Source organism: Streptosporangium canum, assembly GCF_900113865.1.
Lineage (GTDB): Bacteria > Actinomycetota > Actinomycetes > Streptosporangiales > Streptosporangiaceae > Streptosporangium > Streptosporangium canum.
Window position 1 is genome coordinate 114578 of sequence record NZ_FOQY01000016.1, and the last position, 54933, is coordinate 169510.

The window sequence follows — 54933 nt, forward strand, 5'->3', positions numbered from 1 at the left end:
CAGGGGGATCGGGGGCTTTGAGGGACGCTCGTCGGTCAAGACCTGGGTCTACCGGATCCTGGTCAACACGGCCAAGAAGCGAGGCATGCGCGAGAACCGCACGGTCCCGTGGAGCAGCGTCTTCGAGCAGGAGAGACCGACCGTCGACCGCTCGCGTTTCCAGGGCGTGGACGACCCCCTCCCCGGACACTGGAAAGAGCTCCCCGCGGCCTGGCCGACCCCGGAGGGCGAGGTGCTCGCCGCGGAGGTGCGCGGCCGGATCGCGGCGGCCCTGGCGGAGCTGCCGCCCCGGCAGCGGGCGGTGATCACACTCCGCGACGTGGAGGGGTGCACGTCCGAGGAAGTCTGCGAGATCCTGGAGATCTCCGCGGCCAACCAGCGCGTGCTGCTGCACCGCGCCCGCGCGTCGGTGCGCGGGCAGTTGGAGGACTATTTCGAGACGGCGAGGCGGTCGGCGTAGTGGAATCGGTTCAGCATCGAGACGGTAAGGCGGTCAGCGCCGTGAAGCGGTTCACCTGTGACGAGGTGGTGGAACTCGTGACCGTCTACATGGAGGGTGAGCTCGACGAGCCCACGGGCTACCGGTTCGAGGAGCATCTCGGCGGCTGCGAGGGCTGCGAGCGCTACCTCGGCCAGTTCCGCGCCACCGTCGCCACCCTGGGCGACCTGCGGCCCGACGGCCTGGCCGGCGACACGCGCGAGGGGCTACTGTCCGCCTTCCGCGACTGGCGGCGTCCCTGAGCCGAGGAAGGCCCCGCACAACCTCCTGAGCACCCGATCCGGAATGCCGTCGGCCCCGAGACAGCCGAGGGCCCTGATCGTCGCCCGCATCTGCTCCAGATGGAGCGAACACTCGGCGCATCCGGCCAGGTGGGCCTCGAAGCGTCGCCGCCGCTCGGCGGAGAGCGCCCCTTCGAGATAGTCGGTGACAAGCTCCGTGATCTCACGGCAGCCGGCCGACCTCCCGGATCGAGGTCCCGCTCGCGTCATTCCCACCTGTGCCTCATGTGACGTAGTGCTGCTTGAGGAGCGATCCGTTACACGCCGCCCTCTCTGTAACGCTTGCGCGCCTGGCGGGTCTATAGATCCATACGCGCCGGGCGAAGGGGGCACGATGACCGATCTGGCCGCCGAGGACATGGTGATCCGGGACACCTCGGATGTGGCGGACTTCGCGCGAGGCTGCTTCCACGGCTCCGCCGGGGACCAGGTGGGAGTCGAGCTGGAGTTCCTGGTCTTCGACCGTACGTCTCCCGACTGCCACGTCCCGCTGGCCAAGGTCGCCGAGGCCCTGCCGCCGCTGCCCGGCGGGAGCCGGGTGACCTTCGAGCCGGGCGGCCAGCTCGAACTCTCCGGTCCGGCGGGCCCGTTGCCGGAGGCCGTCGCCCGCCTCGCCGCCGACGTGGACGCCGCCCGCGCGGCCCTGCGGGAGGCGGGCCTGGTGCTGGCGGGAGTGGGCCTCGACCCGGTACGGCCGGCACGACGGCAGCTCCGCCTGCCCCGCTACGAGGCGATGGCGGAGTTCCTCGGCACGCCGTACGGGGCCCTGATGATGTGCTCGACGGCGTCGATCCAGGTCAACCTGGACCTGGGCGACAGGCCGGCGGTGCGGTGGGAACGCGCGCACCTGCTGGGGCCCGTCCTGATGGCGGCCTTCGCCAACTCGCCGCTCAGCGGCGGCCGGCCGTGCGGGTGGATGTCCGGCCGCCAGGCGGTGTGGGAGAACCTGGACCGCACGCGGACGGCCCCCGTCCCCGCGACCGGCGACCCGGCCGCGGCCTGGGCGGAGTACCTGCTCGACGCCCGGCTCATGCTCGTGCGCGAGAACGGCGACCGGTATCGGACCGTCCGCGACGGCTCGACCTTCCGCGACTGGCTGACCGCGCCCGCGCGCCCGCTGACCCTGGCGGACCTGGCCTACCACGCCACGACGACCTTCCCTCCGGTACGGCCGCGCGGCTGGCTGGAGATCCGCTACCTCGACGCCCAGCGCCCGGCGGACTGGCCGGTGTGCGTGGCGGTCACCCACGCCCTGGTGATGGACGACCGCGCGGCCGAGACGGCGATCGCCGCCGCCGAGCCGTACGCGGGGATGTGGCCGGGGGCGGCGCGCCACGGGCTGGCGGAGCCGCGGCTGAGGAAGGCCGCCGAGACCTGTTTCCGGGCCGCCCTCGCCGCGCTGCCGCGCCTGGGCGTGAGCGCGGGCCTGATCCGCGAGGTGGCCGCGTTCGCCGACCGTCACGTGACATCCGGCCGCTCTCCGGCCGCGGACCTGCTGGAGCTGGCGAAAGGGCCGCCACGACGCCTGTCGGCCTGGCTGACCGAGGAAGGACGGGGATGAACGACTTCAAGGAACGGATCGCCGCCGAGCTGGTCGCGGTGCGGAACCGGTCGCTGGCCTACACCGAAGCCGAGGACGACCTGCTGGTCAGGCAGCATTCGCCGTTGATGTCGCCGCTGGTGTGGGACCTGGCGCACGTGGGCAACTACGAGGAGCTGTGGGTGCTGCGGGAGGCCGGCGGGATCACCCCGCTCCGCCCCGAGATCGACGACCTGTACGACGCGTTCAAGCACCCGCGCAAGGACCGTCCGAGCCTGCCCATCCTGGGACCGGGCGAAGCGCGCCGCTACATCGGAGGCGTGCGCGGCCGGGTGCTGGACGTCCTGGACGCGATCGACCCGGACGGCCCCGACCCCCTGCACCGGGACGCCTTCGTCTTCGGCCTGGTCATCCAGCACGAGCACCAGCACGACGAGACGATGCTCGCCACCCTGCAGCTGTCGAGGGAGCCGGGCCTGGTCCGCGACGGCGACCTGCCGCCCGGCGGGTCCGCGGGCGCCGAGGAGGTGTTCGTCCCGGCGGGCCCCTTCCTGATGGGCACCGGCACCCAGCCGTGGGCCTACGACAACGAGCGCCCCGCCCACCGGGTCGACCTGCCCGCCTACTGGATCGACAGGCTCCCCGTCGGCAACCTCGCCTACGCCGCCTTCATCGACGACGGCGGCTACGACGACCCGCGCTGGTGGACCCCGGAGGGATGGCACTGGCGGCAGGAGAGCCACGCCTGCGCCCCGCTGTTCTGGACCAGGGACGGCGGCACCTGGTGGCGCACCCGCTTCGGCCGGCCCGAGCCCGTGCCCATGGACGAGCCCGTCCAGCACGTGTGCTGGTACGAGGCCGACGCCTACGCCCGCTGGGCGGGCAGGCGGCTGCCCACCGAGGCGGAGTGGGAGAAGGCCTGCGGCTGGGACCCCTCCGCCGGGCGGGCGCGGAAGTATCCGTGGGGCGACGACGACCCCGGACCCGGCCGGGCGAACCTCGGGCACCGGGCGGCGCGGCCCGCCCCGCTGGGCGCCTTCCCCGCCGGGGCGAGCGCCTACGGCGTCGAGCAGATGATCGGCGACGTGTGGGAGTGGACCGCCTCCCTCTTCCTGCCCTACCCCGGCTTCCGCAGCTTCCCCTACCGCGAGTACAGCGAGGTCTTCTTCGGCAAGGACTACCGGGTGCTGCGCGGCGGATCCTGGGCGGCCGACCCGGCCGCGGTCCGCACGACGTTCAGGAACTGGGACCACCCGATCCGCCGGCAGATCTTCTCCGGCTTCCGCTGCGCCCGCTCGGCCACCCCGGAGCAGGCGTAGATGTGCCGCCACGCCGCCTGGCTGGGCGCTCCCCGCACCCTCGCCTCGCTGATCCACGAGCCCGAGTACGGCCTGCTCCAGCAGTCCTACGCCCCGCGCCTGCAGCGCTACGGCACGATCAACGCCGACGGCTTCGGCATGGGCTGGTACGACGCCGCCCGCGCCGAACCGGTCCGCTACCGCCGTACGGTCCCCATCTGGGCCGACGCCAACCTGCCCGCCCTCGCACAGGTCAGCCGCTCGGGCTGCCTGCTGGCCGCCGTACGGTCGGCGACCGTCGGCATGCCGATCGAGGAGACCGCGACCGCGCCCTTCACCGACGGGCGCTGGCTGCTCAGCCACAACGGCCGCGTCGAGCGGGAGGCGGTACGGGAGCTGGCCGACGACGCGGAGAGCTCCTGCGACTCCGCGTGGCTCGCCGCCGCGGTGTTCGTACGGCGGCGCGCGGGCCACCCGCTCGGCGACGCCCTGGCGGAGGTCGTCGCCCACGCCGGGGCGAAGGACCCCGGAGCCCGGCTGAACCTGCTCGCCTGCGACGGCGCGTCGATCGCCGCGACGGTCTGGGGCGACACCCTCCACCTCCATCTCGACGACGGCGTGCTCGTGGCGAGCGAGCCGCTGGACGACCGGCCCGGCTGGCAGGCCGTACCGGACCGGAACCTGGTTCTCGCCTCTCCCGACGGCGTGCGCGTCCAGCCACTGTGACCGGGCGGAGCACGACCACTGGAGAACACCTGGAGAACACCTGGAGAACACCGCACCCCGGTCACGGACCGACGAGCCGCCAGGCGAGGAGGACCGTGGACGAGCGGAGCGAGACCACCGGAGAACACAGCACCCCGGTCACGGACCGACGAGCCGCCAGGCGAGGAGGACCGTGACCCATCGACCCAGGAGGCCCCGTGTCCGTCAGCCAGTCAGCCGTACACCTGGTCAACCATCTCGGCCACGACTACCTGCGCCAGGCACTTGAGAACGACGTCCGCACCGGGCTGACGTCCAGGCCCAAGTGGCTGCCGCCCAAATGGTTCTACGACGCGGCGGGCAGCGATCTGTTCTCCCAGATCACCCGGCTGCCGGAGTACTATCCCACCCGCCGCGAGCTGTCCATCCTGCGCAGGGAGGCCCTCGACATCGCCACGCGCAGCGGCGCGGACACCCTGGTCGAGCTCGGCTCGGGGACCAGTGAGAAGACCGTCCTGCTGCTCGACGCCCTCTCCTCGACGGGGACACTGCGCACCTACACGCCGGTGGACGTCGACGCGGTCACCCTCGGCGACGCCGCGCGGCGGCTCACCGCCCGCTACCCCGGCCTGACCGTACAGGCGGTCTGCGCCGACTTCGAGCACCATCTGGCGCTGCTGCCGCGGGAGGGGCGGCGTATGGTGGCCTTCCTCGGCGGCACCATCGGCAACCTCGACCCGGCGGCGCGCGAGGTGTTCCTCAAGGAGCTGCGCGGCACCCTCCGGCCCGGCGACACCTTCCTGCTCGGAGCCGACCTGGTCAAGGACACCGGGCGGCTGGTCGCGGCCTACGACGACGCGGCCGGGGTGACCGCCGCCTTCAACCGGAACGTCCTGCGCGTGGTCAACCGGGAGCTGGACGCCGACTTCGAGCCCGACGCGTTCGAGCACGTCGCGATCTACGACGCGCGGCACGACTGGATCGAGATGCGGCTGCGCGCGAGCCGGGCCATGCGCGTGCGGGTCGGCGGCCTCGACCTGACCGTCTCCTTCGCCGCCGGGGAGGAGACGCGCACCGAGATCAGCGCCAAGTTCCGCCCCGAGGGCCTGCGCGGGGAGCTGGCCGCGGCCGGATTCACGGTGAGCCGCCACTACACCGATCCGACCGGGGACTTCAGCCTCGTCCTGGCCCGCGCGTGATCGCTGAGAGCCGGCGGGCGGCGCGGTCCTCCGTGCCGCCCGGCCACCTCGACGCCGCCGGATGCAACGTCCCCGGCGATCGGACACTCGACGCCGTCGTCGGACACCTCCGGCACGAGCGCGAGGTGGGTGGCTACCGGGCGGTCCCGGACCTCCACGCGTCCAGGGCCGCGCCGGCCGCCCTGGTCGGCGCCGGCGCGGACGACGTCGCCCTCCTGGAGAGCGGGACGGCCGCGATGGCGGCGCTGCTGGGCGGATGGCCGCTCCCACCGGGCAGCCGTGTCGGCGTCACGCGCGCCGAGTACGGCAGCACGCTCATGCTGCTGTACCGCGGCCCGGCTCCGCGACCGGGGGCCGGCCGCATCGCCGGTACGGGGGATATCCGTTCCCCCTCGCCGGGGAGATGAGGATCGCTCTGCCCGGCGATCACTTCCGAGCTGGAAAAACCCAGGATTGAGGCACACGCCGACCGCCTGGAGCCCTTGATATGAACCCCCGCTTCGCATTCGTCGCCGCGCCCCTGCTCGTCCTGGCCTACGGAGTCATCCGCATCCTCGACGGCCTCGACGGCAGCAGAGGCCCCGGCCTCGCCTGGACCACCGGCCACCTGGCATTCCTCGCCGCCCTGGCCCTGTTCGTCCCCATCTTCTGGGAGATGCGGCGGATGGCGGGCCGCGACGCCCTGTCCACGGTGAGCGCCGTGATGGGCTCCGTCGGCATCCTGGCCGCCTCCGCGCAGTTCGTCATCGACATCGTGGTCGGGTTCCTCTCCGCCGACCACGCGGCGATGGGCGTCCTGTTCGACCGGATCCAGGCCGTCCCGGGTGTCTCCTTCGCGATCTACGACGGCGGCCCCTACCTCTTCTACCTCGGTCAGCTCGCCCTCGTCGTCCAGCTCGCCGTGATCGGCCGCGTCAAGGCCTGGACGCCGGTGCTGGTCCTGATCGACCTCGTCCTCCCGATCGTCGACCGCGACTTCATCCCGCTCGGGGCGATCTTCCTGCTCGTCTCCTTCGTCCCCCTCGCCCGCGGGATCGCGCCCACGGCCAAGCCCGTCGCCGCCCACGCCGCCCGACGTGCCGCCACCCACGCGTGAGCAGGCCGGGGCTCCGGCAGAGGCCACCCTCCGGTATCGGGGCGCTCCGAGAGGGAGCAAGATTGGGCACCGTGTTCGATCTGCCGTTCATCGCCCAGTTACGCAGCCGACTGCGAGCCCTTCCCCCCTGGTGGGGGGATGTGGCGGTCACCTCCCTGGTGATGGTCGCGCAACTGTGGCCGTTCCTGGCCCACGACAACCCCCACCCCACGTCCTGGCACTGGTGGGGGTACGCGGTCGTGATCGCCGCCGTGGCACCGCTGCTCTGGCGCCGCCGGGCGCCTCTGACCGTGCTGGCCGTCACCCTCGCGGCGACCTCCATGTACGACCTCGTCGACAACGTGCCCTCGCAGCCGGTCTGGTACGCCGGGATGATCGCGATCTACACCGTCGCCGTGTACTCCTCTCCTTGGCCCCGCCTGCTCATGCTCGTCATCACGATCGGCGGCGGACTGTTGCTGGTCGGCTCGTCCGAGACCGCGCTGCGCGGCACCGTGCTGTTCGTCGCCGCGTACGCGGGCGGCAGGGCCGTCTCCGTCTCCCGCGCCTACGCGGCGGTCCTGGAGGAGCGGGCCGCCGAACGGGAGCGCGAGCACCGGGTCGAGGCGGAGCGGGCCGCCGAGCGGGAGCGGGCCAGGATCGCACGCGACATGCACGACATCCTGGCCCACGCCGTGAGCATCATGGTGGTCCAGGCCGAGGCGGGACCCGTGGTGATCAGAAGTGATCCGGCCAAGGCCGAGGCGGCCTTCGACGCGATCGCCGCCTCCGGGCGCGAGGCGATGGTCCAGCTCCGGCGGCTGCTGGGCGTGCTCAAGGAGGAGGAGGGCCCCCGCGCGCCGCAACCGACCATCGGCGACCTGTCCACACTGGCCGGCCAGGTCACGGGCACCGGGCTCGACGTGGCCTACAGCACCCTGGGGGAGCCCCGGCCGCTCCCTCCCGACGTCGAGGTCGCCGCCTACCGGATCACCCAGGAGGCGCTGACCAACGTCGTCAAACACGCGGGCGCCTCCTACGCCGACATCCGCCTCCGCTGGGAGGACGACGCTCTGACGATCGACGTCACCGACGACGGCCTCGGGTCCGGGCTCGCCCTGCCGCCGGGCGGCAACGGCCTGATCGGCATCCGGGAGCGCGCCGCCGCCTGCGGTGGCACCGCGACCGCGGGACGCCGCGCCGACGGGCCGGGGTTCCGGGTGTCGGTACGGCTGCCGCTGGCCGCCGAGGCGGCCCGATGACCGGCGGATCGCATGACCGTCAAGGCCACGGCGCCTGTCCGCCGGGCTCGCGCGGCCGTGCGACCCCGGCGGGCCGCGTTCACCGCCTGAGACCCGCACGCCCGCGAGCCGTACCTCGGGAACATGTGCTCCCCGGAGCCCGGCTCCTGAGACCCGTACGCCGACGGGCGGCACGCCCGCCCGCCGGGGGGGATCAGCCCTGGCCGGGGGCGCCGGCGCGGGAGCGTCGGCGATGCGCCTTCTGCCGGCAGGCCGTACCGCAGAACCGGGCGGGCCGGCCCGTGCGGGCAAGGTGGATGGGGGTGCCGCACGTCTCGCAGCGGGGCATGGTCGCACCGGCCCGGCTCCCGTCACCACCCACGGCCACGGCCCGTGCCCCGTCATCACCCGTGACTGCCGTCGGGGTGCCGTTACGGCTCGCGGCCGGAGTGCCGTTACGGCTCGCGGCCCGAGCTCCGTCCCGGCCTGCGGCCAGGGTTCCGTTACGGCCCGCGGACAGGGTTCCGTTACGGCCGACGGCAGCGGTTCCGTTACGTACCGGGGCCACGGGCCGGGCCCCGGTACGGCCGGCCGCCATGGTTTCACGGCTCACCGGAAGCGGCGCGACCGGCGCGGCGGGGGCGACGTCGGCACGGGCGTCGTAGTCGGCGCGGGCGGCGGCGATCTCGTTCTGGTGCTTCTCCGTCCACATGACGAGCGACTGGATCGTGTCGTGCAGGGTCACCCCCAGAGGCGTGAGCTCGTAGTCCACGCGGGGAGGCACGACGGGATGAACGGTGCGGCGCACCAGGCCGTCACGCTCAAGCTGGCGCAACGTCACGGTCAGCATGCGCTGGCTGATGCCGTCGACCTCACGGCTCAGCTCGGTGAAGCGCAGGACGCGCCGGTCCAGCAGAGCGATCACCAGCAGCGACCACTTGTCCGCCACCCGATCGAGGATCTGGCGGACCTCGCAGTCCTCCCTGGTGTCCCACTGGCGGGCGTCGTAGTCGCCCTCGACATTTGGGCAGTTGGCCGGTGACTTCGAAATGCCTTCTTCCATCGCCACTCATGCTGCCGCATGATGCCCTTACTTACAAGAGGGAACCGACATGCCCCGAGAGCCCCCTCTCGGACAGCCCGGCCCCCGCGGCACCGGTCCCGGTGGGCCGGCGCACGGATGGGAAGATCGTCCTGTGACGCTGCTGCTCTCCCGCTCCGACCTGGAGCGCCTACTCGATGTGGATGCGTGTCTCACAGCCCTTGAACAGGGGTTCGTCGCCGCGCCCCCGACTGTCGGACCTCAGCGGATCCGTACGGACCTGCCCGGTCCGGGCACGGCCACCGCGCTCATCCCGGGACTGGTCGAAGGGGTCCCCGCCTACACGGTCAAGGTCAACGCCAAGTTCCCCGGCGCGCGGCCCGCGCTGCGCGGCGTCGTCTGCCTGCACGATCTCGAAAGCGGCGAGCTGCTGGCGCTGGTGGACTCGGCGACCGTGACGGCGTGGCGGACAGGACTCGCGGCGGCGCTCGGCACACACGTGCTCGCCCGTCCCGGCGCCGCCACGGTCGCGGTCGTCGGCGCCGGAGCCCAGGCCGAGCTCGTCATGCGGGGCCTGGCGGCGCTCCGGCCGCTGGACCGCCTGGTGGTCGCCGATCTCGACGCCCGGCGGGCGGCGGACTTCGCCGAGCGTCATGCCGCCGTCTCGGGCACCGGCTGCGACGTGGTCTCCGACGCGGCCGTGGCGGCGGGCAGCGCGGAGATCGTCGTGCTCGCCACCTGGTCCCGCGAGCCCCTGCTCCACGCCGAGGACGTCGGCGCGGGCGTGCACGTCACCTCCCTGGGCGCCGACGAGCCCGGCAAGTCCGAGCTCGCCGCCGGCCTGCTCCGGGCCGGCCGCGTCATCGTCGACGACGTGCCCCTGGCGGTCGCGATGGGTGCGCTGGGCAACGTGGGTCTCACCGCGGACGACGCGGCGGGCACGCTGGCTCAGGTGCTGCGGGGCGAGGTGCCCGGCCGTCGCGACGACGACGAGATCACCGTCTACGCGCCAGTCGGGTTGCCCTGGCAGGACCTGGCGCTCGCCTGGGTCGCCTACCGCCGCGCCCTGGACAGCGGCGCGGGCCTTGAGTTCGAGTTTCTCGGCTGACCTGCCGTCCCGCCCGCCGTACGGGCACGCGGATCCTCAGCGACCCGTGGTGCGGACGTGCGGGTCCTTGTCGAAGTGCATCACGGCCCTGCGGGCACGATACTCCGGCCAGCCGGGTATCCCATGGTGATCAGGGTCTCCCGTATGCGCGAAAGCGGCCCACGCGTGTTTCACGGCCACGGCCGGCGAACCTGCGCTCGCCCACCGGCGCCGCGCCGTACGGAATCCCGCCGAACCTGGTGACCCCGCCGGTACGGCGGCCACGCACCGCGCCGGCGGCCGTCTCGACCACCGGGTCGTGTGACGAGGTCATCGAGCTCGCCTCTGCCGGCATCGGCGGCTACGCGATCGGGACACCCGGCGATCCTCTCGACAGCGTCCGCCGCTCCACCTGGCTGACGTCCTCCTCTGCCCCTGTGACAGGGCGTAGATCTTCGTGAGCCGTTCCGGCGACGCGGCGTACGGGATCAAATCACCCGTCCGTCTCGTGTCGCCTACGGCGAAGACTGCCAGACGGTGCCGGAGCCTGTCTTCTCCGAGCGTGCTGTCCACATCGCGGCATGCGCCCTCTTTCACCTCCGCTGGATCAAAGGTAGGGGGTGCAACCTCTGTCCATGGGCGGGCCGATCGTTCATCGTAGGAGTCGATCGACGATCGAGGCACCGCCCGGCGTGCCGTGAGCTTGCGGAGGTTGGCATGGAGGACTACGGCATCACCGGTGCCGGGGTGGACCTGGAGATCACCGTCGGCGTGCCGCCGGAGCGGCTGTGGGACCTCATCACGGCCGTGCCGCGCATCGGCGAGTGGAGCCCGGAGTGCGAGGAGGGGGCCTGGATCGGCAGCGACGCCCCGGCGGTGCGGGAGGGCCGGCGGTTCCAGGGGCGCAACCGCCGGGAGGGCAGGGTATGGACGGTGACATGCGTGATCACCGAGGTGGACCGCCCGCGCACCTTCGCCTGGGTGGTGCTCGACCGTGACGAGAACCCGGACCGCCCCTCATCGAGGTGGCGCTACGAGCTGCAGCCGGGGGACTCGCCGGGGCAGACCCTGGTCCGTCACAGCTTCGTCCACGGCCCCGGCCAGAGCGGTCTGCGCGAGATGATCCAGGGCAACCCCGAGATCGCCTCGGTCATCCTCGACGTGCGCATGGGCGAGCTGCGCAAGCACATGACCGAGACCCTCGACGCGATGACGCGTCAGTGACCACGGCTCCTCGGTCCCACCCACAAGGAGCGCAGATGGATCTTCCGCAGGTCGTTTCCCGAGATGAGTGGCTGACCGCCCGCAAGGAGCTTCTCGCGAAGGAGAAGGAGTGCACCCGCATGCGGGACGTGGTCACCGAGGAACGCCGCGGGCTGCCCATGGTCAAGGTGGACAAGGACTACGTCTTCGACGGCCCGGGCGGCAAAGTGGATCTGCTCGAACTGTTCGACGGCCGCCGCCAGCTCATCGTCTACCACTTCATGTGGCTCTGGGACACCGACGAGGGCTGCGCGAGCTGCTCGCTCCTGGTCGACAACATCGGCCACCTGCCGCACCTGCACGCGCGCGACACCTCACTGGTCCTCGCCTCCCGCGCGCCGCTGGCCGGCATCGAGCGGTTCAAGGCGCGCATGGGCTGGACGGTGCCGTGGTACTCGTCGTACGGGAGCGACTTCAACTACGACTTCAACGCCACGATGGACGAGTCCGTCGCGCCCGTCGAGTACAACTACAAGGACAAGGCGACGCTCATGCGGGAGGGCCTGGCCTTCTTCGTGAAGGGTGACGGGCACGGAATGAGCGTCTTCCTGCGCGACGGCGACAGCGTGTTCCACACCTATTCGACCTACGGGCGGGGTGCCGATCTGCTGGTCGGCACGTACAACTACCTCGATCTGACACCACTCGGCCGGCAGAAGTACATCAACGAGTTCCTCCACCACGACAAGTACGACGTCTAGCCGCCCCTGCCGTGCGGGACCGCGGACCGCCGCCGAGCGCCCGCCCCCGCACGCCGCCGACCACCGCCCCGGACCGTCCGGCCGGTCCGGCAGCGCTGGTCTCCGGTACGGCGCCGCCCCCGCCCCCGCCGTCCGACGGCGCAGGGCGGAGTGGCGCCCGTGGTCACGCGACGGTCAGTGGTGGCCTCCGCCGGCGTTGCCCGGCCGGCCCCAGGGCCCGGTGATCGCGAACACGTAGCCCGGGCTCTGGATGTTGGCGAACAGGATCCTTCCGTCCTCGCTGAAGGTCGGGCCGGTGAACTCGCTGTCGTTGAGCTCGTTGCGGGCCATCGGGTAGGCCTTGCCCTGCTTGGTGACGCCGACCAGGTGGGAGAGCCCCTCGCCGTCCTCGGCCAGGATGATCCCGCCGTACGGCGAGACCGTGATGTTGTCCGGTCCGTCGTAGTCGGTGTCCTGCTCCGGGTCCGGGTTCACACCGAAGATCGTCTTAAGCGTGACCGTCTCCGACCTGGGGTCGTAGAACCACACCTGCCCGTCGTGTTCGTTGACGCTGCCGTCGTCGGTGCGGGCGAAGCTGGCGACGAAGTAGGCTCCGCCGTCGGCCCACCAGGCCCCCTCAAGCTTGCGGCTACGGGTCACCTGGTCGTCGGTGAACTGCTTGCGCACCGAAACGGTGGCGGCGTCGCGGTCGGGCACGTCAACCCATGTCACCTTGTACCGGGTGCCCGGCTGGGTGGCCTCCGAGAGGTCGGCGATGTGCTTGCTTCCCTTGGAGCAGCTCATGGCCTGCAGGGTGCCGGCGGTGTCGCCGCCCTGGCTGAGCGCGAGGGCCCGGAGCGCGCCCTTGCCGCCGCGGAAGCGCCTGGGCGGGGTCCAGCGGAAGTACAGCCCGAGCGGGCCGCCCGCGTCCTCCGTCTCGTAGATCGCGGAGGTGTGCGGGTCGACCGCGACGGCCTCGTGCGAGAACCTGCCCAGGAACTTCAACGGGACCGGGTCGAGGTTGGCCTCGCGGTCGAACGGGTCGACCTCGAAGACGTACCCGTGGTCCTTCTGGAACGCCCCGCCCGCGCGCTGCTCGGTCTCCTCGCAGGTCAACCAGGTGTCCCAGGGGGTGATGCCGCCCGCGCAGTTGTTGTGGGTGCCTGCCACGCTGACGTATTCGCGGATGCGGTTGCCCTGCCTGTCGACCTCGATGTTGGTGGTGCCGCCGCGCGCACCCGGGTCGTAGGTCAGGCCCGGCAGGGCGGGCACGCCGTAGGGCTCGTTGCCGCCGATCTCGTGGTTGTTGACCAGGACGGAGCCGTTCCGGCTGTGGAAGAACCCGGTGCCGTCGGCGTCGCTCGGCGTCGGCTCCCCCGTTTCGAGCAGCGTCTTCCCCGCCTGAGCGACGACCTTGTAGGAGAAGCCGCGCGGGAGCGCGAGCAGGCCGGCCGGGTCCGCGACGACGGGGCCGTAGCCGACCGCCGTGAGGCCGGACTGGGCGCTCTGGGCGGCGGCCGGGCCGGCGATCGCTTCGACGCTGCCGACGATGGCGATGCCCAGGCCGCCTACCGCCCCGGAACGGAGCAGATCACGACGGGAGATGGAGGAAGTCACAGGAGTACCTTTTCCATTACATATCGGTAGATATGACTGGACCCAAGCCCTCCGGTCTGAACGACTCCTCTCCCGGCGCGGGCACCGGAGTGAACACCCGAAAAACGATCGGCCTCGGCGCCGCCACCGGCCGTCCATCCGGCCCCATGGCGGGCCGGGCACGCCGGACGGACCGATCAAGGGCCGCCCGGCGCGGCGGACGGCCCCGATCGCCGGATCTACGTCGTGGCCAGCGCCTCCGTGGGGGCGAGGCGGGAGGCCCGGATCGCCGGGTAGAGGCCGGCCAGAGCACCGATGGCGAGGGTGGCGGCGACCCCGCCGAGCACAGCCCAGGGCGGGAGGACGGCCGGCCAGCCCTGGTACAGGGCGTACCCGGCGGTGACCGCGGTGCCCAGCAACGCGCCGCCGGTCCCGCCCAGGGCGGAGAGCAGAAGGGACTCGGCGAGGAACTGGGTGCGGATCTGACCTCGGGTCGCGCCCAGTGAGCGGCGCAGGCCGATCTCGGCCCGCCGTTCCAGCACCGAGATGACCATGGTGTTGGCCACCCCGACCCCGCCGACGAGCAGGGCCACCGCGCCCAGGCCGAGCAGCAGCCCGGTGAACGCCTCACCCGCGGCCTGCTTGGCGGCGAGCGCGTCCGAGGGGCGGGAGACCTCGACCTCGTTGGGCGCCTCCGGGTTGGCGGTGGCGCCGAGCACCGAACGGACCGACTCCACCCGGGACTCCTCGGAACGGGTGTAGACGGTGGTCGGACGCCCGTCGAAGCCCAGTTCGGACTCGGCCGCCGGCCAGCCCACCAGTGCCGCGGTGTCCAGCTCGGGGGCGAGCGGGGCCGGGGCGAGGACGCCGACCACGGTGAACCACTCGCCGCCGATCAGCACCTGCGTGCCGGGTCTGACCTGACCGATCCCGAGCCGCTCCGCGGCGGTAGCGCCGAGCACCGTCGCCGGGTAGGCGGCCGTCGCGGCGTTGAGCCAGGTACCGCTCCTGACCTCGGCGCCGATGGCGGCGCGCAGGTCGACGCGGGCGGCGTAGGCCGCGATCCCCTTGGTCTCCGCCGCGGGGACCTTGCCGGTCCGGTAGACCTTCGCGCCGTCGACGTGGCCGATCGCCGACACCGACTTCACCGGCCCGATCCGGCCCACCATCGCCTCGGCCTCGGCGGGCAGCCGGGCCTGCCCGCCGGCCATGGTCGTACCGGGCGAGACGGTGAGCAGGTTGGTGCCGAGCGAGGCGAGGGCGCGGTCGAGGTCGGCGCGGGAGGAAGAGGAGATGCCGACGACGGCGACCATCGCGGCGATGCCGATGGCGATGCCCAGCGCGGACAGGAAGGCCCGCGTCGGGCGGGTGCGCAGCCCCACCGCCCCGACCTTGATCACATCGCGCGGCCGCATCCGGGCCGGCCGCAGCGCGTCGGCGGCCATCAGCTCACCCCTGACACGGCGGCGTCGCGCCGCGCGGAGTCGGCCACCACCCGGCCGTCGCGCATCCGCACCTGGCGGGGCAGGGACGCGGCGATCTCCCGGTCGTGGGTGATGATCACAACGGTGGTGCCGGCGGCGTGCAGCTCGCGCATGAGCCGCATCACCCCGGCCCCGGAGGCGGAGTCGAGAGCGCCGGTCGGCTCGTCGGCGAGCAGCAGCGGAGGGTCGCCGGCCACGGCGCGCGCGACGGCGACACGCTGGCGTTCGCCGCCGGACAGCTCGTGCGGCTCGTGGTCCATCCGGTGGCCGAGGCCGACCCGCTCCAGCGCCGCCGCCGCGCGACGGCGCCGCTCGCCGGACCGCAGCCCGGAGTACAGGAGCCCGTCGGCCACGTTGTCCAGCGCCGCGGTGCCCGCGGCCAGGTGGAACTGCTGGAAGACGAAGCCGATGCGGCTCGCCCGCAGCGCGGACAGCTTGGCGTCGGAGAGCCGGCCCACGTCGTATCCGCCGATGCGCACGCTGCCCGAGGTGGGCCGGTCGAGGGTGCCGAGCACGTTCAGCATGGTCGACTTGCCGGAGCCGGACGGGCCCACGATGGCGACGAGCTCGCCGCCGCCGATGTGCAGCGAGACGCCGGCGAGCGCGGTGACACCGCCGGGATAGACCTTCGTCACGTCCGTCAGGGAGATCACTTCGGCATCCCCACGGTCGTGCCCTCGGCGATCCCGTCCCCGGATATCTCCACCTGGCCGCCGCTGAAAAGGCCGGTCCGGACGGGGACGTACGCCGAGGTGGCGCCCTTGACGACCTCCACTCCGAAGCCGCCCTCCTGCAGCGCCAGCAGCGCGGCGACCGGCACGGTGAGCACGTCCCTGCGCGTACCGGCGGTGAAGGAGACGTCCACCGAGGCCAGGGCGTAGGCGCCGACGGCCTTCTGGGCCTTCTTGCCCGGAAGCTCGACGACCACCTCGACCACAGTCCGCGCGTCTTCGCCCTGGCCGTCACCGGGGTCGATCACTGTGGTGACCTCGTCGACGCGGCCCTTGACCGTCGTGTCGTCGGGGAGCGTGACGGTGACCTTGGTGCCCTTTTCGGCCAGCCGCTGGTCGGCGGCGTCGAGCTCCACGGTGACGGCCCTGGTGGTGCCGGTGTAGGAGAGCACCTTGCCGCCGGGAACCGTCAGATCGCCCTTCCCTGCCTGGAGACTCTCCACGCGGACGGCGTGGGGAGCGAAGACCACCCGCCCGAGCTCGACGGTGCCCGTCTCGTCCAGGCCCCGGTCCTCCTGCCACCGCATGACCGCCTCCGCCGTGGCGTAGGTGTACTCCTCGTCCACCGTGAACCCGCGGTAGCCGAGCGCCTTCAGGTTCCTCTCCAACTGCTTGACGTCCGGCCCCTCGACGCCCTGCGTCAGCGCGCGGTAGGCGGGTAGTGAGCCGTACAACAGGGCCACCGGCCTGTCGTCCACCTCGTACAGCGCCCTGCCGCGGGTGATCCGGTCGCCGGTGCCGGGCAGGCGGGTGAGTGTGCCGGACAGCCGGCTGGTCGCGGTGGTCGCCGGGCCGTAGCCGAGCGCCCCGTCGGCGCTCTGGGTGTCGACGAGCGTCTGCCGGGTCACCCCGGCGGTCTTCGGCGGCAGCGCGCTCTCCGCCGCGCCGCCGGCCGGGCCGCCGCCGCCGAATCCCAGCGTGGCCGCGCCCGCCGCGCCGGCCGCGGCCACGGCGACGGCCGCGAGGACGATCCGCCTGCCGCGGCGCCGCCGCCGTCGCGGGCGCGCCTCCTCGGTGACCGTCCGATCCGTACGGTTCTCCTGGTCCTCCACGGCGGCTCCGTCCGTCACTGGTCCGCTCCGCCGCCCGGACCGTCCGGGCTGCCCGGGCCGCCCCGGAAGATGCCCTCGCACTGCTTCTGGGCCTTGGGGAAGTCCGGGTCCTCAGCGATCTTTTCGTTGATCCTGATCCCGCGCTGGCCCGCCGGGGGGTCGGCGAACTCCTCCACCCCGTTCTCCCGCATGCACGCGGCGAACTTGCGGCCTTTCTCCTCGGCCTCGGGATCCGCCTGCTTGGGGCCGTTCTCCATCGGGCTGTACTCCCGGCAGGCCTCCATGGCCTTCTCCGACTCCTTGCCCTTCTTCAGGGTGAGCCTCATGCCCTCACCCGGCTTGGGGTCCTCCATGTCGACGCCGTTCTCGCGCATGCACTGCGCGAACTTCACCCCCATCTCGCCCGGGCTCACGCTCTTGGCGGCCCCGGTGCCGTCCCCCGTCTTCGCTCCGCCCGCCGAGGCCACCGTGCCGCCGCCGTCGTCACCCGAGCCGCATCCGGCCAGGGGCAGGGTCAGCGCCAGCAGCAGTACCGCCAGGGTGTCGCGGGTCCGTGGTCGCATCGCGTCGTCTCCTCCGGTCGTGGCCGGACCGCTTCCGGCCTGTCGGGAGGTGATGTAACGCGACGGCGTGTTTCCCCGGCGTTTCCACGATCCCCGGAGGAACGATCACTAACGGAAAGGAAACACCGCGATCGCGATCATTGCCTGTGGAGCCGCCCGCGCCGACACGCGGCGCGGCTCCGCCATGGAGAGGAAGACGGCGGATGCGGGTGCTGGTGGTGGAGGACGAGCCGTTGCTCGCCGACGCGATCGCGGAATGGCTGCGTGACGAGGTCCACGCGGTCGACGTCGCCTACGACGGCGCGGCGGCGCTGGAGCGCGCGGGCGTCAACGACTACGACGTGGTCGTCCTCGACCGGGATCTGCCCGCCGTACACGGCGACGAGGTCTGCCGCGAGCTGGTCGGGGCCGGCTCGGCGGCGCGGGTGCTGATGCTCACCGCCGCCGCCGAGGTCACCGACCGTGTGACCGGCCTGTCGCTCGGCGCCGACGACTATCTCACCAAGCCCTTCGCCTTCCCCGAGCTGGCCGCCCGCGTCCAGGCACTCGGCCGGCGCTCGCGCCCGGCCGCGCCGCCCGTGCTGCGCCGCGCGGGCATCACCCTGGACCCCGCGCGCCGTGAGGTGTTCCGCGACAGCCGCTATGTCCCGCTGTCGAAGAAGGAGTTCGCCGTCCTCGCCGAGCTGCTGCGCGCCGACGGGGCCGTGGTCTCCAGCGAGCAGCTGCTGGAGAAGGCGTGGGACGAGCACACCGACCCGTTCACCGGCGCCGTCCGGCTCGCCGTCCTCAAGCTGCGCCGCAAGCTCGGCGCCCCGCCGGTCGTCGAGACCGTCACGGGAGTGGGGTACCGGATCCCGTGAACCTGCCGAGGCTGCTGCCGCGCCGCGTCACCCTGCGGGCCCGGCTGACCCTGATCTACGGCGGCCTGTTCCTCGTCGCCGGGCTGGTGCTGCTCGGCACCACGTACGTGCTGTTCAACCAGCAGCTCACACGCTCCGCGCCGAAGGTCCTCACCCTGGGAAAGCCCAGCCCGTCCGCCATCGCGGACGGCGAGGCGCCGATGCGGCAGATGGTGTTCTTCAGCAAGAACGGCGAGCCGATCACCAGGGCCGACGCCGAGCGCTTGATGGCCGATACCGAGAACTGGATGAGAGAGCAGCGGGCTACGCTGCACGAGGCCGCGACCACCTCGCTGCTCACCCTGGGCGGGATCGCGCTCGTCGTCGTCGGCGGCGTCGCGGCCGGCTTCGGCTGGCTGGTCACCGGCCGGATGCTGGCCCCGCTGCACCGGGTCACCGACACCGCCCGGCGGATCGCCGCGGCCCCGGCGGCCGGGCGGGGGCTGCACGAGCGCATCGCCCTGCGCGGCCCGGACGACGAGGTCAAGGATCTCGCCGACACCTTCGACATCATGGTCGAGCGGCTCGACGGGTCCTTCGACGGGCAGCGCCGCTTCGTCGCCAACGCCTCGCACGAGCTGCGCACCCCGCTGACCCTGGGCCGCGCGCTGGTCGAGCTGGCGATGCACCGCAAGTCGGCCTCCGAGGACGTCAAGCAGCTGGGCGAGAACCTGCTGGAGATCAACTTCCGGCACGAGCGGCTGATCAACGGACTGCTGCTGCTCGCCGGCTCGGAGAACGAGATCACCGAGCGGCTCCCGGTCGATCTGGCCGACGTGGTCGGCCATGTGGTCACGCAGACCGCCCCGGAGGCGGCGCGGGCCGGGATCACCGTGCACGAGCAGGCGGTCGAGGCGCCCACCACCGGCGACGCGCTTCTACTCGAACGGCTGGTGCACAACCTGGTGGAGAACGGCATCCGGCACAACACCGGGGAGGGCGGCTGGGTACGCGTCGCCTGCCGCACCCGGGACGACGGACGGGTCGAGGTGGAGGTGGGCAACAGCGGACCGGTGGTGCCTCCGTACGAGATCCCGGCGCTTTTCGAGCCGTTCCGCCGTCTGGGCGCCGACCGCCTGGTCACCGCCAAGGGCGCGGGACTCGGCCTGTCCATCGTGCGCTCCGTCGCCCGGGCCCACGGCGGCGAGGTCACCGCCCGGCCCCGCGAGGGCGGTGGCCTGACGGTGACCGTCGCCCTGCCGGCCTGTCCCGACGAGGACCAGGAACCCGGCCTGTCCTGACGAGGATCGGGAACAGGGTCACCGCCGACGCATTCAATGCTCCAATGGCTAGCGCTGCTAGGATAGCGTCATGTCCATTCAAGAGCGCCGCGAACGCGAGCGGACGCACCGTCACCGCTTGATCGTCAAGACGGCCCGCGAGCTGGCCGAGACCGAGGGCTGGGAGGCCGTCACCACACGCCGCCTGGCCGAGCGGATCGAATACAGCCAGCCGGTCCTCTACAGCCACTTCGCGGGCAAGGACGCCATCGTGACCGCGGTCGCGCTGGAGGGCTTCGAGGAACTGGCCGGCGTGCTGAGCCGCGCCCGCGCCTCGGCGGTCACCCCGGCGGAGGCGCTGACCGCCGCCGCCCGCGCCTACACCGACTTCGCGGACGCCAACCCGGCGCTGTACGACGCCATGTTCACGCTCACCACCGACCTGCCGTTCGGGCGCCCCGACTCACCCGCGCCGCTGAAGGCCGCCTTCGGGGAACTGCTCGCCGCGTGCACGTCGGCGGCCGGCGACCGCGACGCCGAGACGTTCACCGAGGTCGCGTGGAGCGCGCTGCACGGCCTCGTCACGCTCGCCCGGGGAGGCAGGCTCCGCACCGAACAGCGCGACCAGCGCCTGGGGCTACTGGTCGGCCAGCTCCTCGCCGCGCCCGGCAGGCCGTGACCACATGACACGGCCGTGATCACGTGACCGTAGCCGCACCGCGAAAGCCGACGTCAGCGCGCCTCCCTCCCCGACGAACCAGCCGGAGTGATCCGTGGGAGGCGGTCAGCGCGTTCGCGGGCCGGTGCCCGGCCGCTCCTGGGTCCGCAGGCTCCGCTTCCTGGCGTCTCGCCACACGTCGTACCGGCACAGTCCACGCAGGTTGTAGAAGTTCCCGTACGCCAGTGGGGTCACTTTCAGTTCCAGCCAGCTCTCCTTGTCCAGCACCTTGTGCCACTTCGCCAGGGGAAGATGGATGTGGCTGTCGAGTCGCGTCTTGTCCTGGCTCGTGATCTTCAATACGTCAGCGTGGTCGCCGTGGGCACGCAGCACCAGGACCGGCCGATCCTTCGACTCGCGCTGGTTCTCCCGGAAGGGAACCTCGGCATACCAGATCTGGCCGGGCTTGGGCGGCCACAAGCCGTCGGAACGGTCGGAGGCCCGGCTCAGCGTGCCCGTGCGCAGCTGGTCGGCAAGCCGCCAGACGGCCAGGCACAGGAGGAAACCGGCGGACACCTGAAGGACCGCCAGGAGGAAGGCCGCCCACAGCACCGCACCGGAGCCGGCCGGCCGGCCGGTCAGGACCAGCATGCCATCGGCCTCGGTCGCCGCGCCGACGGCGATACAGGCGCCGAGCGGCACCACCGCCCACACCAGCTGCCGCAGCGGCGGGAGCCGGTCCATCATCCACCACGCGGTGACGGTGGCCAGAGCCGCCGCGAGCGAGGCACCGGCGCCGGCCCCGGCGACCGTCGTGACCGGCAGGCCGCTACGTTGGGCGACGAGCACCGCGGCGACGCAGCCGGCCAGCAGCGATCCGGCCCGCAGCAGGAGGTACGGCACGCGGAGAAGCGGGAAAGCGGGCCGGAACCACCACGCGATCGCCAGCGCCGCGAACGGCGACGCGGCGGTCACCAGCCAGGCCTCGGGGTGCCGGCTCAGCTCCGCGGTGCCCAGGTACATCAGCACGCCGGCCGGATACGCCATCACGTTCGCCCCCGCCCACAGGGTCCCCAGCCTCAGCAGCCACCCCAGGCAGCCGATCCTGGCACGGCCGCCGGCGTCACGCCGCGCGAGCGCGAAGAGCACGGCGGGCACGATCGCACAGGCGATGAGGAGCGGATCCGTCCAGCGCACTCCCAGTCCGTACGTGGCCGGCTCTGCGGGGGCCGCGAGATGAAGAAGGGGGCCGACGCGCTGCGACGACGCCAGGTAGGCGATCAGTGACCCTGCCATATGCCGTGTCCGCCCTAGATCGTTCTGTCGGTGCGGACAGGCTCGCACGAATTTCCTGAGCCGTACAGATGGTCCGCGCCTCCCGGCCGGCCCGAGCTACGCCGCTGTCCATCGGCCTGCCGGCGTCAACGCTCGTGATCGGCGCCCGGAGCGCAGCCGAGCAGCCCCGGCGCCTCGTCCGGAGGCCCGCCCGATGCCGGCCGTCCCCCCGTGGGAGGCCGGGTCAGCCGCCTGCCGAGGCGCTGGGCGGGGGCCTCGATCAGGCGGTGGGTCAGGTAGCCGAGCAGCACCAGAGCGACGAAGAACAGCGGAAGGTTCGGGCTCACCCGCAGCAGGAGGGGGTGCAGCAGATAGAGGGAGAAGCTGATCACCCCGAGGTGGGCGAGCCAGCGGGGGAACGACCTGTGCCGCAGCGCGAACGCGGCCGCGAAGAAGCCGGCGGCCAGCAGGATCGCCGGCGCCCAGCCGGGATCGTCCTTGGCGAAGACCCCGCAGGCCAGGACCGTCAGCACGGCGGTGATGGCGGTACGCCACCGGATCGTCCCCTGCTCGGCGCGGTACACGGCCGTGCCGGCGAACATCATGGCCAGGATGGTCAGCCCCTGCCACGCGCCGATCCGGCTCCCCAGGATCACCAGGGCCAGGCCGAGGAGGCCGCCCGTCACCGCGGCGGCGGCGCGCGTCCCGCCGCGCGCCCACGCCGATACGGCGATGACCGCGACGACCGCGACCCCGAGAAGCGCGGCGAGCAGGTCGGCGCGGCCGTTGACGACCGCGCCCGGCAGCAGGAGTCCGAGGAGTACGGCCAGCAGCGCCAGGACGATCGCGGTCGTGGCCGACCGGTGTGCCTGCCGCATGGCGAACAGCCCGACCGCCAGCAGGTAGAACGCCATCTCGTAGGAGAGCGTCCACATCACGTTGATGACAGCGGGCACGCCGAGCAGTTCCTGCAGCATCGTCACGTTCCCGAGGACGACGAGGGCCAGGGGGCGTGTGCCCAGGCCCGGGTGCAGGACGAACGCGCCGCCGTACGCGAGGAGGAGCGCCAGGCCGAGGGCGGCGAGCAGCAGGGGGAGGAGGCGGAAGACCCGGCCGATCCAGAAGGCTCGCAGGTCACCGCGCCGTTCCAGGGAGGCGGGGATGATATAGCCGCTGACCAGGAAGAACACGAAGACGCCCCAGGTGCCGACGTCGATTCTGCGGTCCACCTCGGCCCAGACGCCCGGGATGAAGGTCCAGGCGGAGTGATGGAGCGCGACGGCCAGGGCGGCGGGTCCCCGCAGGGCGTCCAGCCAGGCCAGCCGGGAAGCGGATCGCCTCCGGCCGGCTCTGCCGTGACCTCGTCGCGGAGGGGAGGCCGCCACCTCAGGCCTCGGGGGGCGGGGCGACCGAGGCCCGCACGATGAGGCGTGAGCGGAGGGTGTGCATCTCGCGGCGGGGCTCGGCCCCCTCAAGAGTGTCGAGGAGCACCTCTGCCGCCTTCGCGCCGAGCCGGTGCACAGGCTGTTCGATCATCGTCAGGGGCGGCTCCATGACCGCCGCCCACGCGCTGTCGTCGAACCCGATCAGCGCGATGTCGCGCGGGTAGGAGAGCCCCGCCGCCCGCAGGGCGCGCAGGGCGCCCGTCACCGCGTCGGTCTCGGTGCAGAACACCGCGGTGATGCGGTCGGGGATGGCGAGCATGCGGGCGACCTCCTGGGTCGCCCGCTCCTCGGTCTTGCGGCCGACCATCACCAGCTCGGGGTCGAAGGGGATGCGCGCGTCGTCGAGCGCGTCGAGATAGCCGCGCAGACGCTCCCCGTCGGTCCACAGGTTGCGGGACGCCGCCGCCAGCAGTCCACGCCGGGTCGCGGGCGCCTCCGAAGCGGGCGGCCCCCACACGAACCCGATGCGGCGGTGCCCGGCCGCGATGAGCATCTCGACCGCCTCCCGCGCCGCCTCGCGGTTGTCGATGACGACCGCGTCGAGATCGAGCGACGCGACCGCGCGGTCGACGAGCACGACGGGGATGCCCCGGTCCATCGCCGCCCTGATGTGCGCGACCTCGCCGCGGCCGACCGCGGCCGACGCGATGATGACGCCGTCGACGCGCTTGTCGATGAGCACGTTCGTCGCCGCGACCTCCTCGTCGAGATCCTCGTACGTGCTCAGCACGATCGTGTCGAAGCCCCGGGCGCGGGAGGTGTCGGAGATCCCGCGCACCACGCCGGCGAAGAAGGGGTTGCCGATGTCGGCGACGATCACCCCGAGGGTGTGGCTCACCCCTGTCGACATGCTGCGTGCGAGCGCGTTCGCGCGGTAGCCGAGTTTCTCGGCCGCCGCGAGCACCCGTTCCCGCAGCTCCGGGCTGACATACCCATACCCGCCGAGCGTGCGGGCCGCGGTCGCGCGGCCGACACCGGCCTCAGCGGCCACCTCGGAGATCGTCGGCGGCCCCGCCGCCTGGCCCCGGTCAGCTGGCATGGATGCCGTCCCTCATTTCTCACGTTCGGAGGCTCGCCACATGCTAGCCACAGCCGGTTGCCCCGTGGGCCTGCCGCAGCCGAACGCGCCTTCGACGAGACACTGCCCGTAGGCCGTCTCCGCACCCTCGCGCAGGGCGCGTTCGATCAGGTGACGCCGCGGCGGGGTGTGCGCGGACCAGCCGCCGCGCAGCAGCGCGACCGCGAACCCGGTGAGGAAGGCGTCACCGCACCCCATCGTGTCGATGATCTCTCGTGGGTCCGCCACCCGGCGCGCCGGGGTCTCGACGGTGACGCGGCCGTCGTACGCGATCGCTCCGTCCACGCCGCGGGTGGCGAGCGCGAGCCGCGCGCCCCGCCGTACGACCTCGGCCAGGAGCGCGCCCGTGGCGGCTCCGTCGAGGTGGGAGCACGACAGCAGTACCAGGTCGGCGTGCGGGCAGACGCGGTCGAGATAGGAGGGGGTGCGGAACTCCTCCTCGCTGGAGAGGTCGAAGCTCACCAGCGTGTCGAGCCCGGCCAGTTTCGGCAGTTCGCTCTCGCTGCGGGAGTAGACGCTCGAATGCGCGAGGTCGAAGGACGACACGTATTCGAGCAGCCCGTCGTCGAGCACGAGCGGCTCCCGCACCGTGACCCCGCCGCCGTTCCAGCCGAGGAAGACACGGTCGCCGTCGTCGACGCGCAGGACGGAGACGCCGGTCTCACCGGCCCGTACGGCGCAGCGGTCGACGGCGACCCCCTGGGCGGCGATCGACTCGCCCAGGAACCGGCCGAGGTCGTCGTCGCCGAAGACGCCCAGGTAGGCGGCTTCGAGGCCGAGGCGGCGGGCGTAGACGGCGACGTTCACACTGTTGCCGCCCGGATAGTCGATGCCGCGGTCGACGAATCGGTCGACGATGTTGTCTCCGAAGCCGAGGACTCTCATCAAATCTCCTGTGCGCGGGCCCGCGCGCCACGGAGCGGGGCCCGGGAGGGTGCGCGGGCGCCGGCGGGGCACCGGCGTACGCGGACGGTTCGGTTGTGGCATGTGCGAGGGTGTGGTCGCCGAAGGCCGCGCGTGGGGCGCCCCCCGCCCGGGCGATCCTCCGGGCGGGGGTGGGGGCGGGGCTCAGTGATCCATGACGCGGTGGTGGCCGCGCTCAGTGGTCCATGACGCGGTAGTACTCAGTAGTCCATGACGCGGTAGTAACGGCGCAGGTCGAGTGAGTGGTCGCGCACCCTTTCGAGGTGCTTGCTGACGCGGCCCATCACGGTGTCGAGCACGAGCGGCGCGAGGAGGCCGCGGAACTCCGGGCTGATCCCCTTGAGGGGGTAGTCACGCGTGTCGAAGACGGTGACGTCCTTCGAGATGCGCTTGGCGAAGGACTCGGCGCGGTCGGTGAGGGGACGCGTCTCGTCTTCTCCCTGGAAGATGATCACGCTTGTGTCCTGTTCGAGCAGTTCGAGGGAGCCGTGGAAGAACTCGGCGCTGTGCACCCTGGTGGTGCGCAGCCACTGCATCTCCTCAAGGATGCACATGGAGTACAGGTAGGTGAATCCCCATAGGTTTCCACCACCGATGAGGAAGTGGTAGTCGGTGTCCTTGTGGGCCTCGGCGAAGGCGGCCGCCGCGGGCTCGGCCCGCTCCGCCACGTCGACGAGGATCCGCGGGATCTCCGCCAGCTCGTCGGCGAGCTTCTCGTAGCCGTCGAACTCGCCCCTCCGCGAGAGCAGCCGGCCCATGAAGAGCAGCAGCTGCATGTCGAAGGGCCAGGTCTTCGGCGCCGAGATGAGGGCGATGTCGACGTTGCGGGCGATGGGCGACTCGGGGTATCCGGTGAAGCCGATCGTGTAGGCCCCCTTGGACCTGCAGTACTCGATGGCGCGGATGCTGTCGTCGGTCGTGCCCGTGACCGACGTGAAGATCGCCACCGAGCGTCCGCCGAGGGTCGCATCGCCCGAGGCGACCAACTCCGCCGCGATCGCGGACCGCACGTTGAGGGCGGAGCTGCGCCGGGCGAGGTGCTCATACGGCCACATCTGGGCGTAGGTGCCGCCGGCGCCGACGAGAAGGAGGTGGTCGAACCCCTCGTCCACGAGTCGATCGACGAGTTCCTCGATCTGGGGGCGCAGTGCCACCGCGCTCGCCATCTGCGAGAGGAATTCCGGCTCGTTGAATCCGAGCATCTTCGCGTCCTTTCGGGAATGCTTGCGGCCGGCGCCGCCCTGCGGCCTGATACCGGTATCACGCGGGGATCACGCTGGCACATGAGTCGCGCGACGTCAACACCACATCCGCCGATGGGATTTTTTACCTTATTGATCTGCGGCTATACAAGAAAAAGCGACGCCGGACCCGACCTCGAAAAGAAGATCTTGATTTCAGGTCTGGTACCGGTATCAGATCCTCTGTACAGTCAGCCGACACCAAGCGGGTCGTGTCAGAGACACCCCACGGCGGATCTGAGGTGCCTCAGCACCGGCGGTCCCCTCTCCCCCCGAGAGAAAGGAAGCCCATGCGCCCTCGCGCACTGACGACGTTCGCGGCACTCGCCGGGGCCTCGGTGCTCACCCTCGCCGGCTGCTCCGGCGGGCCGGCGAACGCCCCCGCGGCCGACGTCACCGCCGAAGCGGAGTTCTCCGGCACTCTGAGCATCCTCACCAAGTTCGCCGGCGATCCCCTCAGCCCCTACTTCGAGGACCTCGCCGCCGAATACGAGCGGCTGCATCCCGGAGTGAAGATCGAGCTCATCCAGGAGACCGATCAGAGCGTCAAGGACAAGACCAAGACCCTGACGGCCTCCGACGCCCTCCCCGACATCTACTTCACCTGGACCGGCAACTGGGCGGAGAACTTCGTACGGGGTGGCCGCGCGGCCGACCTCAGCAAGGTGATCGGGCCCGACACCCCGTGGGGACGGACCTTCAGCAAGGCGTCGCTGTCCGCCTTCGCCTACGACGGCCGCTACTACGGGATCCCCCTCTACAACAACGGCAAGTTCATGGGCTACAACAAGGCCGCGTTCGCCAAGGCCGGGGTCAAGGTGCCCGCCACCTTCGAGGAGCTCCTCAGCAGCTGCCCCACGTTGCGCAAGGCGGGATACGAACCCGTCGCCTTCGGTAACAAGGACGGCTGGCCCGCCCTGCACTACCTGCAGCAGCTGTTCGCCTACACCGTGCCGGAGGCCACCCTCCAGGCCGACTTCCGCCCCGGGACGGCCAAGCTCGACCACCCCGGCTACGTCACCGCGCTCAAGCAGTTCAAGACCCTCGTCGACACGTGCACCGACACCGGCGACGGCACCAACGGCGTGCTCTACACCTCGGCGCAGGAGGCGTTCTCCAGGGGCAAGGCGGCGATGTACTACCAGGAGGTCCTGGAGTTCGACAACGCGACCGCCGGGCGGGGGCTCTCCCCCGACGACTTCGGCATCTTCCCGCTGCCCGTCCCCGAGGGCGCCGGCGGCAACCCCAAGGCGATCGAGGGGGCACCCGAGGGATACCTCGTCAACGCCCGGTCGCCGCGCGCGGCACTCGCCGTCGACTTCATGAAGTTCGTCACGGGCTCCAAGAACGCCGAGAAACTCTCCTCACCCCCGTACGGCCAGCCCAGCACGGTCATCGGCGCCGTCACGCCCAAGACCTCCAGCAAGGCCGTGTTCGAGGGCATCGAGATGGTCAACCGCGCGCCGCAACTGGCCAGCTGGCTCGACATGGTGACGGTGCCCGAGGTCGCCGACGCGTGGCTGGCCGGCGGGGAGGCCGTCATCAGCGGTGACACGGCCCCCGAGAAGGTGCTCGAAAGCGTGCGCCAGGCCTCGGCGTCGGCCAAGTAGCCCGCACGGCGAAGGAGAGCATGCCGGTGCGCACCATCTTCCGAAGGGCACCCTTCCAAAGGGCACTCGGGCTCGCGTGGGTCATTCCCGCCCTCGCGCTGGTCGGGGTGTTCGTCTACCTGCCGCTCGTGCAGAACTTCGGGTTCAGCACGCTCAAGTGGGACATCTACAGCGGAAGCCAGGAGTACGTCGGGCTCGAGAACTACCGCAAGCTCATCGGCGACCCGGTCTTCTGGTCGTCGTTCGGCAACAACCTGCTGTACGCGGTGGTCTCGATCGCCTTCCAGGTGTTCGGCGCGCTCCTGCTGGCCGCGCTCGTCGAGAGCATCCGCAGCGAGCGGTGGCGGCGCGGTCTGCGGGCGGTCTACTTCATCCCCTCGGCGATCTCGCTGACCGTCGCGGGCCTGCTCTTCTACTTCGTCTACGAGCCCAACCTGGGCCTGCTCAACCACGCGCTCGACGCGGTGGGGCTGGGGCGGTTCGGCCAGTCCTGGCTGGGCCAGGGGGACACCGCGATGCTCGCGATCATCGCGATGAGCCAGTGGCAGGGTTTCGGGTACTCCACCCTGCTGTTCGCCGTCGCGATCCAGCGCATCCCCTCCGAGATCTACGGCGCCGCCGCCATCGACGGCACCGGGCCGATCCGCCGCTTCGTCCACGTGACGGTCCCCCTGGTCCGCGAGATGACCGGCCTCATGATGATGGTCACCATCTCGGGCGCGTTCCAGGTGTTCAACGAGGTCATGGTGATGACCGGCGGCGGGCCCGACAACTCGACCCAGGTGCTGGGGACCTGGCTGTACCGCAGCGGTTTCGTACGCAACAACTTCGGCTATGCCGCCGCGATCGCGACAGTGCTCTTCGTGATCACGCTCGGCGTCGCCATGGCGCAGCTGTGGGTCACCCGCAGGAGAAGGGTGGAATGGTGAGTCGCCTGGGCTTCCTCGGCGTGATAGCGCGCCTGTTCATGTGGGTCTTCCTCCTCGGCCTCGCGGTGGTCGTGCTCTACCCGCTGCTGTGGATGGCGCTCAACGGGTTCAAGACCAACGCCGAACTCTTCGGCAACCCCTTCGCCCTCCCCGTCGACTGGAGTTTCGAGAACTACCGCAAAGCGTGGAACCGGGGGGTGAGCAACTACCTCACCACCAGCGTGCTCGTCACGGTGACGTCGACGATCGCCACCGTGTTCGTCAGCGCCTGGGCCGCCTACGGCCTCACCCGTGTGAACATCCCGTTCAGCAAGGCGATCACCTCGGTGATCCTCGGCGGGCTCATGCTCGCCCCCACCGTGGCGCTCGTGCCCCTGGTGAAGATGTTCCAGGCGATGGGCCTGTACAACAGCTTCTGGGCGCTGCTCATCCTGTACACGGCCTTCCGCGTCCCCTTCACCACCTTCCTCATCCGCGCCTACATGCTCGATCTTCCACGCGAGGTCGACGAGGCCGCCGACGTGGACGGCGCCGGCCGCTGGACGGCCTTCTGGCGGATCATCCTGCCCATGTGCAAGCCGATCATCACCTCGACGATCCTGCTGCACGTCCTCTTCGCCTGGAACGAGTACCTCTTCGCGATGGTCTTCACCAGCGGCAGCGGCGTGCAGACCCTCCCGGTGGGCCTGACGAGCCTGATGAGCAAGCACGGCACCGACTTCCCCGTCGTCTTCGCCGGCATGGTGATCGCGGCCGTCCCGGTGGTGCTGCTGTTCTTCTTCGGCCAGCGTTACATCGTCAAAGGCCTCGCCGACGGAATCGGAAAGTGACCGCCGACCACCTCGCACGGTAGGCACCACCCGCCTCGCACGGTAGGCACCACCCGCGCCCCCGGGTGGTGCCGCCGCCCTCAGTCCTCCGGGTCCGCGCGATCGCCCCCACCGCCGACGACCTCCATCACTCCGCCGATCACGTCCCGCCCCCAGGCGCCGAGCGGCGCGAGTGCCTCGTTGAGCAGGACACCGAGCGGGGTCAGCGAGTATTCGACGCGGGGCGGCACCTCGTCGTACACCTCGCGGTGCACGATGCCGTCCTCCTCCAGTTCCCGGAGGTGGGAGGCGAGCACCTTCTCGGTCACCCCCGACACCAGCCTGCGCAGCTCGCCGAAGCGGCACGCCCGTTCGTCGAGCGCCCAGAGGATCAGCACCTTCCACTTCCCGCCGATCACGTCCATCGCCGCGTCGATCCCGCAGTGGTATGACCCCGGCCTCCGTACGGTCGCCATGTCCCGTCCTCCTGCCTGCTCGCTCACCTCAGGGTAACCACCCACTTCAAGGTACGTACTTGATCACTTCAGGGTCTGCGACCAGCCTAATCGGCATGAACGACACCACTTCCGGGAAGTCCCGGCTCACTCTTCTCGGGCTCGGCGCCATGGGTACCGCGCTCGCCCGTACCTGGCTCGCCGCCGGGCATCCGCTGACCGTCTGGAACCGCACCGCCGGCCGGGCCGAGCCACTCGCCGCCGAGGGCGCGACGGTCGCCGGGACGGTCGCCGAGGCGGTGGCCGCGAGCGATCTCGTGGTGGTCTGCCTGCTCGACGACGCCTCGGTCGGCGAGGCCCTGGCCGATGCCGACCTGAGGGGCAAGGACCTGGTCAACCTCACCACCGGCACTCCCGCCCAGGCCCGTGCCCGCGCCGGGTGGGCCGAGGAGCGCGGCGCCCGCTTCCTGGACGGTGGGATCATGGCCGTCCCGCCGATGATCGGCGTGCCGGAGACCGGCGGCTACGTCTTCTACAGCGGCTCCCGCGCCCTCTTCGACGCCCACCACAGCGCGCTGGCCGTACCGGCCGGTACCGCGTACGTCGGTGCGGACCCCGGCTTCGCCGCCCTCCACGACGTGGCGCTGCTGAGCGCGATGACCGGGATGTTCGCCGGGCTCTCGCACGCCTTCGCGCTGATCCGCAAGGAGGACGTCGCGCCGGGGGACCTGGCCCCCCTGCTCGTCAACTGGCTCACCGCCATGGCCCCCTCCGCGTACGAGCTCGCCGACCAGTTGCAGAGCGGTGACTACGCCAAGGGCGTGGTGTCCAACCTCGCCATGATGGTCGAGGGCAACTCGACGATGCTGCGCACGGCCGAGGACCAGGGGGTCGGCGCCGAGCTGCTGGCCCCGTTCATGGCCCTGATGGAGCGCCGCCTCGCCGACGGCCGTGGCGACGAGGGCACCGCAGGCGTGGTCGACCTGCTCACCCGCTGAGAGGCGACGGATGACGGCAGGCGGGCGACCAGGGCCTGCCACCACCGTCGGCCCCCTCGCCGGCGTCCGTGCGCGCCGGGATCAGTCCGCGACGAGGCGGGCCCTGCGCCCTTCGCGCTCGCGCTGCCGCCGGATGACGTAGGCGCCCGGCGTGCAGCCCGTGGCCCCGTGCTCGGGATGGAGCAGGTAGGCGACGGCCGAGGTCTCGAAGACGCCGATCGCCAGCCCGTCGGAGTCCGACACGTCGGTCGTCCACCGGCAGGTGTCCGGGTCGGCGACGAGCGTGTGCGGGTTGCCCCCGGCCTCGCCGCGGAGCAGTTCGACCCCCTCGGGAGGCACGTCCGTCCAACCGGCGTCGGACCAACCGGCGTCGGACCAGGGCCGCACGGACGACGCGACGACGGGGAGCGGGATGACGATGAGGTCGCCCTGGGCCTGGAGCCCGTCGACGACGGGGATGCTCACCGACTGCTCAAGGTGGTCGAGCACGGCGAGTCCGGTCTGCCGGGAGAGCGAAGCGAGAGTCACAGTCATGGAAGTCACCTCAGGTTCGGCGGAGAAGAAGGGAGTACTGCTCGGCGGACAGCCCGTAGGTCCAGCCGGCGGCGGCGATCGGATCGTCGAGGAAGCCCGGCACGGTCAGGCCGTACTGGCGGCGGCGCCCGTCGCGTTCGACGGACCCGTTGACCGCGAGGAGCACTCTGGTCTCCTCGCGCATGTCGAAGAGCCGCAGCTCCGAGCCGGGGTTGCCGGGGTCCGGCGCGGAGGCGACCAGCCGCAGCCCGGCCCGGTCGATGTAGGACGCCCAGCCGATGTGCTCGATCGCACATCGCCTGACCTCGACGTTGGCCTCCCCCGCGATCCGCGGGACGCTCGGATCCGTGATCACCCAGGCGGGCACCCGCGTCCCGTGCCAGGCGTACACGTCCCACCCGTCCGCGTAGCGCACGGCCGGACCGTCCGCGTGATGCAGCCGCACTTCGCCGTCGTCGCCGCACACCTCCGTGTGCATGGCGACGGGCCGCTCGGAGAGGACACACACGCCTTCGTGCGGCCACCACGAGCCGCATGACCGGGCCGCTGCCGCCCACAGCTCGAACCGCCGGGTCTGTTCGGGAGTGAAGACCACGCCGGCCACTCGGCGGAGGGCGTCGTAATGGGCGACCCAGGAGACGCACTGCGTGCCGTACCAGGCGTCTCCCGGGCGGTACCGCGAGTCGTGCGCCGCCCGGAGCGGTATGAGGAGCGAACCGGTGGTGGATTGCGAGAGCGAGCCGCGAACCGCCTGGCGGATCAGCTGCTCCATCGGCTGATGGACCCATCTGACCTGGGCGTCGAGCTCGCGGCACAGCTCTCGCACGAGCGAGGAGAACCGAGGTGGCAGAGCCCATTCGGAGATGCGGTCGCCGGCCTCCGAAGGCCGTAGACGCACCCCCGGCGGGACGGTCGTCAGGGCCGCGACCGGTGAGGAGACCCAGTGGAAACGCGGTGGTGCGAGCCCGATCAGGCGGTACAGCCCGCAGATCGCGGCCTCTGCGGCCGGACGGTCGGCGGGCAGCGTCGACAACGCCCGGCCCAGCCACTCTTCGCGGATTTCAGCGGCTTCCCGCCGCACAAGAACGCTCACCGGATGAAGGTGGCGTCATCCTTTCCAACGATCATGTCAGGAATAGTGACAGATCGACGCGGCGGATGTCTACCGTCCGGCCATGCTCCGGCGCCTCTCGCCGGTCACCGGCGGGCTGCGCGGAGGAGGGCCGCCCCGCCGGATCTCCCTGTGCCGGGGACCGTGACGACGATCGGGGGGGCCGGACGGCGGGTGCTCCCCTTCGCACTGATTCGTTCCACTGTCCGCGCAGCTCAGACCCCCGTCAAATGCCCGCGACCGGTCCCGGCCGCCACCGGGGTGGAACACCGCACGGAGACTGACCTACCCTGGGACGACGAGGGGAGTACTTCCCAAGAGCCGACCCGGTCAGTACGGACGTTCAGAACGTCCCCGGGCGGCCGCCCGCGCGGTGCGGGTGAAGGAGACCTCGAACAGCCAAGCGCGTTCGAGGAGGTTTCATGCCCACTGAGGCAACCCTGTCCATGGCCAATATCGAAACGATCGGTTCACCGAAACTGTGGACGATCACCGTGGCCGGTCTGCTGCTGCTGCTGGCCGTGGACTTCGTGCTGACGCGGCGCCCGCACGATGTGCGGATGCGCGAGGCGGTGGGCTGGTCGATCTTCTACCTGGCACTGCCCCTGATCTTCGGCGCCTACCTGTGGGGGGCCTTCGGATCCGGTGTGTCAGTGGAGTTCTTCACCGGCTACGTGGTGGAGAAGTCGCTGTCGGTGGACAACCTGTTCGTGTTCATGCTTCTGCTGTCCGCCTTCGCGGTCCCGGCCGCCCTGGCCCAGCGGGTCCTGCTGTACGGCATCATCGGGGCACTGGTGCTGCGCGCGATCTTCATCGCGCTGGGGGCGGCCGTCCTGCAGAGCGGCACATGGGCGTTCCTGCTGTTCGGCGGGATCCTGATCCTCACCGCCGGGAAGATCCTCAAGGACGCGCTGAGTGGGGAGGAACAGAAGGTCGACATCTCCTCCATGCGCACGATCCGGCTGCTGCGGCGCTTCATCCCGGTCACCGAGGACTACCGCGGCTCCAGCCTGGTCGTGCGCGAGGGCGGCCGCCGCGCCCTGACCCCGCTGGCGCTGGCCACCGTGGCCGTCTTCGCCACCGACATCGTCTTCGCCGTCGACTCGGTGCCCGCGGTGTACGGCGTGACCGAGGACCCCTTCATCGTCTTCGCCACCAACGCCTTCGCCCTGCTGGGCCTGCGGGCGCTCTACTTCGTGCTCCTGGGCGTCCTGGCGAAGCTGCGGCACCTGAACCACGGACTCGGCATCATCCTGGCCTTCATCGGGATCAAGCTCGTCCTGCACTGGGCGCACGGCGTCTGGACCTGGGTCCCGGAGATTCCCACCCTGGCCTCACTGGGGGTCATCATCGCGGTCCTGACCACCGTCACACTCACGAGCCTGTATGCCAACCGCCGGGACGCGGAGCCCGTCTCCGCACCCACCGAACGCTGACCCCTGAAGGGCCGTGAGGCGCTCAGAGGGCGAACAGGAGGGCGGCGTTGACGAGCACGATCACGGCGGTGGCGAAGTGGATGCCGAAGGCGGCCGCCTTGGTGCCGCCGTGGCGCAGGACGACGACGGTGTCGCCGAGGGGGACGAGGGCGACGACCAGCATGTACCAGGCCTCGGCGTGGGGGCCGACGAAGGCGAGAAGGGCGAGGCCGAGGACGCCGTAGCTGAGGTCGCGCAGGCCCTTGATGGTCAGATAGGCGGCGTCCCCGTCTTTCTTGGCGGGAACGCCGTAACCGGCGGCCGCGGCGTGGGGCACCAGGAAGAACCGGAGGCCGATGAAGATGATGAAGAGGTTGAGCAGGATGGCCAGCCCGTAGGCGATGGGGGAGAGCACGATCTTTTCCTTTTGCTAGCGCCGCTAGGATCAAGAGCAAAAGTAACATATCTCCGACAGCAGTGCTAGCGCCGCTAGAATCATGGCGGTGCCGAGCCGGCCGCACCTTGGAACGGGATCGGCTCGTTCACGGCCGGCGCCTCCCGCGCGACGCCGAAAGGCGGGCAAAACGAACGCCCGCGCCCCTTCGGGAAGGAGCGCGGGCGTTGACCACCGCCGGCCGTCACCGGCTCACTGGCGCCGCCAGAGGGCCGGGACGTAGGGCGGCTCCCAGCCGGGCAGCGCGGTGTGCTGCTGGAGGCACTGGTAGGTGACACCGTTGTAGATCGCCTGAGCGCCGGCCGCGTAGGCGGTGCCCGCGGCCCAGGGGCCGGCAGGTCCCTGCGTGGGCGAAGAGGTGGGAGTCGGGGTCGGGGTGGGGGTCGGCGTCGGGGTGGGGGTCGGCGTCGGGGTGGGGGTCGGCGTCGGGGTGGGGGTCGGGGTCGGGTCGGGACCGCCACCGCCGACATTGACATCGACGCAGTTGTAGAAGGCCATCGCGGTGTCGGCGACGTTCCAGATGGCGAGCACCTTGAGGCGTCCGGTCCGGCCTCCCAGGCTGACCGCGTGCGAGACCGTGGAGCCCGGCAGCTTGCCGCGGTCGTCGAACACCGCGATGCGGGTGCCGCCGACGAAGTACTCCCACGTGCTGGTGGCGTGACGGGCCTCGATCCGCCAGTTGAAGGTGACCGAGTCGCCGACGTTGGTGACCGGCCACGCCTTGCTGTCATCGTCGAGCGGGGCCCAGCGGGCATCGCCGCCGCTGCAGTTCCGCTGCCCCTTGGGGCCCTCGACACTGGCCGGCTCCCAGATGATCTGGCCGCAGTTGGCGACCTTCCCCTGGGCGCAGAGGGCCTGCCTGCTCGGCGGGGAGGTGATGTAACCGTGCGCCAGGGCGGGCGAGGCGACGAACACCACGGACGCGACCGCGATGACCGTCGCCGCTAAGACTGTGATCAATTTGCGCATGTCGTGCTTCCTTTGCTGGGGGGTTAGGCCAAATATAAAGGAAACTTTACTAACAGTAAATATCCGCCCACCCCCGATCGCGTCCGGCCGGGCACGGGGGAGACGCGGCCCCGACCCGGCCCGCGCACACCGTTCAGCTGCGTGAACATCCCTCCCGTGGCCCTGCCCGACCGGCCGCGGGAGGGATCCGTCATCCTCCACCGGAGGCACGGGCTTCCCGTGCCCGGCTTCCCCCCATCACGGCCGCTACGGGATCTTGGACAGATCGATCACGTAGCGGTCGTTCTTGAGCCGGTAGGTCATGAACCGGCCGGAACGGTCCGCGACGGGAACCTCACCGCGGGTAGCCGCCTCCTCCCGGATGCCCAGATCGGCGAAGGTGCCGGTGTTCAGGTCGTAGAGCCCGAGCCCCGGCCCGTCGCTCCTGATGTTGCGCACATGGAAACGGCTCTGCGTCGGCGGTTCCGGGATCAGATAGCCGACGGGAATGTCCTTCTGCTGTGAGCCGTCACGCAGCCGGGTGAAGGCTCTGCCGTCGGCCGTCATCCCCGTACAGGACTGCACGCCGCAGGCGTACACCTGCTCGCCCTGGTGGACGGCGGCCGTGCTGGTCTGCCCGGTCTCCAGGTTGACCAGCTCGCTGAAGGGCGGCCCGCCGCGCGGCCCGCCGGTGCCCGGCGAACCGGCCCACGGCCAGGACAGCAGGTGCAGACCGGCACCGGCCCGGACCGGCGTCACCGGCCCCCCGGCCAGTGGAACGCTGAACACCCCGCCCGCGGAAAGGGAGAACACGACGTTGCCGTTGGCCACGCCGAGGCCGTCGAGAGGGGAGACGTCGTCGCCCTCGGTTCTCCGGTCGGCCACCAGCCGAGCCTCTCCACCGTCCAGCGCGGCGGCCCAGATGTGCGTGACGCCCTTCGTGGTGGTCCACCAGGCCACCTGCCCGTCGCCGAGGCTGAAGTCCGCGGCGAACCGGACGGTTCCCTTGGGCGCGGGCACGTCCGCGATCTTCCGCAGGTTCCGGCTGATCAGATCGTAGGCGTAGAGCACGTCGGTCTTCTCGAAGGTGCGCCAGGCCTTGACCAGCAACGTCCGGTCGTCGATCAGTGCGACCGGCCACAGCTCCCGTCCGTCTGCCCCCTTCGCGGACATCTTCCACACGGCCTGTGGCCACACCTTCTCGATCGGCTCAGGCGCGGCCTCCGGGAGGGTGACCACCACGGAGTGAACGCCGGACGGGTTGACCGCCGGTGGTGCTCCCCCACCGCCACCCGCACGCAGACCCACCGCGGCCCCGCCTGCGACCACCACCACGGCCGCCGCCGCGAGCAGCGCCTGGAAGCGTCGCCTGCGCCGCCGGTAGCCGATCTCCAGCTGCCCCGCCACCGCGCCGGGCAGCCGAGGCGCGTGCTCCGCCGCACGCCCCAAGGTCGTGCGCAACGTGTCCTCGAAATCGCTCATCGCCGCCCCCCGTGCTCCGACCTGACGCCTTCAGAAATGCCGTGCCTGTCCACCGGTACGGCGGAGCGAAGCTTGTCGAGCGCCCGTGACGCCTGGCTCCGCACGGTTCCCCGGGAGATCCCCAGGGTCGCCGCGATCTCCGCGTCGCTGAACCCTTCGTAGTACCGCAACACCACCACCACCCGCTGCTTGCGCGGCAGCCCGGCCAGCGCCTCCCACATCGCCTGCTCGTCACCGCTGGGCAGCGCGTCGTGGTGGCCGTGTTCGGGCAACTCCCAGCTGAGCAGCTCACGACGCCGCAACCGCCAGGTGGCCGTGTGCAGCCTGGCCATGATGGTGCGCACGTAGCTCTCGGGATTCTCCTTGGCCAGGAGCCTCGGCCAGGCGGCGCGGAGCTTCAGCAGCGCCTCCTGCACCAGGTCCGCCGCGTCATGCGGGTTTCCGGCCAGCACGTAGCCGTATCGCAACAGCGCGTCACCACGCTCGGCGACGAACTCCGCGAACCGCGGATCTGCTTCCACCTGCCCCCGCCTTCCGTCGTCTCTGTCACCTCCCAGATGGAATTACCGGGCAAAGTGTTGCATCGACCACCACATCCGCTCCGGCCGGCCGGATGGCGGGCGGCGGGCGGAACTCCGAGTCCGGCGGAACGTGCGGCCGGCGCGAGCCGCCGTATAGTCGGCTCACCAGGAACAGCGCCGATCGAGCGTGATGGGGCCGGATGGGGATCGAAGGGTCGTTCTGGCGCGCTATCGCGGTCTACCGCGTCGCCTCCCTGGGCTACGCGGCACTGTTGCTGGCGAGCGCCGGCGGCTACCAGCGTCCTGTCGCGGGCTGGCTCGTCCTCGGCCTGATGACGGCCTGGACCGCGGCCACCACCATCGCGTACTCAACCGCGAGAAGCCGCCCTCTGCTGGTGATGGACGTTCTCGTCACTCTCGGCTGCATGCTGGCCTCGCCGTACGTCCAGGGACCCGATGCCGGGCCGGCAGGCGTGATGCCGGTCACGGCGACCTGGATCGGGGGGCCTGCCCTCGCCTGGGCCGTGTACGGCGGGCGGCGGGCGGGCGGGGTCGCAGCGGTCGTGCTGTCGCTCGGCGACCTGTGGCTGCGCGGTCTGCACGGATTCGATCTCTCCGTCCCCGTCAACGGAGCCGTGCTGCTGATCATCGCCGGAACCGTCGTCGGCCACGTGGCCCGGCTCACCAAACAGGCGGAAGAACGACTGCAACGGGCCGTCGAGATAGAGGCGGCCGGCCGGGAGCGCGAGCGGCTCGCCCGCGGCATCCATGACTCCGTCCTCCAGGTGCTGGCGCTGGTGCAACGCCGCGGGCTGGAGATCGGCGGGGAAGCCGCCGAACTGGGACGGCTCGCCGGAGAACAGGAGGCGGCGGTGCGCGAGATGATCCGTAGCGGGCCGGCCATGGCGGAGCAGGACGGCGCGGGCCTCGTCGACGTGGGGGCCCGCCTACGCCGCTACACCACGGCGACGGTCACCGTGTCGACACCCGCGACCCCGCTGCCGCTCCCCGCCGGTCAGGCTCGCGAGGTCGTCGCGGCCGTGGGCGCGGCGCTCGACAACGTCCGGCGGCACTGCGGCGAGGACGCGAGGGCCTGGGTCTTCGCCGAGAACGACGGCGTCTCGATGATCATCACGGTGCGCGACGAGGGTCCCGGCATCCCCGAGGGACGCCTTTCGGAGGCGGCGGCAGAGGGCAGGCTCGGCATCGCGCAGTCCATCCGGGGCCGGATCGCCGGCCTTGGCGGCACCGCCGGTTTCACGTCCGTGCCCGGCCAGGGAACCGAGGTCGAGCTGATCATCCCCGTTCCCGCACGGCCTGCCGCCCACGGGCAGGCCCGCACGGCCTAGCCGGTTTACAGTTACGGCATGGCCAGCGCTCTGCGGGTGATGGTGGTGGACGACCACCCGATGTGGCGGGACGCGGTCGCCCGCGACCTGGAGAACGCCATGTACGAGGTGGTGGCGGCCGTGGGCGAGGGCCGCCAGGCGCTCCGCGTCGCCGCCGCCATCCGCCCCGATGTGGTCATCCTCGACCTGCGGCTTCCCGACCTGCCCGGTGTGGAGGTGGCCAGGGGGCTGGCCGCCTCCGCCCGTCCGCCCCGCGTGCTGGTGCTGTCGGCGAGCGGCGAGCACGAGGACGTGCTCGAGGCGGTCAAGGCCGGGGCCTCCGGCTACCTGGTCAAGTCGGCGAGCCGGGAGGAGTTCCTCGACGCCGTCCGGCGCACGGCCGAAGGGGAACCGGTCTTCACCCCCGGCCTGGCGGGGCTGGTGCTCGGCGAGTATCGCCGCCTCGCCACGCAGAGACCTTCCGACGACGGGCCGCGCCTCACCGACCGGGAGACCGAGGTGCTGCGCCTCGTCGCCAAGGGCCTGTCCTACAGACAGGTCGCCGAACGGCTGGTGCTCAGCCACCGGACCGTGCAGAACCACGTGCAGAACACCTTGAACAAGCTCCAGCTCCACAACCGGGTCGAGCTCGTCCGTTACGCGATCGAGCGGGGACTCGACGAGGCATAACTCGGCCGGAGCGGCGGATCAGAGATTTTCGACCTTGTAGGGGTCGTGCTCGGAGAGCAGCTTGTCGAGACGCGCCTGGTCGACGCGGCTTGACACGCTGACGACTTCCTGCCGGTCGCGCACGCACTTGGCCAGGCCGAAGGCCGACGTCACCGTGTACAGCACGGCGACCGCGAGGAAGGCACGCACCCAGGGGTCGATCGGCAGAAAGACGACGCCGAGCGCCACACTGCCGAGCGCCACGCCGAAGGAGATGACGGACTGCGCGAAGTAAGCGGTGGTCATGACGGGCGGGAGTGGTTTGTTCATGCCATCAAGGGTCCGGCACCGGCCGGCCGGACGCCTGAGTACGCCTACCCACCCTGTCTGAGTACATGGACCGAAGTGAGCCCTCGTCGGGGTCAACCACGGGACGGGGCGGCGGGCGGGTTGACCCAGGCATCGACGTGCTGGGCGAGGATCGCCCCCTCATGGATCTCGACCTCGGGGGCGTCGGCGAACGCCGCCCGCCCCGCCTGCACCACCTTGAGCAGCGGCGTGACGTGCTTGACGGTCATGGCTCACTCCGGACGCGGGGAGGGGTGTTTCCAGCGCCCCCGCAGATACCGTGCCACGCGGGCGAACAGGATCTTGGTTGGAGATTTGGGAACGATCTTCGCGCGGCACAATTCCCCCACCTCAGCCACTCGTGCCGTCACCGGTACGGCTCGCCGACCCGGGAGTTCACGATGAGAGCGGTCCCGGAGTCGTGCCCGTCCGGGAGCTGACCTTCCAGGCGCTCAAACCCAACCCGCCGCACAAGTGGAAGGTCGTCGTCTTCGGCCAGAACCCGTACCCGCGGGCCGAGAGTGCCACCGGCATCGCCATGTTCGACAACACCTTCCACAACTGGGACGACAGCCAGTTCGGCAAGGTCATCACCATCCGCTGCATCATCAAGGCGGCGGCGATGTGGAAGCACGGCATCCCCAAGAAGACGCCGATCGCCGACATCCGCGCGCTCCTGAAGAGGCACGACACCGTGCAGCCGCCGGAGAGGACGTCTCCGTACATGAAGCTCCGGCGGCCCGGCGACAACGCTCCGGGCCGCCGATCACAGAAGCTCAGGTGTCATGGCCACTCCCCCCGTCTCCACCGGCACCATCGATCGTCGCCCGCGACCTGGCTAGGCCGTACGAGCTGCCACAGAGCGCCAGCCGAAGGCGGCGGTGCCGGTCAGGAGCACCATCCCGGACAGCACACCGCTGACGAACGGCACCCAGGCGACGGCGGCCGTCGACGCCAGAACAAGACCGGCGACGCCGAGCAGGGTGAGAACCACACCGGGTACGGCGATGCTCCAGTCCTTCCAGACAGGCGCCAACGCGATGAAGTGCACACCGACCACGAACGCCACCCAGGCCACGTTGGTCTGCTCAGGGCGTTCCCAGGCGGCGAGCACCCGGATTCCGCCGAAGAGCAGGACCGCCTCGGCGGCGACGATGATCAGGTAGCCACGGCTGAACATGTTCGGTCGCGGGCCTGCGGTGGGCCGCTCCTTCCGGGCTGTGGCGAACCACATGGCGATAACGCTCGCGGCCCCCAGACAGGCGAGCACCCGCAGGAAGTTCACGGTCACGGTGTTCAGCGGGCTCTGCGCGTTGACGATGACGAAGACCGCACCGAAGATCGCACCAACCAGTAATCCAGTCATTCGTTGCATGACGCCATTGAAATCCGTGCCGGACTCCGTCGGCACGGGGGCTGGGGCGAGGATGAGGTCGGCCTGGCACTACCGCGCCGCTCCGCGCAGATAGGCGAGCACCGCCAGCACCCGCCGGTTGTCGTCCTGAGTCGCGGGTAGCTCAAGCTTGACGAACACGCTGGCCACGTGTTTGCCGACGGCCGCCTCCGTGATCGACAGCGCGCGGGCGATAGCGCCGTTGGAGCGTCCTTCGGCGATCAGTGCGAGCACCTCGCGCTCGCGCGGGGTCAGCCGGTGCGTCGGCTCGGTGACCTCCCTGGCCTTGGCCCAGGTCTGCTCGAACAGGTCGATGAGGATGGTGATCAGACTCTGCTGCCTGATCATCAGGGCGCCCGGTGAGTAGGCGACGGGGGTGATCCGGATGAACGCCACCGCGCGGTCGAAGACGAGCAGCTGCTGGATCGGCTCGTCGACGACCCGGTGCAGGTTGCCGGCGGCATGCAGCTCCCTGATCCGGGCCGCCTTACGAGGGTCGTCCAACACGCTCGCGTGAACGATCGTCCGCATCGCCATGCCGTCCCGCAGGACGTCGAGCACGCTGCGCCTGCTCTTCTGCTCCTGGCGGCCCTTCTCCGGCGAACCCACCGGATGCATGGCGCGCAGCTCGCCCGCCGAGCGGGTGGCCTGCGCGATCTGCTGCCGGACGAGCTCGCTGTCCTCCAGCCGCTCGACGTCGACGGGGATGCCGCGTAGCTCACCGACCACCTCCTCCAGCCGATGGGCAAGCTGGGCCAACGACACGCTCTCGTCCACACGCCTCCTTCACCGACCGCGTCACCCTCACACCCGACGCGGGCCTACTGGCAGATTCCGGCCGGTGCGATCCACGCCGTGCCGACGGACGACGTCCAGATCCGTCCCGAGACGCTTGTCAGTTGCCCGAAAGATCCTCCCGGAGGTCCTCGAAGAACGCCAATCAGCCCACCTTGGCCCGCCCGGCCTGCTCCTGACCGCCGGCACGGGAAAACAGGTGGTGGTCGGCGGCCCGGGTACGGCGCGTCGATCCCGCTACGGCCACGTGCCTTCGGGAATCACGTAACGCGTGTGGATCGCGTCAAGCCACTTTTTGTCGAGCTCGCGGCCCGTGACCCGGCCGACGAGAACCAGCGCTGTATCGATCATCTCCTCGGTGGAGAAGTCTCCGTCCTCATCGTCCTCATCCCAGTTCACGCCGGGCATGCTGAGACCCTCCATGTGCTGTTCCAAAGGGGCAGGGATCTTCTCCATCGGTGCTGACGAGACGACCAACCCATCAACGGCGTAGGTGATCCGATGGGCACCGTTCACATGCCAGCCCATGCTCAGCACGCGCCCCCCGCTCCGTGACAGCGCGGACAACGCCGGCTCCGACGTGACATCCATCTCTTGGACTTGCACTGCCAGAGTCCAGGTCCCGGCTTCCCCCACCAGGATGATCCCGGCGCGGTCACCGGGCCTGGCGTCACCGTCGAATCCGTGCCCGATACCTCTGAGAGTGCATGGCGTGGCAGAGCTCAGGTCGGCTCTCAGCCGCCGTGCCGTCTCTTCGATGCTCACGCCTTCGCACCAGACCGCGGCGAAGCCGAGCCCGGCGGCGACCGGCGACCAGTAGGTTCCCAAGAGGTCATACAGGCGCGTAGGCGACCGCCAAGCTGTAACGGATCGCAGTCCAGGCCGTCTTTCATGGAATCGGCACGTTCTTGTGAGCCACATGGTGACTTCCCGAGCAATGCGGCTTCGGTCGTTTTCTGGAGTCAGGTCATGAACTCCGCGTGCCGGATCCCGATACTCCACCTCGTAGGCGCCGTCGGGGAGCAACGAGATCACCGCGAACCAGGCCGGGCTACCATCGGGCGGCTCGATCGTGAGAAAGCTGTTGTCGGGTAGCGCCAAGCCCTTGATCAGCGTGTGGATGGAGTCCTCGGAGGGATCGTTTACGATCGTGCCATCCTCGGTCTCGGCGCGGAAACAGAGCTCTGGTGGACTCATGACGCCGCCTTCTGGGAATAGTCCCCGTCCACGCTCTCACCCCTCGCCGCCTGATCCTTTCGCGGAATCCAAGCAGGTGAGTGCGACAATCTGCCCGCCCGGCGCGTACACGATGCCCGAGCCGTCGAACCCGGCAGAGCCGGGTATGAACGCCAAAACCTCGTACCGCGCGGCGGCCACGGAAAGACGTAGCCGTTTCATGTTGTTTCTCCTACGGTGCCGGCGTGCGGACTCGGGCCCAGGAGATGGTACGGCCGTTGACGGATGCCGTCGCGGCGGTCGCCGTCGTCGGGATGTTCTGGGTACTGCCCACGGTCAGCGCCGCTCCGTGGCCGCGGATGGTGGCGGGATCGGTGCCGGCGGCGGTGACCGCCGGAGCGATGATCTTCCGGCGGCGTCTGCCGTTCGCCACGACGATAGCCGCCGGGGTCGCCACTTTCATGGGCGGTGTCCTGAGGGTCTGCCAGGATCCGATGCTGGCCGCGGCCTGGTGCCTGTATCCGCTCGCGGTCGAGCGCGCGCGGCGTACCCGTCTCGTGGTCGCGGTGCTGGCCGGCGTGTTCGCGGCCCGCTGTCCTCGCCCGTCGAGGCTCCGGCGGGTCGATGGGAGGCTTCTGGAGCGACGCTCGATTATGGCCCACTGACGCGACTGAATGTTCTGGGACCGGGCACCGGGGCGACTCAAGCAGACATCCCCGACAGTTCCGTGATCAACACCATGCCGTGGTTCACGCGACCGGGTGCGTGCCGGGACGGCCGGTCGGTCCGGCTCCATCATGAGGGAAGGCATCGCAAGCGCGGTGGGAGCCACCCTGTCAGCAAGGGTGTCGGCAGGATCCCGGACGATTAAGAGAAGAAGAAGGCCCCTGAGCGGATAATCCCTGTTCAGGGGCCTTCTTGCTGCTGCGCGGCCGGAGGTGCTCGAAACCCCGACATGCTGATCCGTAGGCAAAGGCAGCTGCCTCGTCAACGACGTCTCGGCCCGCTCAGACGGTAGGTACGGACCCGGTGGTGTGTGATCGTGTAATGCGGTGTTGCTGTACGCGGCTGCTGTAGACCACTCCGCTGGATGTAACCCGTTGCAGACCGGTGGAACTACCGACAGGTCTTCACCCGCAACACCGAACGTGCTCAGGATTCGGCACCACGGCTGGAGTGCTACAACACCCGACGACGTCGCAGCGCGTTGAACGGCCTTCCACCGACCAGCCGACTGCCACCAACGTCATGACCGAATGCACTTGATCTGCGACGACAGGTCGGTTCCAGTCCAGCCGTTAAGCAACTGATCAAATCGGGTTGAACGCTCGCTCAGCCGATGGTGACCCGCGCTCGGGTGACTCCAGCTCAACGCAGGTGGACCGGCTTTCGGCACCCACACCGTCAGTCGTGGAAACGTCCCTCTCGTGTGTAGACGCAGGCGCCCCCGCCGCAGTTCGGGCTGGAGTTCCAGCCGTCGTCGTAATGGACCTTGCGCCAGCGCTTGATGGATCCTTTCTCGATCGCCTGGTGCTGCCACGGCGCCAGCTTGGAGTCGAAGTGCTTGACGTAGTTCCCCAACGCGTTCATGTAGTAGATCCGATGCCTGGCGTAGAGATCGCTCGGCGAGCCTTCCGGAGTGCAGTTGGCGACATAGCTATCGGAATAGCGCTTCTTGTCGCCGAACTGGGAGGTGAAGTAGGTCTTGGGAGCCATTCCGGGACCCCCGCGTCATGCCAGTCGACCCAGCCGAAGTGGGAGAGATTGCATGCGGCCGCGCCCGAGATGACCGCGCTCCGCGGCGGGGTCAGACCGTCGGCGACGACCGGCGACGTGGTGATTCTGCGAAGCTGCAGCTCCGGCGGCGTATCGGCTCCATGATCATCGACGAGGCGTCGCGGAACCGCGACATCCCTCGGGGTGATCTTCAGGTAGGTCTCCAGAAAGGTGTCGCCCTCATCACGGGCGATGAGCAGGGTACGGCCGATCATTCCGGTTTGCACCATTCCGATGTCATCCGACGGCCGGCTGTCGGTGAAGGCCACTGTCATGCCGCTGGTGTATTCGAGCTGAGCCAGCCGTACATCCACATCGGCCTCTTCGTCACTGGCCATGACCGCGGAAGGGGCGAGAAGCAGGGCGCCCGCAATTCCTGCCAGCAGGGCCGGGGTGAATCTCATGATCTCTCCTTGTGTATTGGAGACCGGGAACAGAGACAACGGTAGGAGTTGATCTTTCAGTTGCCTTAAAGGTGAGCTCGGCGGATACTGCGCCTGTGACGGCGACCGAGCACCTGCTGCCACGCCCCCAGCTCATGCGCTTCCTGGACCAGATCATGCGTCACCGCCTCACGGTGGTGACGGCCGGACCGGGCGGCGGAAAGACGTCGGCCGTCCACGCATGGGCGCGGACGCGGCCGGATGTGCCTGTGACATGGGTGGCACAGGCCGACGATGCGACCCTGGTCGAAGAGGTCTGCCAGGGCTTGGGGGTACCTGCGGCATGGACCCGATCGATCGGGCCCGCCGCGGACGACCCGGTCCGTACGGCTGCACTCGCCGCCGAACTCGGTGCTGCGCTGCCGTACTCCGCGGTTCTCGTGATCGACGAGGCAGAGCGGCTCGCCCCTCATACGGTCGGAAGCCGCCTGCTCGAGGGGTTGTGCCGGCACGGGGGAGACAACCTGCATCTGGTGTTGATCTCGCGTTCGGGGGCGCCCTTTCCGATTCAGCGGCTCTGCGGCCTGGGTCATGTGTTCCAGGTCTCGGCGGAGCACCTGGCCTTCACGCTTGAGGAGACGGGCTCGCTGGCCCGGCTCGTACTGGCCGAAGACGCCGACGCGCTGGCGAAGGAGGTCCAGAAGCTCACTGCCGGCTGGCCGGTCGCCGTGCGCCTGGCACTGAGCCGGCTCGGCGGCCTGCCGGCCGAAGACCGATTGAAACGCCTCGCCGCACCCGCCGGGCCACTCTTCGACTACCTGGTCGAAGAGGTGCTCAATGACGGTGATGTGCGAATGAACGAGTTTTTACGCGCGGCCGCGGCACTGCCCTGGTTCACCCCGGAGCTGTGCACGGCGATCGGCCTCGATGTCTCCCGCCACGAGATCAGCATTCTGGCCGCCCAGCACATCTTGATCACACAGTGCGAGGACGGCTATGTCGTGACGACCCTGATCCGGGAATGCGTCGGAGACGCCGACCGGAAGCGCGCGTCGCGGGCAGCCCGCTGGTATGAAGAACGCGGGTTCATCAGGGAGGCCTTGGCCGTCTCGAGCGACCCCGTCCACCTCGTCGCAATGATCGAACGTTGGTGGGAAACGCTGCTGGCCGAGGGCCGTCCCGTGGAGGTGGTGCGGGCCTGCCGCGCGGTTCCGGCCGAGCTGCGGACGTCCACTGTCGACTTGGCCGAAGGCCAAGCTCGGCAGGTTCAGGGCGACTGGGCGGGAGCGCTGGACTGTCTACGCCATGCCACGGCCGCGGATCCCGCCGTGGCGTGGCGGATTGGCACGATTCACTATCATCGCGGCGACTACCGGGCGGCGCTGCAGGCGTTCGAGCGTGGTGTCCTCGCCGATGAGGACTCCCCCCACGAGGCCATGCTTCTCGCCTGGACCGCCAGCGCCCGCTGGCTCGTCGGCGACCTCTCGGCCGCGGCGCGTCTGGCGGAACGCGCCCTTTCCATCGCGACGGCCTGTGGCGATGAACAGTCGGCGGCGTGCGCGCATACCGCGCTGGCCATGGCCGCCCACGACGAGGGCGACCGCGCCGCGAGCGAACGACACAGCACGCTTGCGCTCGCCGCCGCGGAGAGCTCGGGTGACCTGCTGCTGGCCGTACGCGTCCTGGCCAATCGAGCCTCGCACCGCACCGAGGAGGCGCGGTACGCCGAGGCTCTGGCCGACCTGGAGCTTGCGGTACGGCGGGCGGAGCTGGCAGGCGCGCCGGTCAACGGGGCGATCGCCCTGCACAACCGCGCGGAGGCACTCATGGGACTCGGCAGGCTCGACGAAGCCCTGGCCGACTTCGGTGAGGCGTGCGAGATCCTTGGACGGGTCGGCAGCGACAAGCTGGGCCATCCGTTGGCCGGCCTCGGCAAGGTTTACTTGGAGCGCGGAGACCTGTTGCGCGCCAAGTTCAGCTATGAGAACGCGCTGAAGCATGCGAATCAGCTCCAGGACGTGCATCTGATCCAGTCCACCCTGGCCGGGCTGGCTCGAATCCACGTCGTCGACGATCCTGAGCGAGCCGTCCGGCTTGCCGAACGCGCGGTAGCCGCAGGTAGTGGATCCAGCCAGGTCGGGGCGCTGCTGGCCGCCGGTTGGGTATGGGCGGAAGCCGGCGATCGGGCCAAGGCCGCCGCCTACGCGCGGTCCGCCCGGGAGGCCGCCGCTGACCGACGAGATCAGGCGGCCACGGCCGAGGCGCTGGAACTGGCGGCCATCACCGTGGCCGGTTCGCCTGAAGATCGCGAGGAGCTGCTCGCGGCCGCCGGCGAGGTCTGGACGGAGATCGGCAGCCCGCTGGGTTCGGCGCGCAACGGCTTTGCCCGGGCGTCTCTCAGATGCACCGATCGTGGTAGCGGGCGTGATGGCCTCCGCGAGGCGGAGCGTGAGCTGCGTCGCGCTGGGATCCGTGGTCCGCACGACTCCGGCGCGGGGCTGTTGCGGGCGGTCGCGTTCCTGGACCCCGGCGCGGTGCGCTTCTGTGTGCTCGGCGGGGTCCGGCTGAGCCGCTACGGACGTTCCGTCCCCGCCGCCGAGTGGCAGTCGCGGAAGGCTCGCGATCTGCTGGCATGGCTGGTCTGCCAGCGAGGGCGATCCGTTGCCCGAGAGGTGGCGATGGAGGCTCTCTGGCCGGAGGAGGACCCCGGCCGATGCGCCAACCGGCTCTCGGTCGCCCTGTCGACCGTCCGCTCCGTCCTTGATCCGCAGCGGAAGTTCGGCGCCGGAGAGTTCGTTCGCGGGGATAAGCACACCATCCAGCTTGTCGGCCTTCGAGTGGACGTCGAGGAGTTCCTCTCTGCCGCCGCCGACGCGCTCGCCGCGCAGGATGATGATCTACTTGCCTCTGCCGAGGCGCGGTACACAGGCGACGTCTGCGAGGACTCCCCCTACTCCGAGTGGCTGGAGCCATTGCGGGAGGAGGCTCGAGCCGTCTACCAGGCACTGCTGAGGACACTGGCGTCCCGTGCGCAGCAGGCCGCAGAACACGACAGGGCGGTCCGCTATCTCTTGCGGCTGCTCGAACGGGACGCCTATGACGAGAGGGCGCACCTGGACCTGGTCCGGACACTGACCATGGCTCGCCGTCACGGGGAAGCCCGCAGGCGGTACCGAATGTACATCGAGGCGATGGGCGAGCTGGGCGTGGAACCGGCCCCACTTCCTGCTGTCCCTGGTTCGGACCACCCACCACTGCAGCGTAGGAGTTCTTCAGCGCGCTAGTGGCCTGTCACGCAGCCTTGGCTGGGTAACTGGTCCAGCTTAGGATGGGTGAACTGGCGGCGAAGCGGGTCTTGGGTATGGCTCGTGCGTTGCGCCAGCGGACGTATCCGGCGATGGCGGCGTTCTGCTCGTCGTGGCTGCGGTGATCGGTGCCGTTGAGCGCGTAGTAGCGCAAAGCGGCGAACTCGGACTCGATCCAGTTCAACCACGAGCCGTAGGTCGGCAGCAACACCAGCTCGACGTCGTGCTCGGCCGCCCAGGCCCGAACCTCGGGATGCTTGTGCGGCGAGTAGTTATCCATGATCACATGGAGGGTTTCGCCTGGCCAGCGTGCCCGGAGCGTCTTAAGGAAGGACAAGAACTCCCGCCACCGCTTGCGCTTGCGGATCCGGTAATACAGCTTGCCGGTGACCAGGTCCAGGGCGGCGATCATGTGCATGACGCCGTGGTAGCGGTTGTAGGTGGCCCGCAGCCGGGCCGGCGACTTCTCCGGACGCCAGCGCTTGCCCTTACGGGGCATCAGGTTCAGCGGCCCGAACTCATCGGCGCAGATCACCCGCCCACCCTCGGGCGGATGGTCGTACAAGTCCAGGACACGCTGCATCTTGGCGATGAAATCGGGATCGTTGGAGGACTTCCACGTGGTGGTGGTCTGCCAGCTCACCCCGCCCTTGCGCAGGATCCGGCGCAGGTGCTCGCGGCTGATCGAGGCCACCACCTTGCGTTCGACGAGGTGTTCGGCCAAGGTCTTCAGGCTCCAGGTCGAGTGCCCGGTGATGCCCCATTCGGCGGGGACCGTCTTGGCGATCAGGCAGATGTGCTCGCGCACCTGGCTACTGATCGTCGGCGGACGGCCCCCGCTCCATTTTGGGTCCAGCGCATCGAACCCCCGCTCATTGAACGCGTGGATCACATCGCGCGCGTAGTCATCGCTGACCTGCATCAACGAGGTGATGTCCGGGACTGATTGGCCCTGGCCGGACATCATCACCACGATCGCCCGCCGCAGCTTCACCGGATCCTTCGCGGTCCGGGTGATCCGCTGCAGCTTGCGGCCCTCCTCCATCGACAGGGCACGAACGAACACTTCCGGTCGGCGAGCCACGACCACCTCCTCAACGTCTTGGAGGAAGGTTGCCGCTTTCACCGCTCGAGAGCAATTACCCGGCCGAGATTCGGTGACGGGCCACCAGCTACGAGCGAGATCGGGCTCTGCCGGCACCTCGATCCGCCGTCCTACTTGACGGCAAGGACCGACGGAGCCGGTCCGCGGCCGATAGCCCCAGCCCCCTACCGGGAGGTCCGAATTCGGCGATCGTCACGGCCTGCGCTGCGAACACTTCATTACGAGTTAAGGGACGACCGTCCACGGCCGTCTTCCGGGCCTGGTCGCGCGTGTTCTTCGGAGTCCCTCAGTCCACAGTCATCCAGGACCGTCCAGACCTGTTGTTAGCATCCGCGTCAGCAAGCCTCCCCATGCCGAGAGCATCGGAGGACGGTCTCTCCGCCCCGGCCGGACTCGCGGGAGTTGAACTACCTCCGGCCACAGACCGCTCCGAATGGTACGAAGAGGGTCTCGTACTGCTTCGCACGGGTGGACTCCCCACGCCTTGATCCGGACACCGCCCACCATCTGATCCGCAGGCAAGGGCACAGCCCTCGTCGGCGGCTCCTCGTCCAGTTCGGCCGGTAGATACGGGCCTGTGAGGTGGGACGGCGTGAGGTGGGGTTGCTGTACGTGCTTGCCGTACCGCGACCTCTTCGGGGGCGTCCTGACCCGCCTGGCGGTGCGGGCTTCAGGAGAGGTTGAGCGTTCCACGCCGGGACGAGGTCAATCTGATCGGTTGGCGGTCAATTCGGTGAGCGCGGCAACGTACTCGTCGAAGCGGCTCAAGCTCGTCTCGAAGCCCTCCCTTGCCCAAGGATCAGCGAACATCGCAGGCACGTTGGTCTGGTGCGTGACGACCTCGGTTCGGCCGTCGCCGAGGTCGGTAAAGGTGAGCGTCGTGATCATGCCGCCCTCGACCCCGGGCTCGGTCCACACGAGCCTCTCCGGCCGGCGGACCTCGACGTAGACGGCGCGCATCGTGTGCTGGCTGCCGTCGGTGTAGTTGACCATGACCATCTCGAAGGCGCCGCCTGGTCGCAGGTCAACGGTGATGCCGCCGACCGGGGTGGTGGTACCCGCGGGTCCCCAGAAATGTGCCAGGCGCTCGGGTTGCGTCATGCAGTCGAAGAGCAGCTCCCTGCTGGCGCGGTGGATGCGTCGATAGGTGAACTGGCCGGGTTCGATCATTCGGCTTGTTCCTTCCGGTCGGACCTCAGGGTGGCCAGATGCGCATCGAGCCGGTCGTAGCGGTCGTGCCAGATCTGCCGGTGGTGGTCGATCCATTCGGCTGCGGCGTCGAAAGTCCGGGGTTCAAGCCGGCACGGCCGGGACTGAGCGGCCTTGCTCCGAGAAATGAGCCCGGCCCGCTCGAGGACCTTGAGGTGCTTGGAGATCGCCTGTTGGGTCAGGGAGAACGGTTCGGCCAGCTCGCTGACTGTCGCCTCGCCGGTGGCCAGCCGGGTCAGGATCGCGCGTCTGGTCGGATCCGCCAGGGCGGCGAACATGATGCTCAGGTCGTCGTCGACCGTTGCCGTGGTCATCGGCCCGGGCCTCCGAGTCGCCGCGCGCCGGGACCGCTGAACACATCGTGCGGGATCCTCCGCCCAGCGATGAAGAGCAGCAGGTCGAGGCTTCGCCCCTCCAGCGGCGCGCCGCTACCGGACGACCAGTCGAGATCGGTGGCCCGCAGTTCGATGCCGTCCAGGTCGACGCCGAACAGGCTGCGGCTGCCCTGGCCTACGGTCAGGTCGAGCACGGTGATCATCGCCTCATCGGGAATCGGGTTCTTGATGGACAGGGGCCGTGTGATGTCCAGGCCGTGGATGGTGTCATGGCTGAGTGCGCCCGCCGGCCCGCCGCCGGGCGGGCTCCACGGGTGGTCCGCGTTGTCGCGCAGCGCCGCGACGAGTTCTGTCTGCGGAAGGCGGCTGTCCCGGCTCGCCACGGCGTCGGAGAACTCGGTGAACCGGCCACCGGCCTGTTGTATGCCGAGCATGAACTCCTGTTCAGAGATCCGGAACGGCATCGTCACGTGCGCGACCACGTGCGCGACCGTCCATCCCGCACACAGCGACGGCGCCTGCCACTGGTCGGCGCTCAGGCCGCCGAGCACGTTGGCGAGTTCGCGGCGCCCGGCAGCGATCAACTCCATCATCGCAAGCCCCCTAATGAACAACTCATGGGTTGTACAACCAGAGAGTTTAGAAACGCGGCGCCGAGGCGGTCAAGGTGCGGGAGGTATCGGAGAGGCACGGCCGGCGGTACGTTACGAGGAACACACCGTCGCTGATGCGTTAGCAAGATCGCTCCTTTGATCCCTTCGACGCATGACCCGGTGAACGAAGCCGTGTCGGACGTCCCCGAGGCCGACGTGAACGGGCGCATTCCTCGATCGCTGGATCGGCGATCTCCCGGGGCGCGTGGCAGACGCGACGCTGGACGACTACGAGGACACGGTGCGACCGCACCTCAAGCCGGGGCTCGGGCGGCACAAGCTCACCGCGCCGACCGTCGCTCACGTCGATGCCCTGTGGCAGGTCTCGCGACACCGGCCTAGGTTTCCGTAGGGTCTGTGCATGCTCTTGTGGATCAACGGCCCCTTCGGCGGTGGCAAAACGCAGACCGCTCACGAGATCCAGCGGCGGCTTCCGGGCAGCATCATCTGCGACCCCGAACATGTCGGCTTCGGCCTGCATCGGATGATGCCCCCGCACCTGCGCCAAGACTTCCAAGACCTGCCGGCCTGGCGGCAAGGTGTGTACGAGGTGCTGGACACGGTCCTCACCAAGCACGACGGTACGGTGATCGCGCCGATGACTGTCGTGGAGCCGACATACTTCCGGGAGACCGTCGGCCGGCTCCAGGAACGTGGCCATGACGTCCGGCACTTCGCGTTGCTGGCCGACCGCGGGACGGTCCTACGGCGCCTGCGTGAGCGCGGTTTCGGACACGTCATGCAGTTCGTCGCAGGAAAGGATGCTCCCTTGCGCTGGGAGAGCTTTGCCATATCGAAGCTCGACCTCTGTCTGGAGCGCCTGCGCGAGAAGGAGTTCGCCGAGCATCTGCGGACTGATCGCCTCACGATCTCGCAGGTCGCCGACCACATCGCCGCCTCGGCCGGACTGCTCCTCACCCCGGATACGGAGAGCGCACTACGAGGACGCCTACGCCGGGCCTGGACAGGGATCAAGCACATCCGGTTCGACTGAGCGACGGCTGCAGACAGTCCGCAGAGGCATTGTCTCCCCCTGAAGGGCTCTCAGGTCAGCCGCGAAGTTGCAAGGTCAACTAGGGCCTGTGTGGTGTCGTGATCGATTGGCTGCTTGCGAGAGATCTTCGAGCCAGACCATCGAGGCGCGGAGTTCGAGGCCGGCGAGGTAGCTCTCAAGCGTCTTGCCGAAGCGTGTGGCGATGCCGCGCCAGTCCTTCAGCCGGTTGATCAGGCGCTCGACGGCGTTGCGTTCCTTGTAGAGGTCGGCGTCGTGGCTGAGCCTGCCAAGGAGGGTACTCCGCAAACTCCGCTGCTGCCCGCTCCTGGCAGGTCAACTCGTCAAAGCGATCCTCGTACTACAGCTCCGCGAAGCGGGATGAAACCTCACTGCATGGTCCTTATGATCCTCAAGCCACAGCTCTCGGGAGGTGTCAATGCCGGGAACCTTCCCGATCTCGGTGCCCGTCCAGATCATGGTTGCGGCCTGTCTCGCGCTGTTCTTCATCGCAGGGTCGCGGTGGCGTGGCCGCTCGATCTCCGTTCGAGTGGTTCGCGGTCACCCGTGCCCCTGGACACCCTCACCTTCCGAGGACGTGACGCCGGGCCGGTACTGCCAGACGAATTCCAGCCACGGCGGGGCCACCCCCGTGAAGTGCGACCAACTGCCCGGTTCCGCACCCGGGTAGTCGCTTCGGACTTCAGACAGGCGCGTCAGCATGAAGCCTTCCTGGATCAGGCTGCTGACGATCCGGCCCAGTGTCTGTGTGTACTCCCTGGGTTGGCGGATGCGGTCACCGGCCAGCTTCCCGTCGTAGGCCCAGTCCTGGTCGGGATAGCTGGTCTCGGCCTCGTCGATGTAGGGCTGCTTCAGCGTGTAGCCCTCCCCGTTCCAGGAGTCGTGGGTGAGCCCGGCGAAGAACGGGTTGGCGCACATCAGGTAGTAGTGGCCGCCTTTTCCGACGACTCTCGCGACTTGGCGGAAAACGATCCGGCAGTCCGGGACGAAGGTCAGCGAGTATGGATGCCAGACCAGATCGAATGTGGAGTCGTAGAGGGCGGACAGGTCTCGCATGTCTCCTTGGATCGTGCGGATGCCGACGCTGTAGTGCTCAGCGGCCAAGCGGTCCCGCTCCAACTGTCCGGAGGAGATGTCGAGAACCGTCACGTCAGCTCCGAGCAGGGCGAAGGCCGCGGACTGCTGCCCGCCTCCTCCTGCCAGGCAGAGCACCTTTCGGCCCGCCAGGTCGCGGGGGATGCCTAGCCTGTCCAGGCCGAGATAAGCCTGAGCCTTCTCCTCGTCCAGGTCGAGCATGGGACGGGTGAACAAAGCGTCCGCCTCCGCAAGGGCTTCCCAGCGTTCCTCGTTGTAGTGGTAGACCTCGTCTCGCACAGCGGACACGCTATCTATCGTCCAGCGGCCGAGGCGAACGATTTTGATCGGGCCTTGTCCGTCCGCCGTCCCCCTTCGTCCACCCCGCTATGAGCTGTCACTTCAGGATTGTCCGTGGCCATGTAAAAGTGGCTCTGGCGCAAAGTGTGTGAAGCAATCACGGACTGTGACAGAGAGCCATTTCCGAGACTGATCGCGAGGATGTCCCGTGGTTCGTGGAACTTGAGGAGCGGCCCTGCGGTCAGGCGACGTTCTCGTTGTAGCACTCTGAATCGGCACTCTGGGGTGCGACGTGCCGTTCAAGTGCGCCACGGAGCTTGGGCAGGTGCAGGAAACCGTTGACGCGGCGGAACTGTTTGGCGGCCTCGGCCACGCCGGCCGCGCACCAGCGCAACGCCATCGGCCCGTCCTTGGCTTGCCGGACGCGGCGGCACTTGGTCTGGTAGGTCTTGCTCACGGTCCCCGTCTCCTTGCTCGGAGTGGTTTGGCGATTGCCCGAGACCTACCACCAGGTAGGCCCCGAGGCGAGGACCGCCACTTCAACTTCTACGAGCTACGGGACAACCTCGTTCTGCCTGGCGAGAAGCCGTAGCGTGTACCGATCGATTGGAGGGGTCACCTGCTCGCGCCGATCGACCATGTAGCCGGTTCATCGATGGAGCGCCGGGAGACGCCCCACCCAAGACCAATATGTGCCGGATGATGCTCGTCCAGGGTAATTTCGTCAGGT

The 54933-nt window shown here is 70.0% G+C and carries 59 protein-coding genes and 3 pseudogenes (1 of these 62 running past the window's edge); 26 read left to right on the forward strand and 36 right to left on the reverse strand.

Translation table 11 applies throughout. The features are described 5' to 3' along the window. Positions 1-460, forward strand: partial view of an RNA polymerase sigma factor gene (locus tag BM085_RS23410; protein ID WP_037934604.1) — the 3' portion only. It extends 191 nt beyond the left edge of the window; only the last 460 of its 651 coding nucleotides appear in the window; the start codon falls outside the window, past its left edge; it ends in the stop codon at positions 458-460. A gap of 41 nt (positions 461-501) precedes the next feature. After that, on the forward strand, positions 502-741 hold the full coding sequence (locus BM085_RS23415; RefSeq protein ID WP_093889134.1) for a zf-HC2 domain-containing protein: 240 nt from the start codon (positions 502-504) through the stop codon (positions 739-741). Here the strand turns inward: BM085_RS23415 and BM085_RS47455 are convergent. Then, complete coding sequence (locus BM085_RS47455) at positions 706-1140, reverse strand: anti-sigma factor family protein (RefSeq protein WP_425443277.1); 435 nt, start codon at positions 1138-1140, stop codon at positions 706-708. The genes BM085_RS23415 and BM085_RS47455 overlap by 36 nt on opposite strands. Between BM085_RS47455 and egtA the strand changes: the two genes are divergently transcribed. From egtA to BM085_RS23455, 7 genes are all read left to right on the forward strand, one after another. After that, a complete protein-coding gene (gene egtA, locus BM085_RS23425; protein WP_093889069.1) occupies positions 1115-2341 on the forward strand; it encodes an ergothioneine biosynthesis glutamate--cysteine ligase EgtA in 1227 nt (408 codons plus the stop codon). The genes BM085_RS47455 and egtA overlap by 26 nt on opposite strands. After that, a complete protein-coding gene (gene egtB / locus BM085_RS23430) occupies positions 2338-3639 on the forward strand; it encodes an ergothioneine biosynthesis protein EgtB (RefSeq protein ID WP_093889070.1) in 1302 nt (433 codons plus the stop codon). The genes egtA and egtB overlap by 4 nt, the downstream gene beginning before the upstream one ends. Beyond that, positions 3640-4344: an ergothioneine biosynthesis protein EgtC gene (gene egtC / locus BM085_RS23435; RefSeq protein ID WP_093889071.1), complete on the forward strand. Its 705-nt coding sequence runs from the start codon at positions 3640-3642 to the stop codon at positions 4342-4344. A 197-nt stretch (positions 4345-4541) separates the two neighbouring features. Further along, positions 4542-5522 carry an L-histidine N(alpha)-methyltransferase gene (gene egtD / locus BM085_RS23440; protein ID WP_093889072.1) on the forward strand — a complete coding sequence of 327 codons (981 nt, stop codon included), beginning with the start codon at positions 4542-4544 and terminating at the stop codon, positions 5520-5522. Next, positions 5519-5929, forward strand: coding sequence for a hypothetical protein (locus BM085_RS23445; protein ID WP_245789598.1), 411 nt, complete (start codon positions 5519-5521; stop codon positions 5927-5929). The genes egtD and BM085_RS23445 overlap by 4 nt, the downstream gene beginning before the upstream one ends. An 80-nt stretch (positions 5930-6009) precedes the next feature. Next, complete coding sequence (locus tag BM085_RS23450; protein ID WP_093889073.1) at positions 6010-6618, forward strand: hypothetical protein; 609 nt, start codon at positions 6010-6012, stop codon at positions 6616-6618. 71 nt (positions 6619-6689) lie between these two features. Beyond that, positions 6690-7859 carry a sensor histidine kinase gene (locus BM085_RS23455; protein ID WP_093889135.1) on the forward strand — a complete coding sequence of 390 codons (1170 nt, stop codon included), beginning with the start codon at positions 6690-6692 and terminating at the stop codon, positions 7857-7859. A gap of 193 nt (positions 7860-8052) precedes the next feature. On the opposite strand, the gene BM085_RS47210 is transcribed toward BM085_RS23455, so the two are convergent. Next, positions 8053-8901 (reverse strand): winged helix-turn-helix transcriptional regulator, encoded by an 849-nt coding sequence (locus tag BM085_RS47210; RefSeq protein ID WP_218158806.1) that lies wholly within the window; start codon positions 8899-8901, stop codon positions 8053-8055. Positions 8902-9034: 133 nt separating this feature from the next. On the opposite strand from BM085_RS47210, the gene BM085_RS23465 reads away from it, so the two are divergent. Continuing rightward, entirely contained in the window at positions 9035-9988 is a 954-nt protein-coding gene (locus BM085_RS23465; protein WP_093889074.1) for an ornithine cyclodeaminase family protein, read from the forward strand. A 130-nt stretch (positions 9989-10118) separates the two neighbouring features. Here the strand turns inward: BM085_RS23465 and BM085_RS23470 are convergent, their stop codons facing one another. Then, positions 10119-10322, reverse strand: coding sequence for a carboxylesterase family protein (locus tag BM085_RS23470; protein WP_093889075.1), 204 nt, complete (start codon positions 10320-10322; stop codon positions 10119-10121). 362 nt (positions 10323-10684) lie between these two features. Here BM085_RS23470 and BM085_RS23475 point away from each other — a divergent pair, with 362 nt between their 5' ends. Together BM085_RS23475 and BM085_RS23480 are read left to right on the forward strand one after the other, a co-directional pair. After that, entirely contained in the window at positions 10685-11191 is a 507-nt protein-coding gene (locus tag BM085_RS23475; protein ID WP_093889076.1) for an SRPBCC family protein, read from the forward strand. Between the two features lie 35 nt (positions 11192-11226). Next, positions 11227-11931, forward strand: coding sequence for a DUF899 domain-containing protein (locus BM085_RS23480; RefSeq protein WP_093889077.1), 705 nt, complete (start codon positions 11227-11229; stop codon positions 11929-11931). A 174-nt stretch (positions 11932-12105) separates the two neighbouring features. On the opposite strand, the gene BM085_RS23485 is transcribed toward BM085_RS23480, so the two are convergent. The 5 genes from BM085_RS23485 to BM085_RS23505 all read right to left on the reverse strand — a co-directional run bounded on the left by BM085_RS23485 (position 12106) and on the right by BM085_RS23505 (position 17336). Beyond that, on the reverse strand, positions 12106-13527 hold the full coding sequence (locus BM085_RS23485) for an alkaline phosphatase PhoX (protein WP_245789600.1): 1422 nt from the start codon (positions 13525-13527) through the stop codon (positions 12106-12108). Between the two features lie 218 nt (positions 13528-13745). Further along, positions 13746-14951, reverse strand: coding sequence for an ABC transporter permease (locus BM085_RS23490; RefSeq protein ID WP_093889078.1), 1206 nt, complete (start codon positions 14949-14951; stop codon positions 13746-13748). Beyond that, a complete protein-coding gene (locus tag BM085_RS23495) occupies positions 14951-15643 on the reverse strand; it encodes an ABC transporter ATP-binding protein (RefSeq protein WP_093889079.1) in 693 nt (230 codons plus the stop codon). The genes BM085_RS23490 and BM085_RS23495 overlap by 1 nt, the downstream gene beginning before the upstream one ends. Continuing rightward, positions 15640-16791 carry an efflux RND transporter periplasmic adaptor subunit gene (locus tag BM085_RS23500; protein ID WP_093889080.1) on the reverse strand — a complete coding sequence of 384 codons (1152 nt, stop codon included), beginning with the start codon at positions 16789-16791 and terminating at the stop codon, positions 15640-15642. The genes BM085_RS23495 and BM085_RS23500 overlap by 4 nt, the downstream gene beginning before the upstream one ends. Next, positions 16788-17336, reverse strand: a complete 549-nt coding sequence (locus tag BM085_RS23505) for a hypothetical protein (RefSeq protein WP_093889081.1) — start codon at positions 17334-17336, stop codon at positions 16788-16790. Before BM085_RS23505 ends, BM085_RS23500 begins: the two co-directional genes overlap by 4 nt. Before the next feature lie 203 nt (positions 17337-17539). On the opposite strand from BM085_RS23505, the gene BM085_RS23510 reads away from it, so the two are divergent. The 3 genes from BM085_RS23510 (at position 17540) to BM085_RS23520 (ending at position 20134) form a co-directional block, all read left to right on the forward strand. Further along, positions 17540-18196: a response regulator transcription factor gene (locus tag BM085_RS23510; protein WP_093889082.1), complete on the forward strand. Its 657-nt coding sequence runs from the start codon at positions 17540-17542 to the stop codon at positions 18194-18196. Beyond that, positions 18193-19476, forward strand: coding sequence for a sensor histidine kinase (locus tag BM085_RS23515; protein ID WP_093889083.1), 1284 nt, complete (start codon positions 18193-18195; stop codon positions 19474-19476). Before BM085_RS23510 ends, BM085_RS23515 begins: the two co-directional genes overlap by 4 nt. Before the next feature lie 70 nt (positions 19477-19546). Continuing rightward, positions 19547-20134, forward strand: coding sequence for a TetR/AcrR family transcriptional regulator (locus BM085_RS23520; protein ID WP_093889084.1), 588 nt, complete (start codon positions 19547-19549; stop codon positions 20132-20134). 105 nt (positions 20135-20239) lie between these two features. Here the strand turns inward: BM085_RS23520 and BM085_RS23525 are convergent, their stop codons facing one another. The 5 genes from BM085_RS23525 to BM085_RS23545 all read right to left on the reverse strand — a co-directional run bounded on the left by BM085_RS23525 (position 20240) and on the right by BM085_RS23545 (position 26037). Then, positions 20240-21409 (reverse strand): type II toxin-antitoxin system PemK/MazF family toxin, encoded by a 1170-nt coding sequence (locus BM085_RS23525; protein ID WP_093889085.1) that lies wholly within the window; start codon positions 21407-21409, stop codon positions 20240-20242. 125 nt (positions 21410-21534) lie between these two features. Further along, the gene (locus tag BM085_RS23530) at positions 21535-22773 is read right to left on the reverse strand and encodes an acyltransferase family protein (protein ID WP_093889086.1); all 1239 of its coding nucleotides are present in this window, start codon (positions 22771-22773) and stop codon (positions 21535-21537) included. Between the two features lies 1 nt (position 22774). Next, entirely contained in the window at positions 22775-23872 is a 1098-nt protein-coding gene (locus tag BM085_RS23535) for a LacI family DNA-binding transcriptional regulator (RefSeq protein ID WP_093889087.1), read from the reverse strand. Between the two features lie 12 nt (positions 23873-23884). After that, positions 23885-24796, reverse strand: a complete 912-nt coding sequence (locus BM085_RS23540; RefSeq protein ID WP_093889088.1) for a PfkB family carbohydrate kinase — start codon at positions 24794-24796, stop codon at positions 23885-23887. A gap of 239 nt (positions 24797-25035) precedes the next feature. Next, positions 25036-26037, reverse strand: coding sequence for an SIS domain-containing protein (locus tag BM085_RS23545; protein ID WP_093889089.1), 1002 nt, complete (start codon positions 26035-26037; stop codon positions 25036-25038). Between the two features lie 329 nt (positions 26038-26366). Here BM085_RS23545 and BM085_RS23550 point away from each other — a divergent pair, with 329 nt between their 5' ends. From BM085_RS23550 to BM085_RS23560, 3 genes are read left to right on the forward strand one after another with little or no spacing between them, the layout of a single operon-like run. Continuing rightward, positions 26367-27686, forward strand: a complete 1320-nt coding sequence (locus BM085_RS23550; RefSeq protein ID WP_093889090.1) for an ABC transporter substrate-binding protein — start codon at positions 26367-26369, stop codon at positions 27684-27686. A 20-nt stretch (positions 27687-27706) separates the two neighbouring features. Further along, complete coding sequence (locus BM085_RS23555) at positions 27707-28615, forward strand: carbohydrate ABC transporter permease (RefSeq protein ID WP_177245230.1); 909 nt, start codon at positions 27707-27709, stop codon at positions 28613-28615. Next, on the forward strand, positions 28609-29445 hold the full coding sequence (locus BM085_RS23560) for a carbohydrate ABC transporter permease (RefSeq protein ID WP_093889091.1): 837 nt from the start codon (positions 28609-28611) through the stop codon (positions 29443-29445). The genes BM085_RS23555 and BM085_RS23560 overlap by 7 nt, the downstream gene beginning before the upstream one ends. Positions 29446-29525: 80 nt before the next feature. Here BM085_RS23560 and BM085_RS23565 read toward each other — a convergent pair whose 3' ends face one another. After that, complete coding sequence (locus BM085_RS23565) at positions 29526-29900, reverse strand: winged helix-turn-helix transcriptional regulator (RefSeq protein ID WP_093889092.1); 375 nt, start codon at positions 29898-29900, stop codon at positions 29526-29528. 95 nt (positions 29901-29995) lie between these two features. On the opposite strand from BM085_RS23565, the gene BM085_RS23570 reads away from it, so the two are divergent. Next, on the forward strand, positions 29996-30877 hold the full coding sequence (locus tag BM085_RS23570) for an NAD(P)-dependent oxidoreductase (protein WP_093889093.1): 882 nt from the start codon (positions 29996-29998) through the stop codon (positions 30875-30877). Between the two features lie 81 nt (positions 30878-30958). On the opposite strand, the gene BM085_RS23575 is transcribed toward BM085_RS23570, so the two are convergent. Further along, on the reverse strand, positions 30959-31411 hold the full coding sequence (locus BM085_RS23575; RefSeq protein ID WP_093889094.1) for a hypothetical protein: 453 nt from the start codon (positions 31409-31411) through the stop codon (positions 30959-30961). 10 nt (positions 31412-31421) lie between these two features. Further along, positions 31422-32504, reverse strand: coding sequence for a DUF6745 domain-containing protein (locus tag BM085_RS23580; protein ID WP_093889095.1), 1083 nt, complete (start codon positions 32502-32504; stop codon positions 31422-31424). Positions 32505-32944: 440 nt separating this feature from the next. On the opposite strand from BM085_RS23580, the gene BM085_RS23585 reads away from it, so the two are divergent. Beyond that, positions 32945-33958, forward strand: coding sequence for a TerC/Alx family metal homeostasis membrane protein (locus BM085_RS23585; protein WP_093889096.1), 1014 nt, complete (start codon positions 32945-32947; stop codon positions 33956-33958). Between the two features lie 22 nt (positions 33959-33980). Here the strand turns inward: BM085_RS23585 and BM085_RS23590 are convergent, their stop codons facing one another. The 4 genes from BM085_RS23590 to BM085_RS23605 form a co-directional block, all read right to left on the reverse strand. Then, entirely contained in the window at positions 33981-34352 is a 372-nt protein-coding gene (locus tag BM085_RS23590; RefSeq protein ID WP_093889097.1) for a DUF4267 domain-containing protein, read from the reverse strand. Between the two features lie 231 nt (positions 34353-34583). Further along, positions 34584-35360, reverse strand: a complete 777-nt coding sequence (locus BM085_RS23595) for a lytic polysaccharide monooxygenase (protein WP_093889098.1) — start codon at positions 35358-35360, stop codon at positions 34584-34586. Positions 35361-35606: 246 nt separating this feature from the next. Continuing rightward, the gene (locus BM085_RS23600; RefSeq protein WP_143121037.1) at positions 35607-36821 is read right to left on the reverse strand and encodes a TolB-like translocation protein; all 1215 of its coding nucleotides are present in this window, start codon (positions 36819-36821) and stop codon (positions 35607-35609) included. Next, positions 36818-37342 carry a SigE family RNA polymerase sigma factor gene (locus BM085_RS23605; protein WP_093889100.1) on the reverse strand — a complete coding sequence of 175 codons (525 nt, stop codon included), beginning with the start codon at positions 37340-37342 and terminating at the stop codon, positions 36818-36820. The genes BM085_RS23600 and BM085_RS23605 overlap by 4 nt, the downstream gene beginning before the upstream one ends. Positions 37343-37542: 200 nt before the next feature. On the opposite strand from BM085_RS23605, the gene macS reads away from it, so the two are divergent. After that, positions 37543-38691: a MacS family sensor histidine kinase gene (gene macS / locus BM085_RS23610; protein ID WP_093889101.1), complete on the forward strand. Its 1149-nt coding sequence runs from the start codon at positions 37543-37545 to the stop codon at positions 38689-38691. A gap of 18 nt (positions 38692-38709) precedes the next feature. Beyond that, positions 38710-39360 carry a response regulator gene (locus BM085_RS23615; RefSeq protein WP_093889102.1) on the forward strand — a complete coding sequence of 217 codons (651 nt, stop codon included), beginning with the start codon at positions 38710-38712 and terminating at the stop codon, positions 39358-39360. An 18-nt stretch (positions 39361-39378) separates the two neighbouring features. Here BM085_RS23615 and BM085_RS23620 read toward each other — a convergent pair whose 3' ends face one another. The 7 genes from BM085_RS23620 to BM085_RS44595 form a co-directional block, all read right to left on the reverse strand. Next, positions 39379-39669: a YiaA/YiaB family inner membrane protein gene (locus BM085_RS23620; RefSeq protein ID WP_093889103.1), complete on the reverse strand. Its 291-nt coding sequence runs from the start codon at positions 39667-39669 to the stop codon at positions 39379-39381. Between the two features lie 92 nt (positions 39670-39761). Then, a complete protein-coding gene (locus BM085_RS23625; RefSeq protein ID WP_177245232.1) occupies positions 39762-39917 on the reverse strand; it encodes a hypothetical protein in 156 nt (51 codons plus the stop codon). 166 nt (positions 39918-40083) lie between these two features. Next, complete coding sequence (locus tag BM085_RS44590; protein ID WP_177245233.1) at positions 40084-40353, reverse strand: hypothetical protein; 270 nt, start codon at positions 40351-40353, stop codon at positions 40084-40086. Between the two features lie 172 nt (positions 40354-40525). Beyond that, on the reverse strand, positions 40526-41053 hold the full coding sequence (locus tag BM085_RS23635) for a hypothetical protein (RefSeq protein ID WP_218158807.1): 528 nt from the start codon (positions 41051-41053) through the stop codon (positions 40526-40528). A 78-nt stretch (positions 41054-41131) separates the two neighbouring features. Then, positions 41132-41857: a helix-turn-helix transcriptional regulator gene (locus tag BM085_RS23640; RefSeq protein WP_245789602.1), complete on the reverse strand. Its 726-nt coding sequence runs from the start codon at positions 41855-41857 to the stop codon at positions 41132-41134. A 255-nt stretch (positions 41858-42112) separates the two neighbouring features. Then, positions 42113-43072: a DUF6461 domain-containing protein gene (locus BM085_RS43310; protein ID WP_143121038.1), complete on the reverse strand. Its 960-nt coding sequence runs from the start codon at positions 43070-43072 to the stop codon at positions 42113-42115. 36 nt (positions 43073-43108) lie between these two features. After that, the gene (locus BM085_RS44595; RefSeq protein WP_177245234.1) at positions 43109-43273 is read right to left on the reverse strand and encodes a hypothetical protein; all 165 of its coding nucleotides are present in this window, start codon (positions 43271-43273) and stop codon (positions 43109-43111) included. Positions 43274-43296: 23 nt separating this feature from the next. Here BM085_RS44595 and BM085_RS23650 point away from each other — a divergent pair, with 23 nt between their 5' ends. After that, positions 43297-43716: a hypothetical protein gene (locus tag BM085_RS23650; protein WP_143121039.1), complete on the forward strand. Its 420-nt coding sequence runs from the start codon at positions 43297-43299 to the stop codon at positions 43714-43716. Positions 43717-44455: 739 nt separating this feature from the next. On the opposite strand, the gene BM085_RS43320 is transcribed toward BM085_RS23650, so the two are convergent. Beyond that, the gene (locus BM085_RS43320; protein ID WP_143121040.1) at positions 44456-44641 is read right to left on the reverse strand and encodes a hypothetical protein; all 186 of its coding nucleotides are present in this window, start codon (positions 44639-44641) and stop codon (positions 44456-44458) included. Further along, the gene (locus BM085_RS43325; protein WP_143121041.1) at positions 44638-45231 is read right to left on the reverse strand and encodes a hypothetical protein; all 594 of its coding nucleotides are present in this window, start codon (positions 45229-45231) and stop codon (positions 44638-44640) included. Before BM085_RS43325 ends, BM085_RS43320 begins: the two co-directional genes overlap by 4 nt. 95 nt (positions 45232-45326) lie before the next feature. Between BM085_RS43325 and BM085_RS23660 the strand changes: the two genes are divergently transcribed. Further along, positions 45327-48494 carry an AfsR/SARP family transcriptional regulator gene (locus tag BM085_RS23660; protein WP_093889108.1) on the forward strand — a complete coding sequence of 1056 codons (3168 nt, stop codon included), beginning with the start codon at positions 45327-45329 and terminating at the stop codon, positions 48492-48494. Positions 48495-48501: 7 nt separating this feature from the next. Here the strand turns inward: BM085_RS23660 and BM085_RS23665 are convergent, their stop codons facing one another. The 4 genes from BM085_RS23665 to BM085_RS23680 all read right to left on the reverse strand — a co-directional run bounded on the left by BM085_RS23665 (position 48502) and on the right by BM085_RS23680 (position 51757). Next, entirely contained in the window at positions 48502-49641 is a 1140-nt protein-coding gene (locus BM085_RS23665) for an IS630 family transposase (RefSeq protein WP_218158808.1), read from the reverse strand. A 684-nt stretch (positions 49642-50325) separates the two neighbouring features. Next, positions 50326-50790: an SRPBCC family protein gene (locus BM085_RS23670; protein WP_177245235.1), complete on the reverse strand. Its 465-nt coding sequence runs from the start codon at positions 50788-50790 to the stop codon at positions 50326-50328. Continuing rightward, positions 50787-51143, reverse strand: a complete 357-nt coding sequence (locus BM085_RS23675; RefSeq protein ID WP_093889111.1) for an ArsR/SmtB family transcription factor — start codon at positions 51141-51143, stop codon at positions 50787-50789. Before BM085_RS23675 ends, BM085_RS23670 begins: the two co-directional genes overlap by 4 nt. After that, positions 51140-51757: a maleylpyruvate isomerase family mycothiol-dependent enzyme gene (locus BM085_RS23680; protein WP_093889112.1), complete on the reverse strand. Its 618-nt coding sequence runs from the start codon at positions 51755-51757 to the stop codon at positions 51140-51142. Before BM085_RS23680 ends, BM085_RS23675 begins: the two co-directional genes overlap by 4 nt. Before the next feature lie 421 nt (positions 51758-52178). On the opposite strand from BM085_RS23680, the gene BM085_RS23685 reads away from it, so the two are divergent. Next, entirely contained in the window at positions 52179-52811 is a 633-nt protein-coding gene (locus BM085_RS23685; protein WP_093889113.1) for an AAA family ATPase, read from the forward strand. A 75-nt stretch (positions 52812-52886) separates the two neighbouring features. On the opposite strand, the pseudogene BM085_RS23690 reads toward BM085_RS23685, so the two are convergent. Continuing rightward, positions 52887-53093 (reverse strand): annotated as a pseudogene (locus BM085_RS23690) (hypothetical protein); the annotation flags it as partial. A 10-nt stretch (positions 53094-53103) separates the two neighbouring features. Here BM085_RS23690 and BM085_RS43330 point away from each other — a divergent pair. After that, positions 53104-53193, forward strand: a pseudogene (locus BM085_RS43330) (IS5/IS1182 family transposase); the annotation flags it as partial. Between the two features lie 176 nt (positions 53194-53369). Here BM085_RS43330 and BM085_RS23695 read toward each other — a convergent pair. Then, a complete protein-coding gene (locus BM085_RS23695; RefSeq protein ID WP_093889114.1) occupies positions 53370-54212 on the reverse strand; it encodes a class I SAM-dependent methyltransferase in 843 nt (280 codons plus the stop codon). 232 nt (positions 54213-54444) lie between these two features. Next, a pseudogene (locus BM085_RS23700) lies at positions 54445-54633 on the reverse strand (hypothetical protein); the annotation flags it as partial. Positions 54634-54933 lie beyond the last annotated feature (300 nt).

Coding starts and splice junctions, on each gene's coding strand:
- BM085_RS23535 (WP_093889087.1), bottom strand. CDS start 23,872: ATGCCAGCTGACCGGGGCCAGGCGGCGGGGCCGCCGACGATCTCCGAG.
- BM085_RS23560 (WP_093889091.1), top strand. CDS start 28,609: ATGGTGAGTCGCCTGGGCTTCCTCGGCGTGATAGCGCGCCTGTTCATG.
- BM085_RS23600 (WP_143121037.1), bottom strand. CDS start 36,821: ATGAGCGATTTCGAGGACACGTTGCGCACGACCTTGGGGCGTGCGGCG.
- BM085_RS44590 (WP_177245233.1), bottom strand. CDS start 40,353: ATGTCGGCGATCGGCGTCTTCTTGGGGATGCCGTGCTTCCACATCGCC.
- BM085_RS23570 (WP_093889093.1), top strand. CDS start 29,996: ATGAACGACACCACTTCCGGGAAGTCCCGGCTCACTCTTCTCGGGCTC.
- BM085_RS23510 (WP_093889082.1), top strand. CDS start 17,540: ATGCGGGTGCTGGTGGTGGAGGACGAGCCGTTGCTCGCCGACGCGATC.
- egtC (WP_093889071.1), top strand. CDS start 3,640: ATGTGCCGCCACGCCGCCTGGCTGGGCGCTCCCCGCACCCTCGCCTCG.
- BM085_RS23670 (WP_177245235.1), bottom strand. CDS start 50,790: ATGATCGAACCCGGCCAGTTCACCTATCGACGCATCCACCGCGCCAGC.
- BM085_RS23575 (WP_093889094.1), bottom strand. CDS start 31,411: ATGACTGTGACTCTCGCTTCGCTCTCCCGGCAGACCGGACTCGCCGTG.
- BM085_RS23685 (WP_093889113.1), top strand. CDS start 52,179: ATGCTCTTGTGGATCAACGGCCCCTTCGGCGGTGGCAAAACGCAGACC.
- BM085_RS23550 (WP_093889090.1), top strand. CDS start 26,367: ATGCGCCCTCGCGCACTGACGACGTTCGCGGCACTCGCCGGGGCCTCG.
- BM085_RS23595 (WP_093889098.1), bottom strand. CDS start 35,360: ATGCGCAAATTGATCACAGTCTTAGCGGCGACGGTCATCGCGGTCGCG.
- BM085_RS23525 (WP_093889085.1), bottom strand. CDS start 21,409: ATGGCAGGGTCACTGATCGCCTACCTGGCGTCGTCGCAGCGCGTCGGC.
- BM085_RS23680 (WP_093889112.1), bottom strand. CDS start 51,757: ATGATGGAGTTGATCGCTGCCGGGCGCCGCGAACTCGCCAACGTGCTC.
- BM085_RS23490 (WP_093889078.1), bottom strand. CDS start 14,951: ATGGCCGCCGACGCGCTGCGGCCGGCCCGGATGCGGCCGCGCGATGTG.
- BM085_RS23450 (WP_093889073.1), top strand. CDS start 6,010: ATGAACCCCCGCTTCGCATTCGTCGCCGCGCCCCTGCTCGTCCTGGCC.
- BM085_RS23540 (WP_093889088.1), bottom strand. CDS start 24,796: ATGAGAGTCCTCGGCTTCGGAGACAACATCGTCGACCGATTCGTCGAC.
- BM085_RS23675 (WP_093889111.1), bottom strand. CDS start 51,143: ATGACCACGGCAACGGTCGACGACGACCTGAGCATCATGTTCGCCGCC.
- BM085_RS23520 (WP_093889084.1), top strand. CDS start 19,547: ATGTCCATTCAAGAGCGCCGCGAACGCGAGCGGACGCACCGTCACCGC.
- BM085_RS23475 (WP_093889076.1), top strand. CDS start 10,685: ATGGAGGACTACGGCATCACCGGTGCCGGGGTGGACCTGGAGATCACC.
- BM085_RS23480 (WP_093889077.1), top strand. CDS start 11,227: ATGGATCTTCCGCAGGTCGTTTCCCGAGATGAGTGGCTGACCGCCCGC.
- egtB (WP_093889070.1), top strand. CDS start 2,338: ATGAACGACTTCAAGGAACGGATCGCCGCCGAGCTGGTCGCGGTGCGG.
- egtA (WP_093889069.1), top strand. CDS start 1,115: ATGACCGATCTGGCCGCCGAGGACATGGTGATCCGGGACACCTCGGAT.
- BM085_RS23565 (WP_093889092.1), bottom strand. CDS start 29,900: ATGGCGACCGTACGGAGGCCGGGGTCATACCACTGCGGGATCGACGCG.
- BM085_RS23585 (WP_093889096.1), top strand. CDS start 32,945: ATGCCCACTGAGGCAACCCTGTCCATGGCCAATATCGAAACGATCGGT.
- BM085_RS23625 (WP_177245232.1), bottom strand. CDS start 39,917: ATGACCGTCAAGCACGTCACGCCGCTGCTCAAGGTGGTGCAGGCGGGG.
- BM085_RS47210 (WP_218158806.1), bottom strand. CDS start 8,901: ATGGAAGAAGGCATTTCGAAGTCACCGGCCAACTGCCCAAATGTCGAG.
- BM085_RS43325 (WP_143121041.1), bottom strand. CDS start 45,231: ATGAGATTCACCCCGGCCCTGCTGGCAGGAATTGCGGGCGCCCTGCTT.
- BM085_RS23635 (WP_218158807.1), bottom strand. CDS start 41,053: ATGACTGGATTACTGGTTGGTGCGATCTTCGGTGCGGTCTTCGTCATC.
- BM085_RS47455 (WP_425443277.1), bottom strand. CDS start 1,140: ATGTCCTCGGCGGCCAGATCGGTCATCGTGCCCCCTTCGCCCGGCGCG.
- BM085_RS23470 (WP_093889075.1), bottom strand. CDS start 10,322: ATGCCGGCAGAGGCGAGCTCGATGACCTCGTCACACGACCCGGTGGTC.
- BM085_RS23505 (WP_093889081.1), bottom strand. CDS start 17,336: ATGCGACCACGGACCCGCGACACCCTGGCGGTACTGCTGCTGGCGCTG.
- macS (WP_093889101.1), top strand. CDS start 37,543: ATGGGGATCGAAGGGTCGTTCTGGCGCGCTATCGCGGTCTACCGCGTC.
- BM085_RS23615 (WP_093889102.1), top strand. CDS start 38,710: ATGGCCAGCGCTCTGCGGGTGATGGTGGTGGACGACCACCCGATGTGG.
- BM085_RS43320 (WP_143121040.1), bottom strand. CDS start 44,641: ATGAACGCGTTGGGGAACTACGTCAAGCACTTCGACTCCAAGCTGGCG.
- BM085_RS44595 (WP_177245234.1), bottom strand. CDS start 43,273: ATGAAACGGCTACGTCTTTCCGTGGCCGCCGCGCGGTACGAGGTTTTG.
- BM085_RS23620 (WP_093889103.1), bottom strand. CDS start 39,669: ATGAACAAACCACTCCCGCCCGTCATGACCACCGCTTACTTCGCGCAG.
- BM085_RS23555 (WP_177245230.1), top strand. CDS start 27,707: ATGCCGGTGCGCACCATCTTCCGAAGGGCACCCTTCCAAAGGGCACTC.
- BM085_RS23545 (WP_093889089.1), bottom strand. CDS start 26,037: ATGCTCGGATTCAACGAGCCGGAATTCCTCTCGCAGATGGCGAGCGCG.
- BM085_RS43310 (WP_143121038.1), bottom strand. CDS start 43,072: ATGAGTCCACCAGAGCTCTGTTTCCGCGCCGAGACCGAGGATGGCACG.